Annotated in this window: 49 protein-coding genes and 1 tRNA gene (1 of these 50 only partly in view); 22 read left to right on the forward strand and 28 right to left on the reverse strand. The window is 73.1% G+C overall.

Annotated features, from left to right (window positions below; all coding sequences use genetic code 11):
• The first annotated feature begins 423 nt into the window (after positions 1-423).
• The 5 genes from ACIA5F_RS21220 to ACIA5F_RS21240 all read left to right on the forward strand — a co-directional run bounded on the left by ACIA5F_RS21220 (position 424) and on the right by ACIA5F_RS21240 (position 6,753).
• Positions 424-1,191, forward strand: coding sequence for an IclR family transcriptional regulator (locus tag ACIA5F_RS21220; protein WP_399355195.1), 768 nt, complete (start codon positions 424-426; stop codon positions 1,189-1,191).
• Positions 1,192-1,567: 376 nt separating this feature from the next.
• Positions 1,568-2,350 (forward strand): MIP/aquaporin family protein, encoded by a 783-nt coding sequence (locus tag ACIA5F_RS21225; RefSeq protein WP_399355197.1) that lies wholly within the window; start codon positions 1,568-1,570, stop codon positions 2,348-2,350.
• 78 nt (positions 2,351-2,428) lie between these two features.
• The gene (gene glpK, locus ACIA5F_RS21230; protein WP_399355199.1) at positions 2,429-3,970 is read left to right on the forward strand and encodes a glycerol kinase GlpK; all 1,542 of its coding nucleotides are present in this window, start codon (positions 2,429-2,431) and stop codon (positions 3,968-3,970) included.
• A gap of 44 nt (positions 3,971-4,014) precedes the next feature.
• Positions 4,015-5,622 (forward strand): FAD-dependent oxidoreductase, encoded by a 1,608-nt coding sequence (locus tag ACIA5F_RS21235; protein ID WP_399355201.1) that lies wholly within the window; start codon positions 4,015-4,017, stop codon positions 5,620-5,622.
• A 126-nt stretch (positions 5,623-5,748) separates the two neighbouring features.
• A complete protein-coding gene (locus ACIA5F_RS21240; protein WP_399355203.1) occupies positions 5,749-6,753 on the forward strand; it encodes a PAC2 family protein in 1,005 nt (334 codons plus the stop codon).
• A 111-nt stretch (positions 6,754-6,864) separates the two neighbouring features.
• On the opposite strand, the gene mshC is transcribed toward ACIA5F_RS21240, so the two are convergent.
• The 4 genes from mshC to ACIA5F_RS21260 form a co-directional block, all read right to left on the reverse strand.
• Positions 6,865-8,094 carry a cysteine--1-D-myo-inosityl 2-amino-2-deoxy-alpha-D-glucopyranoside ligase gene (gene mshC / locus ACIA5F_RS21245; RefSeq protein ID WP_399355205.1) on the reverse strand — a complete coding sequence of 410 codons (1,230 nt, stop codon included), beginning with the start codon at positions 8,092-8,094 and terminating at the stop codon, positions 6,865-6,867.
• 111 nt (positions 8,095-8,205) lie between these two features.
• The gene (locus ACIA5F_RS21250; protein WP_399355207.1) at positions 8,206-9,048 is read right to left on the reverse strand and encodes an SCO1664 family protein; all 843 of its coding nucleotides are present in this window, start codon (positions 9,046-9,048) and stop codon (positions 8,206-8,208) included.
• Positions 9,012-9,599, reverse strand: coding sequence for a DUF3090 domain-containing protein (locus ACIA5F_RS21255; RefSeq protein WP_399355209.1), 588 nt, complete (start codon positions 9,597-9,599; stop codon positions 9,012-9,014). The genes ACIA5F_RS21250 and ACIA5F_RS21255 overlap by 37 nt, the downstream gene beginning before the upstream one ends.
• 69 nt (positions 9,600-9,668) lie before the next feature.
• Positions 9,669-10,370, reverse strand: coding sequence for a histidine phosphatase family protein (locus tag ACIA5F_RS21260; protein ID WP_399355210.1), 702 nt, complete (start codon positions 10,368-10,370; stop codon positions 9,669-9,671).
• 54 nt (positions 10,371-10,424) lie between these two features.
• On the opposite strand from ACIA5F_RS21260, the gene ACIA5F_RS21265 reads away from it, so the two are divergent.
• Positions 10,425-11,414 carry a magnesium and cobalt transport protein CorA gene (locus tag ACIA5F_RS21265; protein ID WP_399355212.1) on the forward strand — a complete coding sequence of 330 codons (990 nt, stop codon included), beginning with the start codon at positions 10,425-10,427 and terminating at the stop codon, positions 11,412-11,414.
• A gap of 154 nt (positions 11,415-11,568) precedes the next feature.
• Here ACIA5F_RS21265 and ACIA5F_RS21270 read toward each other — a convergent pair whose 3' ends face one another.
• Positions 11,569-12,618, reverse strand: coding sequence for an LLM class F420-dependent oxidoreductase (locus ACIA5F_RS21270; protein WP_399355214.1), 1,050 nt, complete (start codon positions 12,616-12,618; stop codon positions 11,569-11,571).
• A gap of 261 nt (positions 12,619-12,879) precedes the next feature.
• On the opposite strand from ACIA5F_RS21270, the gene ACIA5F_RS21275 reads away from it, so the two are divergent.
• A complete protein-coding gene (locus ACIA5F_RS21275; RefSeq protein ID WP_399355216.1) occupies positions 12,880-15,156 on the forward strand; it encodes a helix-hairpin-helix domain-containing protein in 2,277 nt (758 codons plus the stop codon).
• 122 nt (positions 15,157-15,278) lie between these two features.
• Here ACIA5F_RS21275 and ACIA5F_RS21280 read toward each other — a convergent pair whose 3' ends face one another.
• Entirely contained in the window at positions 15,279-15,932 is a 654-nt protein-coding gene (locus ACIA5F_RS21280; protein ID WP_399355218.1) for a hypothetical protein, read from the reverse strand.
• Between the two features lie 47 nt (positions 15,933-15,979).
• Between ACIA5F_RS21280 and ACIA5F_RS21285 the strand changes: the two genes are divergently transcribed.
• Entirely contained in the window at positions 15,980-16,168 is a 189-nt protein-coding gene (locus ACIA5F_RS21285) for a DUF5703 family protein (protein WP_399355220.1), read from the forward strand.
• Positions 16,169-16,208: 40 nt separating this feature from the next.
• Here the strand turns inward: ACIA5F_RS21285 and ACIA5F_RS21290 are convergent, their stop codons facing one another.
• The 3 genes from ACIA5F_RS21290 to ACIA5F_RS21300 form a co-directional block, all read right to left on the reverse strand.
• A complete protein-coding gene (locus tag ACIA5F_RS21290) occupies positions 16,209-16,943 on the reverse strand; it encodes a chaplin family protein (protein ID WP_399355222.1) in 735 nt (244 codons plus the stop codon).
• Between the two features lie 149 nt (positions 16,944-17,092).
• Complete coding sequence (locus ACIA5F_RS21295) at positions 17,093-17,326, reverse strand: chaplin (protein ID WP_399355224.1); 234 nt, start codon at positions 17,324-17,326, stop codon at positions 17,093-17,095.
• A gap of 129 nt (positions 17,327-17,455) precedes the next feature.
• Positions 17,456-18,781 carry a M20/M25/M40 family metallo-hydrolase gene (locus ACIA5F_RS21300; RefSeq protein WP_399355226.1) on the reverse strand — a complete coding sequence of 442 codons (1,326 nt, stop codon included), beginning with the start codon at positions 18,779-18,781 and terminating at the stop codon, positions 17,456-17,458.
• A 168-nt stretch (positions 18,782-18,949) separates the two neighbouring features.
• Between ACIA5F_RS21300 and ACIA5F_RS21305 the strand changes: the two genes are divergently transcribed.
• Positions 18,950-19,037: transfer RNA gene (locus ACIA5F_RS21305), tRNA-Leu, on the forward strand.
• A gap of 285 nt (positions 19,038-19,322) precedes the next feature.
• Here ACIA5F_RS21305 and ACIA5F_RS21310 read toward each other — a convergent pair.
• From ACIA5F_RS21310 to ACIA5F_RS21340, 7 genes are all read right to left on the reverse strand, one after another.
• The gene (locus tag ACIA5F_RS21310; protein WP_399355228.1) at positions 19,323-20,786 is read right to left on the reverse strand and encodes a hypothetical protein; all 1,464 of its coding nucleotides are present in this window, start codon (positions 20,784-20,786) and stop codon (positions 19,323-19,325) included.
• Positions 20,783-22,123: a KGGVGR-motif variant AAA ATPase gene (locus ACIA5F_RS21315; RefSeq protein WP_399355230.1), complete on the reverse strand. Its 1,341-nt coding sequence runs from the start codon at positions 22,121-22,123 to the stop codon at positions 20,783-20,785. Before ACIA5F_RS21315 ends, ACIA5F_RS21310 begins: the two co-directional genes overlap by 4 nt.
• Complete coding sequence (locus ACIA5F_RS21320) at positions 22,120-22,617, reverse strand: hypothetical protein (RefSeq protein ID WP_399355232.1); 498 nt, start codon at positions 22,615-22,617, stop codon at positions 22,120-22,122. The genes ACIA5F_RS21315 and ACIA5F_RS21320 overlap by 4 nt, the downstream gene beginning before the upstream one ends.
• Before the next feature lie 172 nt (positions 22,618-22,789).
• Positions 22,790-24,229: an amino acid permease gene (locus ACIA5F_RS21325; protein ID WP_399355234.1), complete on the reverse strand. Its 1,440-nt coding sequence runs from the start codon at positions 24,227-24,229 to the stop codon at positions 22,790-22,792.
• Positions 24,230-24,488: 259 nt separating this feature from the next.
• Positions 24,489-26,033 (reverse strand): APC family permease, encoded by a 1,545-nt coding sequence (locus ACIA5F_RS21330; RefSeq protein WP_399355236.1) that lies wholly within the window; start codon positions 26,031-26,033, stop codon positions 24,489-24,491.
• A 119-nt stretch (positions 26,034-26,152) separates the two neighbouring features.
• On the reverse strand, positions 26,153-27,100 hold the full coding sequence (locus ACIA5F_RS21335) for a hypothetical protein (protein WP_399355238.1): 948 nt from the start codon (positions 27,098-27,100) through the stop codon (positions 26,153-26,155).
• A 940-nt stretch (positions 27,101-28,040) separates the two neighbouring features.
• Positions 28,041-29,696 (reverse strand): FAD-binding dehydrogenase, encoded by a 1,656-nt coding sequence (locus tag ACIA5F_RS21340; protein WP_399355240.1) that lies wholly within the window; start codon positions 29,694-29,696, stop codon positions 28,041-28,043.
• A 208-nt stretch (positions 29,697-29,904) separates the two neighbouring features.
• Here ACIA5F_RS21340 and ACIA5F_RS21345 point away from each other — a divergent pair, with 208 nt between their 5' ends.
• The 7 genes from ACIA5F_RS21345 to ACIA5F_RS21375 all read left to right on the forward strand — a co-directional run bounded on the left by ACIA5F_RS21345 (position 29,905) and on the right by ACIA5F_RS21375 (position 35,482).
• A complete protein-coding gene (locus ACIA5F_RS21345; protein WP_399355242.1) occupies positions 29,905-30,303 on the forward strand; it encodes a YidH family protein in 399 nt (132 codons plus the stop codon).
• 77 nt (positions 30,304-30,380) lie between these two features.
• Positions 30,381-30,686: a DUF202 domain-containing protein gene (locus ACIA5F_RS21350; protein ID WP_399355394.1), complete on the forward strand. Its 306-nt coding sequence runs from the start codon at positions 30,381-30,383 to the stop codon at positions 30,684-30,686.
• 186 nt (positions 30,687-30,872) lie between these two features.
• On the forward strand, positions 30,873-31,169 hold the full coding sequence (locus ACIA5F_RS21355; protein WP_399355244.1) for a hypothetical protein: 297 nt from the start codon (positions 30,873-30,875) through the stop codon (positions 31,167-31,169).
• A gap of 98 nt (positions 31,170-31,267) precedes the next feature.
• Positions 31,268-32,179 (forward strand): MBL fold metallo-hydrolase, encoded by a 912-nt coding sequence (locus ACIA5F_RS21360; RefSeq protein ID WP_399355246.1) that lies wholly within the window; start codon positions 31,268-31,270, stop codon positions 32,177-32,179.
• A 276-nt stretch (positions 32,180-32,455) separates the two neighbouring features.
• Complete coding sequence (locus ACIA5F_RS21365) at positions 32,456-33,499, forward strand: phosphotransferase family protein (protein ID WP_399355248.1); 1,044 nt, start codon at positions 32,456-32,458, stop codon at positions 33,497-33,499.
• 11 nt (positions 33,500-33,510) lie between these two features.
• Positions 33,511-34,725 (forward strand): acyl-CoA dehydrogenase family protein, encoded by a 1,215-nt coding sequence (locus ACIA5F_RS21370; RefSeq protein ID WP_399355250.1) that lies wholly within the window; start codon positions 33,511-33,513, stop codon positions 34,723-34,725.
• A 133-nt stretch (positions 34,726-34,858) separates the two neighbouring features.
• Positions 34,859-35,482 (forward strand): acetate uptake transporter, encoded by a 624-nt coding sequence (locus ACIA5F_RS21375; RefSeq protein WP_399355252.1) that lies wholly within the window; start codon positions 34,859-34,861, stop codon positions 35,480-35,482.
• Positions 35,483-35,557: 75 nt separating this feature from the next.
• Here the strand turns inward: ACIA5F_RS21375 and ACIA5F_RS21380 are convergent, their stop codons facing one another.
• The 3 genes from ACIA5F_RS21380 to ACIA5F_RS21390 all read right to left on the reverse strand — a co-directional run bounded on the left by ACIA5F_RS21380 (position 35,558) and on the right by ACIA5F_RS21390 (position 38,894).
• Complete coding sequence (locus ACIA5F_RS21380; protein WP_399355254.1) at positions 35,558-36,169, reverse strand: TetR/AcrR family transcriptional regulator; 612 nt, start codon at positions 36,167-36,169, stop codon at positions 35,558-35,560.
• A gap of 107 nt (positions 36,170-36,276) precedes the next feature.
• Positions 36,277-37,893, reverse strand: a complete 1,617-nt coding sequence (locus ACIA5F_RS21385; RefSeq protein WP_399355396.1) for a class I adenylate-forming enzyme family protein — start codon at positions 37,891-37,893, stop codon at positions 36,277-36,279.
• A gap of 236 nt (positions 37,894-38,129) precedes the next feature.
• Positions 38,130-38,894, reverse strand: a complete 765-nt coding sequence (locus tag ACIA5F_RS21390; protein ID WP_399355256.1) for an SDR family oxidoreductase — start codon at positions 38,892-38,894, stop codon at positions 38,130-38,132.
• A 324-nt stretch (positions 38,895-39,218) separates the two neighbouring features.
• Between ACIA5F_RS21390 and ACIA5F_RS21395 the strand changes: the two genes are divergently transcribed.
• The 3 genes from ACIA5F_RS21395 to ACIA5F_RS21405 all read left to right on the forward strand — a co-directional run bounded on the left by ACIA5F_RS21395 (position 39,219) and on the right by ACIA5F_RS21405 (position 42,875).
• A complete protein-coding gene (locus tag ACIA5F_RS21395; RefSeq protein WP_399355258.1) occupies positions 39,219-40,502 on the forward strand; it encodes an exo-beta-N-acetylmuramidase NamZ domain-containing protein in 1,284 nt (427 codons plus the stop codon).
• Between the two features lie 140 nt (positions 40,503-40,642).
• Positions 40,643-42,121 carry a serine-threonine protein kinase gene (locus ACIA5F_RS21400; RefSeq protein ID WP_399355260.1) on the forward strand — a complete coding sequence of 493 codons (1,479 nt, stop codon included), beginning with the start codon at positions 40,643-40,645 and terminating at the stop codon, positions 42,119-42,121.
• 94 nt (positions 42,122-42,215) lie between these two features.
• On the forward strand, positions 42,216-42,875 hold the full coding sequence (locus ACIA5F_RS21405) for a hypothetical protein (RefSeq protein WP_399355262.1): 660 nt from the start codon (positions 42,216-42,218) through the stop codon (positions 42,873-42,875).
• A 156-nt stretch (positions 42,876-43,031) separates the two neighbouring features.
• Here ACIA5F_RS21405 and soxR read toward each other — a convergent pair whose 3' ends face one another.
• Entirely contained in the window at positions 43,032-43,475 is a 444-nt protein-coding gene (gene soxR, locus ACIA5F_RS21410; protein ID WP_399355264.1) for a redox-sensitive transcriptional activator SoxR, read from the reverse strand.
• A gap of 93 nt (positions 43,476-43,568) precedes the next feature.
• Between soxR and ACIA5F_RS21415 the strand changes: the two genes are divergently transcribed.
• Positions 43,569-44,030 carry a MaoC family dehydratase gene (locus ACIA5F_RS21415; RefSeq protein WP_399355266.1) on the forward strand — a complete coding sequence of 154 codons (462 nt, stop codon included), beginning with the start codon at positions 43,569-43,571 and terminating at the stop codon, positions 44,028-44,030.
• A 131-nt stretch (positions 44,031-44,161) separates the two neighbouring features.
• Here the strand turns inward: ACIA5F_RS21415 and ACIA5F_RS21420 are convergent, their stop codons facing one another.
• From ACIA5F_RS21420 to ACIA5F_RS21450, 7 genes are all read right to left on the reverse strand, one after another.
• Positions 44,162-44,797, reverse strand: coding sequence for a TetR/AcrR family transcriptional regulator (locus ACIA5F_RS21420; RefSeq protein ID WP_399355268.1), 636 nt, complete (start codon positions 44,795-44,797; stop codon positions 44,162-44,164).
• A gap of 177 nt (positions 44,798-44,974) precedes the next feature.
• Positions 44,975-46,387, reverse strand: coding sequence for an aldehyde dehydrogenase family protein (locus ACIA5F_RS21425; protein WP_399355270.1), 1,413 nt, complete (start codon positions 46,385-46,387; stop codon positions 44,975-44,977).
• Positions 46,388-46,489: 102 nt separating this feature from the next.
• The gene (locus ACIA5F_RS21430; RefSeq protein WP_399355272.1) at positions 46,490-47,998 is read right to left on the reverse strand and encodes a CitMHS family transporter; all 1,509 of its coding nucleotides are present in this window, start codon (positions 47,996-47,998) and stop codon (positions 46,490-46,492) included.
• Positions 47,999-48,378: 380 nt separating this feature from the next.
• On the reverse strand, positions 48,379-48,999 hold the full coding sequence (locus ACIA5F_RS21435; protein ID WP_399355398.1) for a TetR family transcriptional regulator: 621 nt from the start codon (positions 48,997-48,999) through the stop codon (positions 48,379-48,381).
• A gap of 18 nt (positions 49,000-49,017) precedes the next feature.
• Complete coding sequence (locus ACIA5F_RS21440; RefSeq protein WP_399355274.1) at positions 49,018-50,313, reverse strand: hypothetical protein; 1,296 nt, start codon at positions 50,311-50,313, stop codon at positions 49,018-49,020.
• A gap of 214 nt (positions 50,314-50,527) precedes the next feature.
• On the reverse strand, positions 50,528-51,358 hold the full coding sequence (locus ACIA5F_RS21445; RefSeq protein WP_399355275.1) for a hypothetical protein: 831 nt from the start codon (positions 51,356-51,358) through the stop codon (positions 50,528-50,530).
• 128 nt (positions 51,359-51,486) lie between these two features.
• Positions 51,487-53,643: a right-handed parallel beta-helix repeat-containing protein gene (locus ACIA5F_RS21450; protein ID WP_399355277.1), complete on the reverse strand. Its 2,157-nt coding sequence runs from the start codon at positions 53,641-53,643 to the stop codon at positions 51,487-51,489.
• Between the two features lie 292 nt (positions 53,644-53,935).
• Here ACIA5F_RS21450 and hmgA point away from each other — a divergent pair, with 292 nt between their 5' ends.
• Both hmgA and ACIA5F_RS21460 read left to right on the forward strand, forming a co-directional pair.
• Entirely contained in the window at positions 53,936-55,273 is a 1,338-nt protein-coding gene (hmgA, locus tag ACIA5F_RS21455; protein ID WP_399355279.1) for a homogentisate 1,2-dioxygenase, read from the forward strand.
• A 73-nt stretch (positions 55,274-55,346) separates the two neighbouring features.
• Complete coding sequence (locus tag ACIA5F_RS21460) at positions 55,347-56,096, forward strand: GntR family transcriptional regulator (RefSeq protein ID WP_399355281.1); 750 nt, start codon at positions 55,347-55,349, stop codon at positions 56,094-56,096.
• 100 nt (positions 56,097-56,196) lie between these two features.
• On the opposite strand, the gene ACIA5F_RS21465 is transcribed toward ACIA5F_RS21460, so the two are convergent.
• Positions 56,197-56,247 carry the 3' end of a hypothetical protein gene (locus ACIA5F_RS21465; RefSeq protein ID WP_399355283.1) on the reverse strand. Its footprint extends 105 nt past the window's final position, so the window shows 51 of its 156 coding nt (coding positions 106-156); its start codon lies off the right edge, out of view; it ends in the stop codon at positions 56,197-56,199.

Below are 56,247 nucleotides of genomic sequence, written 5' to 3' on the forward strand. Positions count from 1 at the left end.
ATCTCGTTGCAGCCCTCCAGCTGCTGGAAGTCCTCCAGAGTGGGGTCCTGCGCCTGGAGCATCGTTCCCATGGCTCCATCGGCGACGACGACGCGAGTGGCCAGTGCCTCTCGGAGGGCGTCCGCCCGGGTCCGGGGGTCGGCGGGCAGGTTCGGCAACGAGGCCATGGAGTGCTCCCTGGGATGCGACGGCTGTCGGCTTTGCACCCCTGCTGTGTCAAGGGTGCACGCGGTCAGGGTAACCGGGCGGTGACGGCCCCGGTGAGGGTGTCCCATGTGACGGACTGCATTCTGTGGCGGGGAACAGCGTGAGCGGAGTTTCCCCGGCCATGCGGAAGGTCGGCATCGACCGATACTGTTCAGCATTGTCGAACCGCATCAACACAGTCGGCTCCGCCGGCACCGGTCAGCAGGAGGCTGCGCGATGGCACGGAACATCCAGTCGCTCGAACGAGCCGCTGCGATGCTGCGGCTCCTGGCGGGCGGCGAGCGCCGGCTGGGGCTGTCGGACGTGGCCTCCGCCCTGGGCCTGGCCAAGGGCACGGCGCACGGCATCCTGCGCACCCTGCAGGCCGAGGGCTTCGTCGAGCAGGACCCGGCCTCCGGCCGCTACCAGCTGGGCGCGGAGCTGCTGCGGCTGGGCAACAGCTACCTGGACGTGCACGAGCTGCGCGCGCGGGCCCTGGTCTGGACGGACGACCTGGCCCGCGCGAGCGGCGAGAGCGTGTACGTGGGGGTGCTGCACAAGAGCGGGGTGCTGATCATGCACCACGTGTTCCGGCCCGACGACAGCCGTCAGGTGCTGGAGGTCGGGGCCATGCAGCCGCTGCACTCGACCGCCCTGGGCAAGGTGCTGTCGGCGTACGACCCGGTCGCGCACACCGAGGCGGTGGAGGCGCAGCGCGAGGCGTTCACCTCCCGCACGGTCACGGACGCGGGCGGTTTCGAGGAGACCCTCGGGCTGACCCGGGCGCGCGGCTGGGCCGCCGATGTCGAGGAGACCTGGGAGGGCATCGCCTCGGTGGCCGCGCCCATCCACGACCGGCGGCGGATGCCGGTGGGCGCGGTGGCGGTCGCGGGGGCCGTGGAGCGGGTCTGCGGGGAGTCCGGGGAGCCCCGGGCGGCGCTGGTGGCGTCCGTGCGGGACTGTGCGCGCGCCGTCTCCCGCGATCTCGGGGCGGGCCGGTTCTGACCGTCTCGCGGCCCCCTCGTAGCCCCCTCACCGCCTCCTGCGGTCTCTTTTCGACCGTTTTCGAGGGCATGACGGCCGCCACCCGGCTGATTCGTGCCCTCTTTTCGTCCTGTCCGGACTGGATCACGGGTGCACCTGGGTAGTCCTACCCGGTGGTAACGATCCGGCACCTTGACGCCCGCAGCCCTTGACGCCTTCTTCACCCGAGCGGAAAACTGCCGTTCATCGGTCGGCATTGTCGAACACCTACCGGCAATAAGCGTTAGGGTATGGCAAGGCCAAGGACCGGTGCAGCACTCACCGAGTGCGCGTGCGCGGACCGACCGGACGGGACTCCGGTGTCCGCCGCCCCTGGACATAGACAAAGGAGTCGCGGGTGTCCAGCTCCGACATCTTCATCGGCGAGACCATCGGTACCGCCCTGCTCACCCTGCTCGGCGGTGGCGTCTGCGCCGCCGTGACGCTCAAGAGCTCCAAGGCCCGCAACGCGGGCTGGCTGGCGATCACCTTCGGCTGGGGTTTCGCCGTCATGATCGCCGCGTACGTCTCGGCGCCCCTGTCCGGCGCCCACCTCAACCCCGCGGTCACCGTCGGCATCGCCGTCAAGACCGGCGAGTGGGGCGACGCGCCCGTCTACTTCGCCGGCCAGCTGCTCGGCGCGATGCTCGGCGCCGTCCTGATGTGGATCACGTACTACGGCCAGTTCCGCGCCCACCTGTCGGACCCGGAGCACATCCGGGACGCCACGCTCGGCCCGCAGGACCCGCACCCGCACGACATGGCCGGCCCGGTCCTCGGCATCTTCTCGACCGGCCCCGAGATCCGCAACGTCGCCCAGAACCTGGTCACCGAGATCATCGGCACCGCCGTCCTGGTCCTGGCCATCCTGACCCAGGGGCTCCAGGACGACGGCAAGGGCCTCGGTGTCATCGGCGTCCTGATCACCTCGTTCGTGGTCGTCGGCATCGGCCTCTCGCTGGGCGGTCCGACCGGCTACGCCATCAACCCGGTGCGCGACCTCGGTCCGCGCATCGTGCACGCCCTGCTGCCGCTGCCCCACAAGGGCGGTTCGGACTGGGGATACTCCTGGATTCCGGTCGTCGGCCCGCTCATCGGTGCCGTCGTCGCCGGTGGTCTGTACACCGTCGCGTTCGCCTGACCGGCGCCCGCACCCTCGCGAGATCCGCACCGACATCCTGAACCCGCCCCCCTCCGAGACCTGCCAGGAGCAGCCATCATGACCAGCAGCACGGGCCCCTTCATCGCCGCGATCGACCAGGGCACCACCTCCTCCCGTTGCATCGTCTTCGACCGCGACGGCCGCATCGTCGCCGTCGACCAGAAGGAACACGAGCAGATCTTCCCGAAGCCGGGCTGGGTCGAGCACGACGCCACCGAGATCTGGGCCAATGTGCAGGAGGTCGTCGCCGGGGCCATCGCCAGGGCCGCCCAGGACATTCCGGGCTTCACCGCGGCCGACGTCAAGGCCGTCGGCATCACCAACCAGCGCGAGACCACCCTGCTGTGGGACCGGCACACCGGTGAGCCGGTGCACCACGCGCTGGTCTGGCAGGACACCCGCACCGACGGCCTCTGCAAGGAGCTCGGCCGCAACGTCGGCCAGGACCGGTTCCGCCGCGAGACGGGCCTGCCGCTGGCCTCCTACTTCGCGGGCCCGAAGATCCGCTGGCTGCTCGACAACGTCGAGGGGCTGCGCGAGCGCGCCGAGGCCGGCGACATCCTCTTCGGCACCATGGACTCCTGGGTCATCTGGAACCTGACCGGCGGCGCCGAGGGCGGGGTGCACGTCACCGACGTCACCAACGCCTCCCGCACCATGCTGATGAACCTCCACACGCTGGCCTGGGACGAGCGCATCGCGGAGTCCATCGGGGTCCCCATGCAGGTCCTCCCCGAGATCCGCTCCTCCGCCGAGGTCTACGGGCACGTCAAGACCGGCGTCCTCGCCGGGGTCCCGGTCGCCTCCGCCCTCGGGGACCAGCAGGCCGCGCTGTTCGGGCAGACCTGTTTCGCCGAGGGCGAGGCGAAGTCCACGTACGGCACCGGCACGTTCATGCTGATGAACACCGGCGACAAGATCATCAACTCGTACAGCGGCCTGCTGACCACGGTCGGCTACCAGATCGGCGACCAGAAGCCGGTCTACGCGCTGGAGGGCTCCATCGCCGTCACCGGCTCGCTCGTCCAGTGGATGCGCGACCAGATGGGCCTGATCAAGTCCGCCGCCGAGATCGAGACGCTGGCCTCCTCGGTCGAGGACAACGGCGGCGCCTACTTCGTGCCCGCCTTCTCCGGCCTCTTCGCCCCGTACTGGCGCTCCGACGCCCGCGGGGTGATCGCCGGTCTCACCCGGTACGTCACCAAGGCGCACATCGCCCGTGCCGTCCTGGAGGCCACCGCCTGGCAGACCCGCGAGATCACCGACGCCATGACCAAGGACTCGGGCGTCGAGCTCGCGGCCCTCAAGGTCGACGGCGGCATGACCTCCAACAACCTGCTGATGCAGACGCTCTCGGACTTCCTGGACGCCCCCGTGGTGCGCCCGATGGTCGCCGAGACCACCTGCCTCGGCGCCGCCTACGCCGCCGGCCTGGCCGTCGGCTTCTGGCCCGACACCGACGCCCTGCGCGCCAACTGGCGCCGCGCGGCGGAGTGGACCCCGCGGATGCCCGCCGAGCAGCGGGACCGCGAGTACAAGAGCTGGCTCAAGGCCGTCGAGCGGTCCATGGGCTGGGTCGACGACGAAGACGCCAGCTGACCGCACGGCCGGCGCAATCGACGAGTAAGTAGGAGTCAAGGGATATGAGCAGCCCGCAGAGCGTCCCCGCACTGGGTACGCACCCGACCGCCGGTTCGAACCCGAGCCGTGCCGAGACCCGTGGCCAGCTGGCCGGGGCCACGTACGACCTGCTGGTCATCGGCGGTGGCATCCTGGGCACCTCGGTGGCCTGGCACGCCGCGCAGTCGGGACTGCGGGTCGCCATGGTGGACGCCGGCGACTTCGCCGGCGCCACCTCCTCCGCCTCCTCCAAGCTGGTCCACGGCGGTCTGCGCTACCTCCAGACCGGCGCGGTCAAGCTGGTCGCCGAGAACCATCACGAGCGCCGGGTGCTGGCCAAGGACGTGGCCCCGCACCTGGTCAACCCGCTCACCTTCTACCTCCCGGTGTACAAGGGCGGTCCGGTCGGCGCGGCGAAGCTGGGCGCGGGTGTCTTCGCGTACTCGGCGCTCTCCGCCTTCGGCGACGGCATCGGCAAGGTGATATCCCCGGCCCGCGCCGCCGCCGACAACCCGGGGCTGCGCACCGACAACCTGAAGGCCGTCGCGGTCTACTACGACCACCAGATGAACGACTCCCGGGTCGCCGTGATGACGGTCCGCGCGGCCGTCGAGTCCGGTGCGGTCGTCCTCAACCACGCCGAGGTCACCGGCCTGCGCACCACTCGCGGCCGGGTCTCGGGCGCCGAGCTGAAGGACCGTCTGGACGGCACCGAGTTCGGGGTCGACGCGCGCGTCGTGCTGAACGCCACCGGCCCGTGGGTGGACCACCTGCGGCGGATGGAGGACAAGCACTCGATGCCGTCCATCCGGCTCTCCAAGGGCGCGCACATCGTCATGAAGCGCGCGTCGCCGTGGAAGGCCGCGATGGCCACCCCGATCGACAAGTACCGCATCACCTTCGCCCTTCCGTGGGAGGACCAGCTGCTGCTGGGCACCACCGACGAGGTCTACGAGGGCGACCCGGCCGATGTGCGCGCCACCGAGGCCGACATCCAGCAGATCCTGGACGAGGCGGCCTTCTCGGTGAAGGACGCGGACCTGGACCGCTCGCTGATGACGTACGCCTTCGCGGGTCTGCGGGTGCTGCCCGGCGGCCCCGGCGGGGTGGAGAAGGCCAAGCGGGAGACGGTCGTCTCCGAGGGCGCGGGCGGCATGCTGTCGGTCGCGGGCGGCAAGTGGACGACGTACCGCCACATCGGCCGGGTGGTCATGGAGAAGCTGGCGAAGCTCCCGGGCAGTCCGCTGGCCGAGGACATGGAGCCGGTGAAGTCCCTGGTGCGCCGGGTCCCGCTGCCCGGTGTCGCCAACCCGAACGCGGTCGCGCACCGGCTGCTGGTGGACCGGGAGCCGGGTTCGCGGATGGACCCGCTGACCGCCCGCCACCTGGCCTCGCACTACGGCTCGCTGGCCTTCGACATCGCGCGGATCGCGAACGAGGACCCGGCGCTGGCCGAGCGCATCCACCCGGACGGGCCGGAGATCTGGGCGCAGGTCGCCTACGCCCGGGACAAGGAGTGGGCCGAGACCGTCGACGACGTGCTGCGCCGCCGCACGACGGTGACGGTCCGCGGCCTGGACGACGCCCGGGTCCGCGGCCGGGTCCAGGAGATGCTGGACCCGAAGGCGTAGCTCCCGCGCGGGTGGGGAAGAGGGGCGGTTCCAGGGGAACCGCCCCTCTCGCGTGGGCTGTGGCCGGTGTCGTCCCAAGGCTTAGGCTGACCCACGTACACAAGGGAACTTCGGAAGGAGACCTGGGTGATCGAGCTTGAGGGCGTGCCCGAGCTGATCGACCCGGTCATGGTGGCCGCGTTCGAGGGCTGGAACGACGCGGGTGACGCGGCCTCCGGTGCGGTCGCGCACCTGGACCGGGAGTGGAAGGGCGAGGTGTTCGCGGCGCTGGACGCCGAGGACTACTACGACTTCCAGGTCAACCGGCCGACGGTATGGCTGGACAACGGGGTGCGGAAGATCACCTGGCCGACGACACGGCTGTCGGTGGTCCGGATCGGCGGGGCGAAACCGCGTGACCTGGTCCTCGTACGGGGGATCGAACCGTCCATGCGGTGGCGGTCGTTCTGCAACGAGATCCTCGGGTTCGCGCACGAGCTGGGCGTGGAGATGGTGGTCATCCTCGGGGCGCTCCTGGGGGACACCCCGCACACCCGGCCGGTGCCGGTGAGCGGGGTCACCTCGGACGCGGACCTGGCGCGCACGATGGACCTGGAGGAGACGAAGTACGAGGGCCCGACGGGCATCGTGGGTGTCCTGCAGGAGGCGTGCACGCACGCGGGTGTCCCGGCGGTGTCGCTGTGGGCGGCGGTGCCGCACTACGTCTCGCAGCCGCCGAACCCGAAGGCGACGCTGGCCCTGCTCAACCGGCTGGAGGACCTGATCGACATCCGGGTCCCGCTGGGCGAACTGCCCGAGGACGCGCGGGCGTGGCAGCTGGGCGTGGACCAACTGGCCTCCGAGGACAGCGAGGTGGCGGAGTACGTCCAGACGCTGGAGGAGGCGCGGGACACGGCCGACCTGCCGGAGGCCTCGGGCGATGCCATCGCCCGGGAGTTCGAACGGTATCTGCGCCGCCGTGACCCGTCGGCTCCCCCGGCGGCGGAGGCGGGGGACGGCTCGTACCTGCGCGACACCTCGGGCGGTCTGGCCCGCCCGCCCAAGCGCAGGCCGGACACGGCCGGGGAGGAGTCCCCGCAGCCCCCGGCCGCGTCCGCGCCGGACGAGGAGGAGACGCCCCCGGAGGCGTAGCGGCCGGCCGGGCGCCCACGGGCCCCGGACACCTGTCATGGACGGATGCCGGGCCCGCCGCACGTGCGGCGGGCCCGGCATCCGTGTGTTCCGGCCGGGACGGGGGTGTGGTTACAGTGCCACGCCCAGCAGGGCGTCCACCGTGCGGGAGACCAGGCCCGGGGCCGACTCGTCCGCGCCGCCCGAGGCGCTCTGGCGCTCCGCCCAGCGGTCCACCGCGGCCAGCGCGGCCGGGGCGTCCAGGTCGTCGGCCAGGGCGTCCCGGACCTCCTCGACCAGGGAGTCGGCGGACGGGCCGTCCGGGCGGGACACGGCCGCGCGCCAGCGCTCCAGCCGGGCCTCGGCCTCGGCGAGGACGGCGTCCGTCCACTCCCAGTCGAAGCGGTAGTGGCGCGAGAGCAGGGCGAGGCGGATCGCCGCCGGGTCCACCCCGGCGCGGCGCAGCGCCGAGACGAAGACCAGGTTGCCCCGGGACTTCGACATCTTCTGGCCGTCCAGGCCGACCAGGCCGGCGTGCACGTACGCCTTGGCCATCGGGAACTCGCCCGTCAGCGCCTGCGCGTGCGAGGCGCCCATCTCGTGGTGCGGGAAGGCCAGGTCGGAGCCGCCGCCCTGGATGTCGAAGCCCATGCCGAGGTGGTCCAGGGCGATCGCCACGCACTCGATGTGCCAGCCCGGCCGGCCGCGGCCCAGCGAGCCGCCGTCCCAGCTCGGGTCGCCGGGGCGCTGGGCCATCCACAGCATCGGGTCCAGCGGGTTCTTCTTCCCCGGCCGGTCGGGGTCCCCGCCGCGCTCGGCGGAGAGCAGCCGCATCGCCTCGGCGTCGAGGTGGGAGACCCCGCCGAAGTGCGGGTCCGACTCGACGGAGAAGTAGATGTCGCCGTCCAGGTCGTAGGCGGCGCCCGCGTCCCGCAGCCGCTCGACCAGCGGCACGATGCCGGGTATGGCCTCGACGGCTCCGATGTACTCGCGCGGCGGCAGAATCCGCAGGGCGGTCATGTCCTCGCGGAAGAGGGCCGTCTCGCGTTCCGCGAGCGCGGTCCAGTCGTGGCCGTCGCGCCGCGCCCGCTCCAGCAGCGGGTCGTCCACGTCCGTGACGTTCTGGACGTAGTGAACCTGGCGCTTGGTGTCGAGCCATACGCGCTGCACGAGGTCGAACGCGTTGTAGGTCGCCGCGTGACCGATGTGGGTCGCGTCGTACGGGGTGATGCCGCAGACGTAGATACGGGCGACGGGACCGGGGGCGAGGGTGATCGTCCCCCGGGTCGCGGAGTCGTGAATCCGGAGGTCGCGGCCCTTGCCAGGAAGGGCGGGGACGTCAGAAGCGGGCCAGGCATGCATGCGTCGAGCGTAACCGGACGGATGTTCCTGAAACGAACCGGACCTGCACTGTTGGCCTGATCGGCGCTCTTGCCATCTGGCTGGTTCTGTGCGTGTGGCCGGCGGCCGGTTTCAGACCGGTGGCCAGGGGATCGCCGGCCACTGCCCGGACGGCTGCGGGTGCCTCCCGGAGCGCAGCAGCCGCGTCACCCGGTCCCGTACGGCGGCCAGCTCGGCCGCGGTGATCAGTTCGGCCAGCCGGGTGGCGAGGGGGGTTCCCGCGGTCAGCCGGGCGTCCAGGGCGGCCAGCACCTCGCGGGCCTCGTCCGTCAGCGGCTCGCCCGCCCATCCCCACAGGAGGGTGCGCAGTTTGTCGTCGGTGTGGAAGGTGACGCCGTGGTCGATGCCGTAGAGGCGCCCGTCGGGTGCGGGGAGCAGGTGGCCGCCCTTGCGGTCACTGTTGTTGATCACGGCGTCGAGGACGGCGAGGCGGCGCAGCCGCGGGTCGTCGGCGTGCACGAGCAGGGCCGTGCGGCCCGGGCCGCGCGAGGCGAGGGCGACGGGCTTCCAGCCCTCCCCCGCCTCCTCGCCCTCGACGAGCGCGAGGAGCCCGCCCTCGCCGGGGTCCTGTTGCGGTGAGGTGATCCACCGCTGGACCATGCCCTCCCCGTACGGCCCGTCGCGCAGGACCGTCGTGGGCACCAGTCCCCAGCCCGTGGCCTCGGAGACCAGGTAGGCGGCGACCTCGCGCTGGGCGAGGTTGCCGTCGGGGAAGTCCCACAGGGGCTGCTCGCCCTTGACGGGCTTGTACACGCAGTCGGTGCTCACGCCCTCGTGGGTGACGGTGCACCGCAGGACGGTGTTGGAGGCCTCGCGAATCCGGCCCTCGACGGTCAGCTCACCGTGGGTGAGCAGTTCCTCGATCTCCCCCGTGGCGTTCACGCCTGGCGCCGGTACCCGTTCTGGCGGGGGCACACGTGGCCCTCCGGGTCCAGCGGCAGACTGCACAGCGGGCAGGGCGGCCGGCCCGCGTTGACCACGTCCAGCGCCCGTTTGGCGAAGGCGCGGGCCTGGGCGCCGGTGAGGCGGACCCGCAGCATCGGCGGGCCGTTCTCCTCGTCCTGGAGCAGGCGTTCCTCCGCCTCGGCGAGATCCTCGTCCGAGCCGGCCTCCAGTTCCACGAGCGCCTGCGCCTCGACGATCATCCGCTGTTCCTCGCCGTCCCAGGCCAGGGCCATGGTGCCGACGCGGAACTCCTCGTCGACGGGGACGTCCAGGGGGGCGGTGTCGGCGGCGCCGGGTGCCACCGCCGGGACCGGGGCATTGCCCCCGGTGCGCCGTACGACCTCGTCCAGCAGCTCGTCCATCCGCTCGGCCAACGCCGTGACCTGGGTCTTCTCCAGGGAGACGCTGGTGACGCGGGGGCCGGAGGAGGCCTGCAGGAAGAACGTACGTCGCCCCGGCAGACCGACCGTGCCGGCCACGAAGCGGTCCGGCGGGTCGTAGAGGAACACCTGACGGGGCACGTCCAGTCTCCAAGTCTCGGTGGCAGCGCGCACTTGTTGTGGGCCCGTCCACCCTACTGCGCCGCCCGATCAGGCCGCGCCCGCGCCGCCCCCCACGACGGCGTCCCCGGCCGCCGCGCCCTGCTCCGGCGCTGCCGGGTCCGCGGTGAACGCGGCGAAGTCCCCGGTGTCGCCGAGCCGGAGCAGGAAGGGCCGCACCGGTGTGTAGCGGATGACGGTGACCGAGCAGGGTTCGACGGCGACGCGCTGGAAGAGGTCCAGGTGCATGCCCAGGGCGTCCGCGACCAGGGACTTGATGACGTCCCCGTGGGAGCACATCAGGAGGACGGCGTCGCTGCCGTGCTCCTCCTCGACGCGCGCGTCCCACTCCCGTACGGCGTCCACGGCGCGCGCCTGCATGGCGCGCAGGGACTCGCCGCCGGGGAAGGCGGCGGCGGACGGGTGCTGTTGGACGATCCTCATGAGCGGTTCGTCGGCGAGTTCGGCGAGTTTGCGGCCCGACCAGTCGCCGTAGTGGCACTCGCCGATCCGGTCGTCGGTGTGGAGTTCCAGCTCCGGCCGGGCGGCGAGCAGCGGCGCGAGGGTCTCGCGGCAGCGTTGCAGCGGGCTGGTGACGGCGGCGGCGACCGGCACCCCCGCCAGCCTCCCGGGCAGCGCGGCGGCCTGCTCCGCGCCGCGCTCGTCGAGCGCCACCCCCGGGGTCCATCCGGCGAGCAGCCCGGCGGTGTTGGCGGTGGACCGTCCGTGTCGTACGAGGATCAGCGTGGCCATGGGGTCAGCGTAAGCGGTGTTCCCGGCGTGCGGAGGGGGTCCGGGCAGGGAAGAATGCCCGGCGTGATTGTCGACTGCGCGATGTACAGGTCCGGTGCCCGGGTGGAGGGCCCCGACGACTTCTCGGACGCCCTCGCCGAGGCGCGGGCGACCGGTGACGCCTTCCTCTGGCTCGGCGTGCACGAACCGACGGAGAAGGAGTTCGACCACGTCCGGCGGGAGTTCGGGCTGCACCCGCTGGCGGTGGAGGACGCGCTGACCGCCCACCAGCGGCCGAAGCTGGAGGTGTACGACGACTCCCTGTTCGTCGTCCTCAAGCCGGTGCGCTACGACGAGGCGAGCGACACGGTGACCACGGGCGAGCTGATGGTTTTCGTCGGCGACTCCTTCGTGGTCACGGTCCGCCACGGCGAGGGCCCGCTGGTGGCCGTGCGCCACCGGCTGGAGCAGGACCCGGACGTGCTCAGGCACGGCCCGACGGCGGTGCTCTACGCGGTGTCCGACGCGGTGGTGGACCACTACATCGAGGTGGCGGCCGAGCTCCAGGCGGACCTGGAGGAGTTGGAGGCCGATGTCTTCGCCCCGGACGCCCCGGACAGCAAGAACACCGCCGCGCGGATCTACGGGTTCAAGCGGCAGGTGCTGGAGTTCCGCCGGGCGACGGTCCCGCTGGTCCAGCCGATGGACCGGCTCGCGGCCGGGGACGTGCCGTTCGTGCACGATCACGCGAAGCCGTTCTTCCGCGATGTCGCCGACCACCTGACCAGGGCGAACGAGTACGTCGAGGGCCTGGACCGGCTGCTGTCGGACGCGCTGGCCGCGCACCTGGCCCAGATGGGCGTCCGGCAGAACGACGACATGCGCAAGATCTCGGCGTGGGCGGCGATGGCGGCCGTCCCCACGATGGTGGCGGGGATCTACGGGATGAACTTCGAGCACATGCCGGAGCTGCGGCAGGTCTGGGGGTATCCGGCGGTCCTGACCCTGATGGCGGGCCTGTGCCTGGGCCTGCACCGTACGTTCAAGCACCGCGGCTGGCTGTGACACTCCCCGGTCCCGGGGCGTAACCCCGGGGGCCCCGGGCGCGTTGTTGGGTGTGCCGGCCGTGGCGGGGAAGACCCCCCGAGCCCCCACCACGGCCGCAGACCTCGCACCCTCTCAGGGGCACGCCTCTCGGGCGCACACCTCGGACACGGCCCTACGCCAGGCCAGCGCGTTCCAGGGCCTCGGTCCCGGCGCGCAGGGCGGCGAGCCGCTCCTCCCGGGTGAAACCGGCCGGGGCCAGCGTGAGCGTGGTGACCCCGGCCTCCGCGTAGGCCCGCATCCCGTCCGCGATCCGTTCCACGGGGCCGAGCAGGGTGGTCGAGTCGATCAGCGAGTGCGGTACGGCCGCCGCCGCGCCCGCCTTGTCGCCCGCCAGGTACTTGTCCTGGATCTCGGCGGCCTCCTTCTCGTACCCCATGCGCCGGGCCAGCTGGTTGTAGAAGTTCTGCTTCCGGCTGCCCATGCCGCCCACGTACAGGGCGGTGTAGGGGCGGAACACGTCGGCGAGGGCGCTCACGTCCTCGCCGACGGCCAGCGGCACGGTCGGGCAGACGTCGAAGCCGTCCATCGTCAGCCCGGCCTTCGCCCGGCCCGCCCGGATGTGGGTGAGGGCGGTGGTCTCCAGGTGCTCGGCGGACGGGAAGATCAGCAGCGCGCCGTCGGCGATCTCGCCGGTCTGCTCCAGGTTCTTCGGCCCGATGGCGGCGATGTAGAGCGGGATGTGCGCGCGCTCCGGGTGCACCGTCAGCTTGAGCGGCTTGCCCGGCCCGTCCGGGAGCGGCAGGGTCCAGTGCTCGCCCTCGTACGAGAGGCGCTCGCGGCTCATCGCCTTGCGGACGATCTCCACGTACTCCCGGGTCCGGGCGAGCGGCTTGTCGAACTTCACGCCGTACCAGCCCTCGGAGACCTGCGGTCCGGAGACGCCGAGGCCGAGCCGGAAGCGGCCCTTGGTGAGGGAGTCGAGGGTGGCCGCCGTCATCGCGGTCATGGCGGGCTGGCGGGCGGGGATCTGGAGGATCGCCGAGCCGACGTCGATGCGTTCGGTCTGCGCGGCGACCCAGGCCAGGACGGTCGGGGCGTCGGAACCGTACGCCTCGGCGGCCCAGCAGACGTCGTAGCCGAGGCGGTCGGCCTCCTGGGCGACGGCCAGGTTGTCGGCGTCCATGCCCGCACCCCAGTAGCCGAGATTGATGCCGAGCCGCATGTGTCGTCCCCTTACGGTGTGCCGGTTTACCGATCAGTAACGTAGGTCTGCGGGGACTGTAGCGCGCCCGGGTCCCCCGCGTCAGCGCCTCCGGGCCCCCGGTGTGCGGGGAGCGCCCGGGGCGGGAACCCCGCCGGACCCGGCGCAGCGCGTGGCGGCCCTGTCGGTGACGGCCCTTAGTCTTCCGGAGGAGATCCTGCCGGGCGGCGGACGTCGTACCGGTGCCCGTGGACGCCATCCCGATCAGGACTGGAGCACGTTGTGAGTACGGACCGCACGGACGCGGAGGCCGCGGAGGCCGGGCCGCCTTCTGACCCCGCCCCCGCCGACCCGACCACCGAGGCCGAGGTCGAGATCGAGGCGGCGGCCCCCGGGCCCGAGGCCGCGGAGACCGACCCCACGACGGCCGACGGCCCCACGGCGGAGGCGGACACCGAGGCAGGGACGGGTACCGAGACCGGGACGGAGGCGGACACCGCGACGGGGACCGAGGCGGGTACGGAGGCCGCGGCCGTCGCGCCGAGCGAGGCCGCCGCCGAGCTGGCCGCCCAGAAGGTCGAGCGCGAGCGCATCGCCCGGCGCAAGGCCGAGCGGGAGCGTCCCGTCGAGGCCGGGGCCAAGCTCAGCGGGACGGCCGCCGAACTGCTGGCCGCCGTACGGGCCGTGGAGAGCGGCGCGAAGCCCGCCCCGGTGTACGCGGCCACCCCCGCCGCGCCCGGTCCCGCGGACCCGCCGCCGCCCGCGCGCGTCCCCGACCCCGCCCCCGCGCCTTCCGTGGCCCCGCCCGCCGCGACCGTCGAGCCGCCGGCCGCCGTACGGGCCGTCCTGGCGCGCGGCGGCGCCCCCGAGACCCTGGCCGCCCCGGCCGCGGCGGCTCTCGGCGCCGATGCCGCCGGGCGGCTCGCCGAGGACCCCTGGCTGCTGCTGTCGGTCGCCGGGGTCCACCCGGACCGGGCGGACGGCTTCGCACGGGCGCTGCTGGCCGCCGGGGCCGGTCCCGGGGACGAGCGGCGCACCACCGCCCTGCTGCGCTGGCTGCTGGACCGGGCCGCGGACGCGGGGCACACCGCGCTGGAGGCCCCGGTCCTCCGGTCGGCGCTGGCCCGGTACGCCGTGCCGGACCCGGCCGGGGCACTGGACCGGGCCGTGGCCGAGGGCACGGTACTGGTGTTCCACGAGCCGCTGGACCCGTCGGCCGCACCGGCCGCACCGATTGCCGAGCACTCCGAGCACGCCGAGCACGCCGAGGACGGGGAGCCGGACGAGGTCCCGGTCCGGGTCCTCATCGGCCTGGAGGGGCCGGCGATGGCCGAGGAGAGCCTGGCCGAGGGGCTGGCCCGGCTGGCCGACACCTTCGCCGCCCCGGCGGACTGGTCCGGGGCGGCCGGGGCCGCGCCGAGCCCTTCCGCCGCCGAACTGATCCGCGCGGTCTCGGGCCACGGCCTGGTCACCCACACCGGTGGTGAGGCCGCCCGTGCCGAACCGGTCGCCCTGCTGGCGGCGGCCCGGTCCATGGGGCTGCGCGCCTGCCTGGCCACGCACGTCCGGGCGGCCGGTCCCGGCTCGGTGACCGTGGCGGGGCTGCTGGCCGGTGCCGAGGGCCCCGGCCGGGACGCGGAAGGGCAGTTCGCGCTGGACCTGCTGATCGTGGAGGACGCCCCGCAGCTGGACGTGGAGAGCGCGGCGGCGCTGGTGGAGTCGGTCCCGGACGGGGCCCGGCTGGTGCTCTCCGGGGACCCTTCGGTCCTCGGCTGCGCCGGCGCCGGGCGGGTCTTCGCCGATGTGCTGGCGGCCCGCGCCTTCCCCCACCTGGTCTCCCGCACCCCGGACCCGGGGCCGCTCGGCGAACTGGTCTCGGGGGTCGGGACCGGGGAGCTGGTCCAGGTCGACGCCCCGGGCAAGGAGGTCGTCATCGTCCCGGTCCGCGAGGCCGGGGAGGCCGTGCACCGCACGGTGCAGCTGGTGGCCGAGTCGGTGCCGCGGGCCTTCGGGGTCCCGGCGGACGGCGTCCAGGTGATCACCCCGGGCCACGGCGGCCCGGCCGGGACCCGCGCGCTGAACGCCGCCCTGAAGGAACGGCTGAACCCCGGCCCCGGCCGGTTCGGCGGCTTCGACCCCGGCGACCGTGTCGTCCACGTGCCGGCGCCCGGCCGGGCGCTGGCGGCGCGGGTGGTGTCGGCCGACGCTCAGGGGCTGCACCTGGACCGCGCGGGCGTGCGGGTCGTCGTACCGAAGGAACGGGTGGAGGCCCAGGTGCGCCACGGCTGGGCGGTGACGGCCCACCAGGCCGTGGGCGCGCGCTGGCCGGCGGTGGTCGTCGTGCTGCCGGGCGACGCGGCGCAGGCCCTGTCGCGGGAGTGGGTGTACACGGCGTTCGGGCGGGCGCAGAGCCATCTGTCCGTGGTGCACGGCGTCGACCAGGCGCTGCCGCGCGCGGTCGCGGAGGTGCTGGCGAAGCCGCGGACCACCCGGCTGGCGGGCCTGCTCCGGGCCCACGCGGCGGCGGCCCGGGAACAGCCGGGCGAACAGCCCGGGTAGCCGGCCGCGGCCGGACGGCCGCGCGGCCCCGTCCAGGGAGGACGGGGCCGCGGTACCGGGCAGGGATCGGGGTGCGGATCGGGTACGGACGGGGCCGGTCTCGGGACCGGGCCCGGTACGGGTCAGGCCCGGGCCGGGCCCAGCTGCGCGTCCTCGTCCTCCTCGTCCTCCTCCCCGGCCTCGTCGTCGAAGACGGAGCTGACGTCGAACCGGTGCATCACGTCCTCGGGGCCGGTGTGGCCGAAGGGCGAGTCGAGCCACTCCCCCGGTTCCGTCGCCTCTTCCGAGGCCGCGATCCAGAGCGTGGAATCGCCCTCCTCCAGACCGAAGTCCTTGTAACGGGAGGCGATCTCGTCCGGCTCGTACTCCCCGAAGAGCACGCCCAGCGCGCCGGCGGTGCCGCCGTCCTCGACGAGTTCGGCGTCCCGGTCGTGCGCGGCGACGCGTTCGGCCTGGGCGATCAGCCGCGATGGTTCGGCCACGGCGTAGTCGCGGCGGATGAGCACGCTGAAGGCGACGGGCTCGACGGGTCCGGTGTACGGGACACCGTCCTCGGGCGTGGGGATCTCGAACGGGGTGACCTCGTCGTACCGGTCGTAGAGGAGTTCGTCGTACTCCTCCGCCGCTGCGGCGAGTTCGTTGAAGGCGGCGTAGACGGCCGGGTCCTCGTCCCCGATCCTGCCCTCGACCGCGGCGAGGTGACGGTCGAGCGCGGCCTTGACCGCCTCGGCGGCGGCGCGTACCTCGGCAACAGTGGGCAGAGCGGCATCAGACATAGGACAGACGCTATCCGTAGCAGGGCGCTGCCCGCACAATAGATGCGATGCCGGAATACGAATTCGTCGATGTGTACGTGCCCCGCGGTGTCCCTCGCACGGAGGCGACCCGTCTGCTGACCGACCATGCCGAGTACGGGCACTGGGAGCTGGACCGGCTGACCCTGCACCGGGACGGCAGCCGTCGTGTGCGGCTGCGCCGCAGGATCATCCGCCAGGTCCGCGCGACCTGGTAGGTGCGGGCCCCGGGGGCGGGGCCCGCACCGTGGGAGTCCGTCAGGCGGCCTTGCGGGCGCGCCGGTAGAGGACGGCTCCGGCGATCAGGAGGCCACCGGCGAGCGGGACGCCCGCCGTGAGGACGTCACCGGAGCCGGTGGTGGCGAGGCTGGCGCCCTGGCCGGGCGTGACGACCGTGCCCGTACCGGGGTGCGTGACCGGGAGGACCGGCTTGGCCGGCTTGCCCGGGGTGACGGACCCGGTGCCGGGTCCGGTGGGCTTGCCCGGGGTCTGGGGCGTGCCGGTGCCGGGCGTGCCCGGCTTGCCGGGGTGGTGGTCCCCGGGGGTTCCGGGCTTGCCCGGGTGGTGGTCGCCCGGAGTACCCGGCTTGCCGGGGGGCCGGTGGTCACCGGGCTTGCCCGGGTTGTCGGTGCCCGGCGTGCCGGGCTCCACGGGCAGCTGCTCCACAGGCGGCTGCTCCACGGGAGGCTTCTCCCCCGGCGTGCCCGGCTGGTCGGGCCGGCCCGGCCTGGCCGGCTTGCCCGGACCGTTGACGCAGGTGTTCCCGAAGGCCGGGTTCAGCAGGCCGATCACGTCGATCGTGTTGCCGCAGACGTTCACGGGCACGTCCACGGGCGCCTGGGCGGCGTTCCCGGAGAGCAGGCCCGGAGAGCCCGTGGCGTGCCCGGAGGCACCGGAGTCCGCCTGTGCGTAACCGCCGGCGAGCGCGAGAACGCCCCCTGCGGCAGCCACGGTGATCAGGGTCTTTCTGGTGAACTGTGCTGTTCGTCGCATCTGTACTCGTCCCCTGCTGTGTGCGGGTCGGTCGGCGCACCGGCCGGACCGGCTCCCACGCCCTCGTACGCCGAAAGGAAAGGCCGGGCCCCAAAGCCCGGCGGCCCCGGAACGCTGTAGCGCGCTCCGGGGCCAAGACTTCAGATGCGTCAGGCGTTGACGCAGGTGTTCCCGAAGGCCGGGTTCAGCAGGCCGATCACGTTGATCGTGTTGCCGCAGACGTTCACGGGCACGTGGACCGGGACCTGGATGACGTTGCCGGACGCGACACCGGGAGAGCCGATGGCCGCACCCTGGGCACCCGCGTCGGCGGAGGCCAGGCCCGCGCCCGCGAGAAGCAGACCACCGGTGGCAGCCGCGACGGCGATAACCTTCTTGAGCATTGTTCCTCCTAGTAGGCAGTGCGGTCCCAGCCGCGGACCGCACCCCCTGTAACGAGGAGGGTTCACCAGGGCTACGAGCGTATGAGCGCATTCACTCTTCTCAGTGGAATACGCACACCTTCCCGATTCTCAGGCGTTGTCAATGAATCGGTCGAGCACCCGCACCCCGAACTTCAGTCCGTCCACCGGCACCCGCTCGTCCACTCCGTGGAACATCCCGGCGAAGTCCAGCTCCGGCGGCAGCTGGAGCGGCGCGAAGCCGAAGCAGCGGATGCCGAGGTCGTCGAAGGACTTGGCGTCCGTACCGCCGGAGAGCATGTACGGGACCGCCCGCGCGATCGGGTCCTCCGCCCTCAGCGCGCCCTGCATGGCGTCGACGAGCTTCCCGTCGAAGTCCGTCTCCAGGGCCTTGTCCCCGTGCACGTCCTCCCGTGTGACGCGCGGGCCGAGGATGCGGTCGAGGTCCGCGAAGAACTCGTCCTCGTAGCCGGGCAGGAAGCGGCCGTCGACGTGGGCGGTGGCCTGGCCGGGGATGACGTTGACCTTGTAGCCGGCGCCCAGCATCGTCGGGGCGGCGGAGTTGCGCAGCGTCGCGCCGATCATCTTCGAGATGCCGCCGAGCCGGGCGAGCGTGGCGTCCATGTCGTCCGGGTCCAGGGGGGTCCCCAGCGCGTCCGACAGCTCGTCCAGGAAGGACCGTACGGTCTTGGTCACGCGCACCGGCCACTGGTGGCGGCCGAGCCGTCCCACGGCCTCGCACAGTTCCGTGATGGCGTTGTCGTTGTTGGTCATGGACCCGTGGCCCGCGGTGCCCTCCACCGTGAGCCGCATCCAGTGCATGCCCTTCTGGGCGGTCTCGACGAGGTAGAGCCGCAGGTTCTCGTTGACGGTGAAGGAGAAGCCGCCGACCTCGCCGATCGCCTCGGTCACCCCCTCGAACAGCCCCGGGTGCTTGTCGACGAGGTGGCGCGCCCCGTAGGTGCCGCCGGCCTCCTCGTCCGCGAGGAAGGCCAGCACGATGTCGCGCGGGGGCTTGCGCCCGCTGCGCATCCGGTCGCGGACGACGGCCAGCGTCATCGCGTCCATGTCCTTCATGTCGACGGCGCCGCGGCCCCACACGCAGCCGTCGGCGATCTCGCCCGCGAACGGGTCGTACGTCCAGTCCGCCGCGTTGGCGGGGACCACGTCGGTGTGCCCGTGGATGAGGAGGGCCGGACGCGACGGGTCCTCCCCCTCGATCCGCGCGACGGTCGAGGCGCGCCCCTTGTGCGACTCGAAGATCTGTGGTTCCAGCCCGACCTCGGCCAGCTTCTCGGCGACCCACTCGGCCGCCTTGCGCTCGCCGGGGCCCGAGTGGTCCCCGTAGTTGCTGGTGTCGATCCGGATGAGGTCCCGGCAGAGGTCCACGACCTCGTCCTCACCGGTGACGGTCCTGCCCGCGCTCGACTCGCTCACGCTGCTTCCTCCCACTGATCAGTACCGAACTGCTCCCATCCTCCCGCCCCGGCCCGCTCCGCCCAAGGGCGGTACCCCGGCGACCGGGGGGTGTGATCGAGGACCCCGGAATGTTTGGTAATGTTTTCCACGTCGGACCGGCCCGCAAGGCCGCGAGACAGACACCTTGTCCGGGTGGCGGAATGGCAGACGCGCTAGCTTGAGGTGCTAGTGCCCTTTATCGGGCGTGGGGGTTCAAGTCCCCCCTCGGACACCAGCAGGAACCCCACTCCGGTGGGGTTCTTTTGCGTTTCCGGGGCGTGGCGTGACCAACCGCGTGGCCGACAGCCGAGCGAATCTCCTGGTCAGAGCAGGCACGCGAGTGGGCGTACCGGGCCATGGTGCGGCCGGGTGCGGAAGGTGCGCCACCACGCCGACGCCTTCGTCCTGCGGAGCGACGAGCTGAGCTCAGCATCCGCTCTGCGAAGTGCGGGCCCTCACCGCACGCTGATCGCGGTGAGGCAGAGCCGCCCGGTGCTGTTCGCACCGGGACGTCGGTCGCCTACGACTGAACTTTCGGCACCCCGCCTTTACGGCCGATCGAGAAGGCGATCCGGTACACGTCCGGGAGGTCGATCCGGCCGTCCTTGCGGCGGCGCATCACACCGAGGGCGATCAGCTCGTCGATCAAGCGCAGATAGTCGTCCGGGTACCGTGGTCCGGTACGGACTTCCGTACCACTTCCGCCCGCATTGGCACGGGCCGCCTCCTTTCCCAAGGTGGACGTCAGGTCCGACCCGTGCCAGAGGTCCAGTACAAGCCCTTGGTCGATCGGGACTTGCTGGCCCGCCAGCGGTTCGATGACCGTGCGCACCCACGGCATGTCCTCACGGATCTCGTTGACGCGGGTCTGCGAGGCCGATTGGACCCCCTTTCGGATGCCCTCGTGAGAGATCGCGTACGGATGGCTCGCGTACTTCCCCCGGGTCTCGTCCACGGCCATGCTGAGCGCGTTGAGGAAGCTGCGGGGACTCACCTGCTCGACGCCGTCCATGAGGTGGTTGGGCAACCACGTGTACGTGATGCCCTTCCGGTAGTTGGCCCCCATGTACGGGCCGGCCAGCCGGCTGAAGACAGCCGCCTGGATCTGCTCGTCCCCGAGCAGCGTGGAGGGGAGCAGATGCCGTCCGGCGTGCTCGGTCCAGTTGCCCGTCCAGGAGCGGAAGCTCGCGGCCTCGGTGCTTTCGTGGTTGCCGAGGTAGTGGAAGAAGAGACCGTACAGATTGGTGGTCGTCCACTGGAGACTGGCGGCATTCGACGTCAGTTTCGACGCGTCGGGGAAGTGGAGCAGCGCTCCGTCGAACATGTCGGGCCGGATGAAGATCTTGCACCGGATGTTCTTGGTGCTCAGCCGCATCTCCAGAGCCAGCTGGAGGATGCCGGCGACAAGCCGGTCCGCCTGAGCCCGGTCCCGGTGGAGATGCTCCAGCGCGTCGAAGAGGATCAGATGCGTGATCTTGTCCTCCTGCGCCTGCTTGTCGGCCCGGGCGACGGTCCGGTCCCGCGCTCCCGGATTGCCCTGTACCCAGGCGATACGGTCCTTCCACTCCATGTTCCCGTGGAGCTCGGGCTGCCCGAGTGCCACGAGAAGCACGGTGTTCCACAGGTCGTAGGCACGCACACCGCTGTCGGCCAAGCTCGCCAGTTCGCCGGCTCCCGGGTACAGATCGGGATCGAGCATCGCGCTGTAACCCGGTGAAACCCTCAGATTCCGGAGCCGTTCGATGCGGTATTCCTCCGCGGCGACATCCCGCAGCTGTTCGTCGAGCAGGGAGCGGCACCAGAAAGTCTTGCCCACCCCGCGGCCACCTCGGACGACCGTGGTGTCCACGTGGAGCGCCAGCCGATGGCTGTCGGGGGTGAAGAGGTTGGAGAGCGAGGGCTCGACGGTGTCCGCGTCCTGAGCGTCCGGAAGCGCCGAAGTCAACAGGTCGCGGTACTCCTCGGCTTCGAGCGGGGTGTTCATCGCGGCCCTTCGATCATCAGATTGGTGGCGGTCTCCAGGAAAGAATCGTACGCGGCGCGCACGAAGGCGCGATCGTCCCAGCCTGGTGTGGCAACGGCGTCGAGGCCGACGAGTTCAAGGGCGAACAGGATCGGAATGGGCGAGTGCGGTGCTGCGCCGTCCTCCGGGCTCGGGTTGAAGCCCGTATCGCCGTCGACAAGGTCGTCGTAGAGGACGGAGAAGCATTCCCAAGCGTGGTCCCGGAACGTCTCCAGGTAGGCGGGACGATCGGCGTCCGGGACCATCGAGGCGACCATCCGCAGTTTCTCCCGGATCTCCGGCGCCTGGCCCGAGGAAAGCCACGCGGTGAAGAGATCGCGGTAACCCGCCCAGGTCTGGCCGTTGTCGCTGCCGAAGAGCAGGGCGAGATCGCACAGGCGTGAGATCGCAATGGCGGCGATGTCGTGAATACCCGCCCGGCTGTCGAGAAGCACGACGTCGGGACGGCGGCTCTCCCTGGTGACGGCGTCCTCGCAGGCGTGGACCGCCGCCTCCAGCCGGTCCGCGAAGCTGCCCTGACCGTGGCCAGGCACGTCGGCGTAGACGCGGTTGAGCTTGTCGACGTACGCGTATTCGGTACCTGGCACCCCGCGCCCCCGGGCAGGAGCCACCCAGAGCTCGCCGTTGTTCTGGAGCTGGAAATGCGTGGCCTGTGCGACGAGGTCGAGACCTTCCTCATTGCCCAGTGCCGATTCCACGAGCTGGTCGATGATGCCGTACCGGGGCAGCTGCTCCTCGGCGACGAGCAGCGGGCCCGCGCCGGGAGACTCCAGGTCGAGATCGACGACGAGGACGCAGTTGCCTTGTCCAGCAAGGTGCTTGGCCAGCATGAAGGTTGCGGTCGATCGGCCCACACCGCCCTTGAAACCGTAGAGCGCGGTGCGCGCGGTGCGCACTCCCCCCGACTCCGCTTCCGGGGTGCTCACCCGGGCCCAGTCCCCACCGACGACGGTGTTGTCGAGCCAGCGGATGCCGCCCTGGCCCGGTGCGGCGATGTAACCGAGTTCGGCAGCCGCCCGGGGTGACGCGAAGTATGCGTCCGGCTGGAAGAGACCGGAGGCGAGGAGGAGGGGCCGGTCCGCCGCGTACCGGCCGAGGGTGTCGGTGAGCCGCTCACGCCAGGCGTCGGTCCTGGCCGTATCGACTTTGCCGGACCGGTCGTCCAGGAGCAGGGAGAGCCGGCCGAAGATGTCCCGTACGAGCAGCACGTCGACACCGGATGCGGCCGCGTCGAGGGCGACGGTGAGCGCGCGAGGTCGCGCCTCGTCGAAGCGGACCGGATCGGGCGGGAAGGTCACGTGAGTACTCCGTCTATGAGCGCCTGTTCGTGCAGGCCGAGAATCCGTTCGGATGCCGCGCGACGTGCGCGGACATCGGCCTCGGTGGCGGAGGACCCGTCACCGTAGCGGTCGTGCACGCTCCAAGTGGCGAACGGCGCCGAAGCCGTCAGGATCGCGGACAGGGCGTTCCCGGTACGGCCTCGGAGCAGGAGCGTCGCGTCGGATATGACATCTCCCGTGTCGGACCACGCCTCCGGGAGGTGGTCGATGTATCTCTGCTTGCCGCTCTGCAGTGGGATGTAGGGCCTGTTGGTCGGCTGGCCACCCTGTTTGACCGGTGCCACCGATACCTGCGTGTACCGCAGCATGAGACTCTTCAGGGCGCATTCCACGGCGAAGCCGAAATGATGGTCCGCGTTGGGCAGTCGGCCGTCGTCATGCAGGTAGACCGCGTCGTTGTGGTGACGTAGCGCGGCGCACGCGTAGTGGTCTTCCCTCGAAGTCTGAGACACGGCCCGATCTTAGAGCGCCGCCCTCGAAGGCTCCGGTGCTCTCACGCCTCACGCCCTGCCGCACCTGCTGCTGGGCGCGGACCAGAACCGGCCCCGGCCGTGACGGGCGCGCCGTGACGGGCGAGACCCCCCGCGGTGTTTCTGGGGCGGGGGGCCTCGGCGGGGGTGGGGGTCAGTGGCGGGAGGCGGCCAGTTCGGCGACGCGGCCGCGGACCAGGAACCAGCCGCCGACCAGGGCGGCGGCGATGACCGGGACGAACATGACCGTGGTGCGGCCGACGCCGCCGTCGGACCACATCAGGACCAGGACCGTGAAGAGGAAGACCAGCGTCACGATCTGGGTGTACGGGGCCCAGGGCAGCCGGTAGGAGGGGCGTTCGAGCAGGCCCGCGCGGGCGCGGCGCCAGAAGTGGAGCGAGCAGAGCATGACCATCGCCCAGGTGCCGAGGATGCCGAGCGAGGCGAAGTTCAGGACGATCTCGAACGCCTCCGCGGGCATGAAGAAGTTGAGGCCGACGCCCGCCATGCCGAAGGCGGCGGTGAAGAGGACCCCGCCGTAGGGGACCTTGCCCTTGTTCATGCGGGCGGTGAACTTCGGCGCGGAGCCGGACATGGCCATCGAGCGCAGGATGCGGCCGGTGGAGTAGAGGCCGGAGTTCAGGCTGGAGAGGGCCGCGGTCAGGACGACCAGGTTCATGATCCCGGCGGCTCCGGGGACGCCGAGTTTGTCGAAGACGGTGACGAACGGGCTCTGGCCGGAGGAGTACGCCGTGTACGGGAGCAGCAGGGCGAGCAGGGCCACGGAGCCGACGTAGAAGATGCCCACGCGCCACATGATCGAGTTGATCGCCTTCGGCATGATCTTCTCGGGGTTCTCGGTCTCACCGGCGGCGACGCCGCAGAGTTCGACGGAGGCGTACGCGAAGACCACGCCCTGGATCACCAGGAGCATCGGGAGGACGCCGACGGGGAAGAGGCCGCCGTTGTCGGTGAGGGTGGACAGGCCCGGGGTGTGGCCGTCGATCTCGTGGCTGGTGGCGACCAGGTAGATGCCGACGAGGAGGAAGATCACGAGGGCGCCGACCTTGATGATCGAGAACCAGAACTCCATCTCGCCGAAGTACTTCACCGAGATCAGGTTCGCGGTGAGGACGACGGCGAGGGCGATCAGGGCCAGCACCCACTGCGGGACGCTGGTGAACATCGACCAGAAGTGCGCGTAGGTGGCGGCGGCCGTGATGTCGGCGACGGTGGTCGTGGACCAGTTCAGGAAGTAGAGCCAGCCGGCCGTGTAGGCGCCCTTCTCCCCCATGAACTCGCGCGCGTAGGAGACGAAGGCACCGGAGGAGGGGCGGTAGAGGACCAGCTCGCCCAGGGCCCGGACCACGAAGAAGGCGAAGACGCCGCAGACCGCGTAGGCGATCGCGAGGGACGGGCCCGCGCCGGCGAGGCGGCCTCCGGCGCCGAGGAAGAGGCCGGTGCCGATCGCCCCGCCGATCGCGATCATGTTGATGTGGCGGGACTTGAGGTCCTTGCTGTACCCCTCGTCACCGGCGTCGACATGACGGGAGGGCGCCGGGGCGGTGGCCTCGGCCAAGGTGCGGTCACTCATCTACGACTTCGCCTTCGTGTGCGTACAGGCAGGTCCGGATCGCGGCACAGGGCAACTGATGGGTGCGTCTGTACCGTGATCCGGTGATTTGGTCGCCCCAGGAGACCATGGGCCCGCGCCACCCGCCAAAATCGGCCCTGACGCACCGAAGCCCCCGACGGGCCGGGAATCGGCCGTCGGGGGCTTCGTAGGGGTGAAGGGCGGGGCGGGCGGACCGGGTTGTTCCGCGTACCGGCCGGGCGGGGCGGCGGGGGCCGGGTCAGTGGCCGGGGTCGGTCTCCGCCGCCTGGTCGAGGCGGAACGCCTCGTTGCCCAGGCCGATGCGGGCGTGGACCTCCGGGCGGCGGCGGCGCAGCACCTCCCCGTACACCAGGCCGCCCACGACGGCGGCGCCGATGATGCCGGGCAGCAGCCAGACGAGCGCGGAGCCCTGTTCGGCGCCGACGAGGACGCCGAAGTCCTTGACCGTGTACACGACGATGGCGAGGAGGGCGAGACCGGCGATCCCCGACGCGACGAGCCGCCAGACCTGGGCGACCGCGGTGCCGCGGCGGACGAAGAAGGCGATGACGGCGAAGGAGGCGGCGGCCATGAGGACGGTCACGCCGAGGGCGCCGACGCTGCCCATCCAGGTGAACAGGTGCAGGATCGGGGCGGTGGGGTCGCCGACCGGCTTGTCGTCGGTGACGGCGAAGACGAGGACGACCACGGTCGCGATCACGGTCTGGAGGAGGGAGCCGGTGGCGGGGGCTCCGGTGCCGGCGTTGGTCCGGCCGAAGGCGGCCGGGAGCAGGCCCTCGCGGCCCATGGCGAAGGCGTAGCGGGAGACGACGTTGTGGAAGCTGAGCATGGCCGCGAACATGCCGGTGACGAAGAGGACGTGCAGGACGTCGGTGAAGGTGGAGCCGAGGCGGGCCTCGGTGAGCTGGAAGAGCAGGCCGGGACCGGCCTCGGCGGACGACCGGACGACGTCGGCGGGGCCGGTGGCGACGGTGAGGGCCCAGGCACTGAAGGCGAAGAAGAGGGCGACGAAGCCGACGGCGAGGAACATCACCCGGGAGACGACGATGTGCGGCTTGCTGGTCTCCTCGGCGTAGACCGGGGACTGCTCGAAGCCGACGAAGGCGGCGATGCAGAAGCAGAGGGCGGTGCCGAGGCCGGCGCCGGTGAGGGCCTCGGGGTCGAAGGCGTGCAGCGAGAGGCCGGCGGAGGCGGGCTGGGCGATGGCGGCGACGTCGAAGGCGACGACGAGGGCGACCTCGATGACGAGGAGGACGCCGAGCACCTTGGCGTTCAGGTCGATCTTGAGCCAGCCGAGGGCTCCGGTGGCGGCGACCGCGACGAGGGCCGGTACCCACCAGACGAGGTCGATGCCGAGGTAGGTGGCGAAGAGCCCGGACACCTCGAAGCCGAGGATGCCGAAGAGGCCGACCTGCATGGCGCTGTACGCGGCGAGGGCGACGAGGGCGGCGCCCGCGCCCGCGGTGGGGCCGAGCCCGCGGGCGATGTACGCGTAGAAGGCGCCCGCGTTGTGGACGTGGCGGCTCATCTCGGCGTAACCGATGCTGAAGAGCGCCAGGACGATGCCCAGGATGACGAAGAGCAGGGGCAGGCCGACGATGCCCATGACCCCGAAGGCGGTGGGCATCACACCGGCGACCACCATCAGGGGGCCGCTCGCGGCGAGTACGGAGAGCAGCAGGCCGGCGGTGCCGAGACGGCCGGCGCGCAGGGCCCGGTCCTGGCCCTTGTAGGTGCGGATCTCGGCCGGTTCCTTGAACATGGTGGATCTGCCCGTCGCCATGGCGGGGTCCTTTCGGGGACTGCGGGAGCCTCGGTGGCTCGGGGTTCGGGGGGCTTCGGTGGCTCTCCGGTGTCCTCGGGGTGTGTCGTGCCGGGGTACGACCGGGTCGGGGCGGGCGGTCAAGCGGTGCCGAGCGCGGCGCTGCGCGCGGCGAGGAACGCCTTGTGCGGGTCGAGGTCCGGGTAGGACCAGGGGGCGCGGGTGGCGTGGCCCCCGATGCGGTGGAAGAGGGCGGCGGCCTCGGCGGGGCGGCCCTCGCAGAGCTTGGCGTGGGCGAGGAAGTTGAGGTCGACCCGGTTGCGGGGGTGGTCCTCGCGTTCCCACTCCAGCCACCAGTCGAAGGCCGAGCGCAGCACCTGGCGGGCGCGGCGGCCGGACCAGTGGTCGGCGGCGCCGTCGGGGGTGTGGCCCTGGGTGGCGGCCAGGACCCGGTAGCGCTCGGCGTGCGCGATGACGGGGAGGACGGCGAGCGGGGAGTCGGCCGGGGACTCCTCGGCGGCCCAGGCCGCGAAGTCGTAGACCTCGTGGAGCGGGTCGTGGCCGGAGGCGGGGGTGCGTTCGGCGAGTTTGGCGACCATCAGGTGGTGGGCGTGGTGGTGCTCGCGGTGCCGGGCCCGGACCTGGTCGAAGTGGCGGCTGAACTCCTCCTCGGTGCCGAAGGCACGGGAGAGCAGGAGCAGTCCGAGCCAGGGCGTGGGGTCGGCCGGGAGCAGGGCGGCGGCCCGGCGGCAGGCGTCCTCGGCCGCTTCGGGCGTGCCCTTGCGGCGCAGGGCGGTGAAGACGGTGGCGCAGGCGAGGAGGGCGGTGGCGTCGGCGCTGCCCGGTTCGGCGAGCAGCCATTCGCGGGCCCAGGCGGTGGCCGCCGGGGTCTCGGCGAGGACGACGATGCGGTGGCCCCGGCGGTCCCAGTCGTCGCCGGTGGAGACGAGGAGGGAGCGGACCTTGGACCAGCGGCCCTGGGCGAACTGGGCGCGGACGTCGACCAGGGAGGTGTCGCAGAGGGCCGGGTCGAAGAGCTGGGCGTCCCGTTTGCGGGTGCGGCCGAGGGGCGGCGGAGGCGGGGACATCCGCGGATTTCCCTCCAGGGCACGGGCGCGGTCGGTCGAGCGTGAGCGGTGGCCGGAACACGTGTGTGCGGTAGTGGACGAGTGACGGGGCCGGGGTCGTGCGGTGGTCGGAGCGGTGAACGATCTCGGATGATCACACACAGCAAACCGGTAGGCACAGCTCCGCGTCAAGGTCCAGCCCACTGCGTGGCGGATTTCAACTGGTCGAACGGGTGGCAGAGTTGGGCTTCTTGTCGTGGTTCGGGCGGTGTGCCGGGGCGCGGTGCGGGCCGGACGGTCCGGCGCGGCGCGGATTCGTGGTCCCCCGCGGCACCCCTTCCCCTCGTCGTCCCCTCGCCTTCCCGGCTTCCCCGGCGGCGGTCCGGCGGGCCCCCGGCGGTGGCGCCGGGCGGGACGAGGGCCCACGCCAGCGGCTCGCCCGGCGCGTCCGGCGCCGGGGCCGGACGGCGGGCCGGAGCCGGTGGCCGGGCCCGGGCGGCACGGGCGGCGGAGCGCGCCGTGGCCGTGGCGGAGCCAGTACGGGCGGGGTCACCGCCGGGGCGCGGACGCCGCCCCCGCGGCCCGCGCGGGGCGCGGGGCCGGGGCGGCGCGGGAGGGCCGGGAAGGCCCCGCCGGTGGCTGAATGTCGCGCCACCGGTACGGCGCGTACGCGCGGGGCGGCCTCGACGGGGCGCGGGGCGGGGCCGACGCGGGCGCCGGGAGGCCCCGGGGCGGGCGCCGGGCAGTTGCCGGGCGGCCTTGGCGCGGGCGGCTGGCGGCCGGGGGCCGGTTGCCGGGCGGGCCCCGGGTCCGGCACCCGGGCCCCGGACCCGGGACCGGAGGGTTACGGCCCGGCGGTGAGGTCCCGGCCCCCGGCCTTCGGCGCCCGCCGGGCCGCGCGGCACGGCACGGCGCCCCGGAGGTGGGTGGCCCGGGGCCCGGCGGGCGGGACGCGGCGGTGTCAGGCGGTCGCCCGGGCCGCGGCGCGGCCCGCCGTGCGGCCCGAGAAGAGGCAGCCGCCGAGGAAGGTGCCCTCCAGGGAGCGGTAGCCGTGGACCCCGCCGCCCCCAAAACCGGCCGCCTCGCCCGCCGCGTAGACGCCCGGCAGCGGCTCCCCCGCCCCGGTGAGGACCCGTGAGGAGAGGTCGGTCTCCAGGCCGCCCAGGGACTTGCGGGTCAGGACGGAGAGCCGTACCGCGATCAGCGGGCCCGCCTGCGGGTCCAGGAGGCGGTGCGGGGCGGCGGTGCGGATCAGCCGGTCGCCCAGGTACTTGCGGGCGCCGTGGACGGCCATCACCTGGAGGTCCTTGGTGAAGGGGTTGAGGGTCTCCCGGTCCCGGGCGGTGATCACCTGCCGCAGCGCGGCCTCGTCGATCAGGTCCTGCCCGGTCACGGCGTTCATCCCCCGTACGAGGGCGGACAGGTCGCGTTCGACGACGAAGTCGGCGCCGTGGTCCATGAACGCCTGCACCGGGCCCGGTACGGCCCGGCGGGCGCGGTCGAGGACCCCGCGGACCGACTTCCCCGTGAGATCGGGGTTCTGCTCGGAGCCGGAGAGGCCGAACTCCTTGCCGATGACGCGCCGGTTGAGCACGAACCAGGTGTGGTCGTGGCCCGTCCGCATGAGGTGGTCGAGGGTGCCGAGGGTGTCGAAGCCGGGGAAGAGCGGTACCGGCAGCCGGGTGCCGGTCGCGTCCAGCCAGAGCGAGGACGGGCCGGGCAGGATGCGGATGCCGTGCCCGGCCCAGACGGGGTTCCAGTTGCGGATGCCCTCGGTGTAGTGCCACATCCGGTCCTTGTTGATGTGGCGGGCGCCCGCCGCCTCGGCGATGCCCAGCATCAGGCCGTCCACGTGGGCCGGGACCCCGGAGAGCATCCGCCGCGGCGGGGTGCCGAGCCGGGCCGGCCACTGCGCGCGGACGAGGTCGTGGTTGCCGCCGATGCCGCCCGAGGTGACGATCACGGCCTGGGCCCGGAGGGAGAAGGTCCCGGTGCTCGTCCGGCCGCTCGCGACGCCCCGTACGGCGGCGGACGGCTCCAGGATCTCGCCGGTGACCGTGTCGACGGCGCCGGCGGTGCGGGAGAGTCCGGTGACCCGGTGGCGGAAGAGCGTCCGGACCAGGCCGCGGGCGGCCCCGGCCCGGACCCGGCGCACGAAGGGTTCCAGCAGGCCGGGGCCGGTGCCCCAGGTGATGTGGAAGCGGGGGACGGAGTTCCCGTGGCCGGTGGCGTCGTGACCGCCGCGTTCCGCCCAGCCGACCACCGGGAAGAAGCGGACGCCCTGGGCGTGCAGCCAGGGGCGTTTCTCGCCGGCCGCGAAATCGACGTACGCCTCGGCCCAGCGGCGCGGCCAGGCGTCCTCCTCGCGGTCGAAACCGGCGGTGCCGAGCCAGTCCTGGAGGGCCAGGTCACGGCTGTCCCTGATCCGCATGCGGCGCTGTTCGGGCGAGTCCACGAGGAAGAGGCCGCCGAAGGACCAGTGCGCCTGGCCGCCGAGGGACTGCCGCGGTTCCTGGTCGAGCAGGACGACCGAGCGGCCCGCTTCGACGAGTTCGGCGGTGGCCGCCAGGCCCGCGAGCCCGGCCCCGATCACGATCACGTCCGCGTCGTACGTCATGCGCACCCGTCCTCGGTCGGCGATGGGGAAGATCCTTGGCCACGGCATGGCGGGTCGTCAACAGCGGTGGCCGGACGGATCGCCCTGCGGGAGGCGAAGGGGAGCGCGGTGGAGCGCGGTGGATCGCGGACGACGTCCGGCAGCGGGTCCCGGGGCGGGCCGGGGCCCTCGGGCGGCTGCGAGCGCCGCGCGCGCGTAGATTGAAAGGATGATCGACTTTGTCAAAGGCATACGCCTCTGGCTCACGCCCGAGCGGCTGAGGGACGAGGGCGAGACCCCCGACTACCGGTTCTCGCTGGCCAACGAACGGACCTTCCTGGCCTGGATACGGACGGCGCTGGCGCTGGTCGGCGGCGGTTTCGCCGTCGACCAGTTCCTGCCGGACCTGCGGTGGGGCGTACGGGTCGGGGTGGCGCTGGCCCTGCTCGCGGTGGGCGCGGCCTGCGCGGTGCGGGCGGTCAACCACTGGGTCCGGTGCGAGCGGGCGATGCGGCGGTGCGAGGACCTGCCGCTGTCCCGGTTCCCGGTGGTGCTGAGCGCGGGGGTGGCACTGGTCGCGGTGGCGATGATGGCGGTCGTGCTGCTGGGCTGGACGACCGAGCGGTGAGCGGCTCCGGTACGGGCGCCCCCGGGCGAAAGCCGGAACCGGCCGCGGAGGCGGTACCGGCCGCAGAGCCGGAGGCGGTGCCGGGGCGGGACGCGGGGCTCCAGCCGGAGCGGACCCGGCTCGCGTGGCGGCGTACGACACTGGCCTGCACGGTCGCGGCGGTCCTGGCGCTGCGGCAGACGGTGCGCGGGACCGGCTCGCCGGTGGAGGTGGCCGGGGCCACGGCCGTCGCCGCGGTGTGGCTGGTGTTCCTGTGGGTGGCACGCCGACGGATGCGGGCGCTGCGGGCGGCCCGGCCGCCCGGTCTGGCGCCACGGGCGGCGGTGGCGGTGGCGGTGTGCGCGGGGGCGCTGGCGGCGCTCGCCGTGGTGCTGATCGTCTGATCCCGGTCCCAGTCCCGGTCCCAGTCCCAGTCCCAGTCCCAGTCCCAGTCCCAGTCCCAGTCCCGATTCTGCTCCCGGTCCCGATTCTGGTCTTGAGCCGGGGTCCGGACCCCGGCTCTTCGCGCCGTTCTTCGTGTCATGTGGACATAAAGGGTTATTCCCTAGATAGCGGACTAGGCTCGCCGTATGACGACCCTGCACCAGGAACACCCCACGCACACCCACGCCCACGGCTCCGACTGCGGCCACCAGGCGGTGGCCCACGGCGACCACGTCGACTACGCGCACGACGGCCATCTGCACCGGGAGCACTCCGGGCACTGGGACGAGTGCGAGACGCGGACCCACACCGCCCACGAGGGCCACGACCACGCGCACGGACCCGACTGCGGCCACCGGTCGGTGACCCACGGCGACCACCTGGACTACGTGCACGACGGTCACCGGCACGCCGCGCACGACGGCCACTACGACGACCACTGACGGATTCTTCCGGCCGCGACGGCCCCGTTCCTCCCCCCGGCACCCGGGGCGGCTGGCAGGATGCCAACCTCTTGCCACAGTGACCCGGGAGAGCGCAGATGACCGTCGCCGAGCCGTACCTCGTCCAGCCCGCGGCCGGGGTGTACGCCTACGTCCAGCCGGACGGCGGCTGGTGCCTCAACAACGCGGGCTTCGTGAGCGACGGCGGGCAGACCCTGCTCGTCGACACCGCGGCCACCCGGCGGCGGGCGCTGGCGCTGCGCGAGGCGGTCGTGGCGGCCGGGGTCCCGCTCCCGCGCACGGTGGTCAACACGCACCACCACGGCGACCACACCTACGGAAACGGCGTGTTCGCCCCCGGGGCGCTGGTCCTCGGCCACGAGAACGCGCGGGCCGAGCAGCTCGCGGCGGGTCACCAGCTGGAGCTGATATGGCCCACGACGGACTTCGGGGCGGTCGAGATCGTCCCGCCCGGCCTCACCTACAACGACCGGATGACCCTGCACGTCGGCGAGGTGGAGGTGCGGATCGTCCACCCGGGCGTCGCGCACACCACGGGCGACTCGGTGGTGTGGCTGCCCGGGAAGGGCATCGTCTTCACCGGTGACCTGATCTTCGCCGGGGGGACTCCGTTCCTGGCGATGGGCTCGCTGGCCGGTTCGCTGCGCGCGCTGGAGCTGCTGCGCTCCCTGGACGCGGAGACCGTCGTACCGGGTCACGGGCCGCTGACCGACCCCTCGGCGTACGAGGCCACCGGCCGGTACCTGCGGTACGTGGACGAGCTCGCCCGGGAGGGACGGGCGCGGGGCCTGCCCCCGCTGGAGGTGGCCCGCCGGGCGGAGCCGGGCGAGTTCGCGGCCTGGCGGGAGGGCGAGCGGCTGGTGGCCAACCTGCACCGGGCCTACGCGGAGCTGGCCGGGGAGCCGGAGGGCTCGCCGCTGGACATCCTGGCCGTACTGGCGGACATGACGGCGCTGAACGGCGGGACGCCGATCCTCTGCCACGCCTGAACGGGCCGGGGCGGGCCAGGGCGGACCGGACCGGGGAACGTCCGGGCGGGGCCGGGGAACGTCCGGCCGGGCGGCGGCCCCGGCAGTGAACCCGGCGGGGTCTTCCCGCAGGGTGTTCCGGGACGCGCCCTGGACGGCATACCGACTGGTCGGCATGATGGCCTCCGTCAGCGCGCCCCGCCGGTGCACCACCCCGCCGGTACACCCCGTCGGCACGTCACCCCCGGCACATCACCCCCTGCGCGTCACCGTCGACTCCGTACGGAGGCAGGCACCATGACCCCAGCCCCGCCCGCCTCCCCGGCCGGTCCGCCCGGCCTCGATCTGGAACGGCTGCGCGGCCATCTCGCCCGGGTGCGGCCGGGACTGGTGACCGGGGCGCTGCGCGGGCGGCTGATCGAGGGCGGGCGGTCGAACCTGACGTACGAGGTCGGTGACGGGACCGCCCGCTGGGTGGTGCGCCGGCCTCCGCTCGGGCACGTCCTGGCCACCGCGCACGACATGCGGCGGGAGCACCGGGTGATCACCGCCCTGCACGGCACGGCTGTACCGGTGCCCGGGACGGTGCTGCTGTGCGAGGACGGGTCGGTGCTCGGGGCGCCGTTCTACGTCATGGAGTACGTCGAGGGCGTGCCGTACCGGACGGCGGGACAGCTCGCCGGGATCGGCCCCGGGCGGACCCGGCGGGTGGTGCTCGGGCTGGTCGACACCCTGGTCGAGCTGCACGCGGTGGACCCGCGGGCGGTGGGGCTGGGCGACTTCGGCAGGCCCGAGGGGTTCCTCGCCCGGCAGCTGCGGCGCTGGGGCGGGCAGCTCGCCGCCTCGCGGGGCCGGGAGCTGCCCGGGATCGACGCCCTGCACGAGGCGCTGGGCCGGGCGCTGCCCGCCTCCCCCGCCCCGGCCGTGGTGCACGGCGACTTCCGGCTCGACAACGTGCTGGTCGACGGCGCGGACGACACGCTCCGGGCGGTGCTGGACTGGGAGATGTCCACGCTCGGCGACCCGCTGACCGACCTCGGACTGCTGGTCATGTACAGCTCGGACCTGGGCCTGGCGGACTCGCCGGTCGGTACGGCGAGCGCCGCGCCGGGATATCCGGCACCCGCCGAGCTGGTCGCGCGGTACGCCGCCCGGTCCGGCCGGGACACCGGCTCCCTCGCCTGGTACACCGCCTTCGCCTGGTTCAAGCTCGCGGTGATCCTCGAAGGCATCCACTACCGCCACGCGCTCGGGCAGACCGTGGGGGCGGGGTTCGACCGGATCGGCGAGCTGGTCCCGGTCTTCGTCGCGCACGGTCTGACCACCCTCCAGGAAGGCTGAGGAATCCGCTCATGGACTTCGCGTTCGACGCCCGGACCCGGGAACTCCGCGAGCGGCTGCTCGCGTTCATGGAGGAGTACGTGTATCCGGCGGAAGCCGTCGCCGCCGGGCAGCGCGCGCGGCTGGCCTCGCCCTGGGACACCCCGGCCGTCTTCGGTGAACTGAAGGCAGAGGCGCGCCGCCGGGGCCTGTGGAACCTCTTCCTCCCGGACCCCCGGTACGGCGCCGGGCTGACCACCCTCCAGTACGCCCCGCTGGCCGAGATCACCGGCCGCAGCCCGCACCTGGCGCCGATGGCGACGAACTGCGCGGCCCCGGACACCGGGAACATGGAGCTGCTCGCGCAGTTCGGGACCCAGGAGCAGCGGAAGCGGTGGCTGGAGCCGCTGCTGGCCGGGGAGATCCGGTCGGCCTTCGCGATGACCGAGCCCGCGGTGGCCTCCTCGGACGCGACGAACATCGAGACCCGGATCGAGCGCGCGGGTGACGCGTACGTGGTCACCGGCCGCAAGTGGTTCATCTCCGGCGCGATGAACCCGGACTGCAAGATCTTCGTCGTGATGGGGAAGACCGACCCGGACGGCGCCGACCCGCGCCGTCGGCAGTCGATGGTCCTGGTCCCGCGCGACACCCCGGGTGTCGAGGTGCGCCGGGCGATGACCGTGTACGGGTACGAGGACCACGACCACGGCGGTCACGCCGAGGTCGTCCTCGACGGGGCGCGGGTCCCGGCGGGGAACCTGATCGGTGAGGAGGGCGCCGGTTTCGCCATCGCGCAGGCCCGGCTCGGTCCGGGGCGGATCCACCACTGCATGCGGCTGATCGGCATGGCGGAGCGGGCGATCGAGCTGATGTGCCGGCGGGCGGCCGGGCGCAGCGCCTTCGGCGGGGAGCTGGCCGAGCGGGGGGTGGTGCGGAACTGGATCGCGGACGCCCGGGTCACGGTGGAGCAGCTGCGGCTGCTGGTGCTGAAGACGGCCTGGCTGATGGACACGGCGGGGAACCGGGGGGCGCACACCGAGATCCAGGCCATCAAGATCGCGACTCCCCGGGCGGTGGCGGAGATCCTCGACCGGGCGGTGCAGCTGCACGGCGCGGGCGGGGTGAGCCAGGACTTCCCGCTGGCGCAGTTGTGGGCGGCGGCGCGGACGCTGCGGCTGGCCGACGGGCCGGACGAGGTGCACCAGCGCTCGCTGGCCCTGCGGGAGCTGCGGAAGTACCGCTGACCGCCCGGAAGTGCCGCCGACCGGCGTCGTACCGGCCGTCCCGCCCTGCCGGGCGAAGGCGCAGCGTTTGGTCCAGACTACGAGAAAGGTCCGATATCGTCGTTATTTCACCCAACTGAAAGTACTTGTCGTCATGTCTAGCTCCACCCCGTCCCCGGCGTCGGCCGCTCCCTCCCCCGCGGCGCCGCAGATCCCGGTGGTCCGGGTCGCCAACCCCGGGCCGCTCGGTCTGGCCGCGTTCGCCCTGACCACCTTCGTGCTCAGCCTCTTCAACTCGGGTCTGGTCTCGAACGCGGCCCTCAGCGCCGTCGTGCTGCCGCTCGCCCTCTTCTACGGCGGTCTCGCGCAGTTCGTCGCCGGTGTGCTGGAGTTCCGGCGCGGCAACACCTTCGGGACCACCGCGTTCGTCTCGTACGGCGCGTTCTGGATGTCCTTCGCGGGCTATGTGAAGTTCGTGGTCCCGACCCTGCCCGCCGACCAGGCGCACATCGCCACCGGCTGGTTCCTCGCGGCCTGGTGCCTGTTCACCACGTACATGTTCGTCGCCTCCCTCAAGCTCGACCTGGCGCACCGGCTGCTCTTCGGCGTGCTGGCGCTGACCTTCCTCTTCCTGGCCCTGGGCGACTTCGCGCAGAACACCGGGCTGGTCCACACCGGCGGTTTCCTCGGCCTGCTGTGCGCGGGCATCGCCTGGTACATCTCCTTCGCCGTCGTGACCGAGGAGACCTGGGGCCGCAAGGTCCTGCCGCTGGGCTGACCCCCTCGGCGCGCCCCGGCCCGCGCTGCTCGCCCGGCCCGCCCGGTGGTCCCGGCGGGGCTCCCGGCGGCCGGGTCAGGGGCGCAGTGCCCGCAGCAGCAGGTCGGCGAGGTGTCCGGCGATCTGCCGCGGGGTGAGCGGGCCGTCCGCGCGGTACCAGGTGCCGAGGTGGTGGACGGAGCCGAAGTGGTGGTCCACCACCAGGTCGGCGGGGACGGCGGCGGTGAAGACTCCCGTGCGCTGCCCCTCCTCGACCAGGGCCCGGAACCGTTCGTGGTAGCGGCGGCGTTCCGCCCGTACCCGCCGGGACTTCTCCGGGCTGAGCTGGTGCATCGACCGGAAGAAGATCATCGCGTCGTCGAGGTTCTCGATGGTGGTGACGACCACGTCCGCGGCGGCGGCCCGCAGCCGTTCCTCGACGGGCCCGCCGGAGGCGGCCACCTCGTCCAGGCGCCGCTGCTGGAGGCGGAGCATCCGCGCGTACACCTCGTAGAGCAGGTCGTCCTTGGACCCGAAGTAGTGGTAGAGCGCGCCCTTGGTCACCCCGGCCGCCTCGACGACGTCCTGGACGGAGGTGCGGTCGTAGCCGCGCTCGGCGAAGAGGCGGGTGGCGGCGGCCAGCAGCCGCTGCGGTACCGGGGCGCCGCGGGCGCCCCCGGGCTCCGTGGTCGTGGTCGTGGTCCCCATGGCGCGGCCTCCCCTTCCTCTGCCTCGTCCCCCGGCCGGTGCGGCCGGGCCCGTCCGCCGCCGTCCGTCGTACGCGGTCCGTCCGGCCGTCGTCCGTCCGGCCCGTGTCAGCCGCGCTCGCGCAGTTCCCGTCGCAGGATCTTGCCACTGGCCGTCTTCGGCAGGGCGGGCAGGATCTCCACCTGGCGCGGGTACTTGTACGCGGCGATGCGCGCGGCGCAGTACGCCGACAGCTCCGCCGGGGCGGCCGAGGCGCCGGGGCGGAGGCTGACGTACGCCTTCACGTTCTCCCCCCGGTAGGGGTCCGGGACGCCGACCACGGCCGCCTCGCGGACGGCGGGGTGGGTGTAGAGCACGTCCTCGACCTCGCGCGGCCAGACCTTGAAGCCGGACGCGTTGATCATGTCCTTCTTGCGGTCCACGACGTAGAGCCAGCCCGCCGCGTCCATGAACCCGACGTCCCCGGTGCGCAGTTCGCCGTCCGGGAAGGTCTTCGCGGTGTCGGCGGGCAGCCCCAGGTAGCCGGGGACGACCTGGGGGCCGCGGACGGCTATCTCGCCGGTCTCGCCGAAGGGCAGCTCGGCGCCGTCCGCGCCCAGCACGCGCACGACGGTGTCGGTGGAGGGCAGGCCGACGGAGAGGGTGCCGGAGGCGGGGTCGACGGGGGCTTCGCGGTGCGCGGGGACGGAGGCACAGGTGGCGGTGGTCTCGGTGAGGCCGTAGCCGTTGCGGAGGTAGAAGCCGAGGTCGGCGCGGAGCCGTTCGACGAGCGCGGGCGGGAGCGGGGCGCCGCCGGAGGAGAGCACCCGGAACGAGGCGAAGTGGTCCCGGGTGACGCCGGGGTGGGCGGCGAGGGCCATGAAGGCGGTGGCCGGGCCGATGGTGTAGGCGGGGCGGTGTTCGAGGAAGGCGTCGAGGACGACTCCCGCGTCGAAGCGGTGGGCGAGGGCGAGGGTGCCGGCGTTGATGAGGCAGGCCGTGAACTCGCACACCATGCCGGTGATGTGGAAGAGGGGGGCGAGGGCGAAGTACGTGGCGCCTTCCGGGACGGGGTGACCGGTGACCTGTCGCATCGCGTTGTACAGGAGCGCGCCGTGCGGGTTCAGGGCGCCCTTGGGGGCGCCGCTGGTGCCGGAGGTGTAGCTGATGAGGGCGGTGTCGGCGGCGGTGAGCCCCGGGTCCGCCGGGGCCGGGTGCCCCTGGCGGGCCACGGCGGCGAGATCGGCGGTCCCGGCCGGGACCGCCTCGTGCCCGGGGGTGAGGACCCGCAGGTCGTCGCGGGTCTGGAAGTCCCGGGCGGAGGCGGTCAGGACGGTCCGCACGGGCGCGCCCCGGACGGCCTCGCGCAGGTACGCCGTCCAGGCGCGGCCCTCGCAGACCAGCGCGGCGGCCCCGCAGTCGCGCAGGATGCGCCCGGCCTCGCCCGCCTTGTACATCGGGTTGAGCGGGACGACGACGGCCCCGGCCTTCCAGGCGGCCAGGACGGCGAGGACGAAGTGCGGGGTGTTCTGGAGCATGACGGCGACCCGGTCCCCGCGCCGGACGCCGTGCGCCGCGAGGTGACCGGCGACGGAGTCGCAGAGCGCGTCGGCCTCGGCGTAGCCGATCCGGGCGTCGAAGTAGGCCAGCGCGGTACGGCCGGGGGCCCGCGCCACGGCCGCGCGAAAGGCGTGCAGCACGCTGGGCGGCGGCGCGAGCGGCGCCCGCTGGGCCGCGCTGAGCAGGGCACGCCACGGGCGGGCGGCGTACGGGGAGGCGGGCGCTTCGGCGAGGCCGGAGGTGTAGGCAGGACCGGGGACACGGGCGGGCGCTTCGGCGAGGCCGGGTGTGCAGGCGGGACCGGAGGTGCGGGCGGGACCGGAGGTGTAGGCAGGACCGGAGGTGCGGGCGGGCGCTTCGGCGAGGCCGGAGGTGTGCGCGGGACCGGAGGTGTGCGCGGGGCCAGGGGGGCGGGCGGGGGTCACCGGGCCTCCCAGGTGCGCTGGAGGTGGTTCATCCGGCTCAGCCAGCGGTCCGGGTCGGCGGCGCGGGCCGCGGAGAAGTCCGCGACCTCGGGGTGCGGGAGGATCAGGAACCGGCCCTCGTCCATGCCGTCGAACAGCGCGTCGGCGACCGCTTCCGGCTCGATCGCGGTCGGCGCGAGGACGAGTTCGCCCGCGGAACCGGCGGCGGCCAGCATGTCGGTGCGGACCCCCTGCGGACAGATGGCGTGGACCTGGACGCCCCGGTGGCGGTAGGTCAGCGAGAGCCATTCGGCGAAGGCGAGCGCGCCGTGCTTGGTGACACTGTACGGCGCCGCCCCGATCATGGTCAGCAGTCCGGCGGCGGAGACGGTGGAGACGAACCGCCCGCTCCCCCGCTCCAGCCAGTGCGGCAGCAGCGCCCTGGCCGCCCGGACATGGGCCATGACGTTGGTGTCCCAGGCCGCCTCCCAGACGGCCTCGTCGGCGAAGGCGTCGCCGCCCGAGGCGAGCCCGGCGTTGGCGCAGTAGACGTCGACCGTTCCGCCGAGGGCCTCCCGGGCCCGTTCCACGACCGCCGAGGCGTCGCCGGGCAGCGGGAGCGCCCGGTCCCCGATCGCGGCGGCGACCGTGGCGGCCCGCTCCGCGTCCAGGTCGTTGACGACCACCGTGGCCCCCTCGGCGGCGAAGCGGCGGGCGAGGGCGGCGCCGATCCCGGCGCCCGCGCCGGTGACGACGACCCGCTTGTCCTGGTACGCGCTCACGGGGATCACCTTTCGGGGGCGGGACTCCGGACACGGCACGCGGCGCACGGGAGGGACCGGGTGCCGGGTGCCCGGCAGACTAACCAGTCGGTATGCCGGGGCGGAAGGGGCCCTGGTGCCGGTACGGGCGGCGGGACCGGTGCCGGACGGGTGCCCGTACCGGCCGCACCCGCCGCCCGTATCCGCCGGCCGTATCTGTCGGCCGCACCCGCCGCGCGGGCCCGGTCGTCCGTACCCGGTCGTCCGGGCGGTCGCCGGACAGCCGTCCGGGCAATGTCGGCGTGGACCGGGCGGGAGGCCGCGGGCAGCCCGTACCGTGGGTGGATGACGCTGTCGCGACGCGGACTGCTGGGACTGGCCGGAACCGCGGGGACACTGGGTACGGCCCGCGCGCCAGGGGCGTCGGCCGCGGTACCGGCCGCCGCGCCGGAACCGGGCCGGGTGCGCACCGGGTTCGAGCGGCTCGCCGCGGACGGGTACGCCGTCCTCGCCGGGCAGAAGACCGGCCTGGTCACCAACCCGACCGGGATCACCGCCGACGCCCGCCACCTGGTCGACGTCATGCACGCGGACGAACGGGTGGACCTGGTCGCGGTGTTCGGCCCGGAGCACGGGTTCCGCGGGACGGCGCAGGCGGGCGGCTCCGAGGGCGCGTCCCGCGATCCGGCGACCGGGCTGCCGGTGTACGACCTCTACGGCCTCAGCGGGCAGAAGCTCGCGGACCTCTTCACGGCGGCCGGGATCGACACCGTCGTCTTCGACGTCCAGGACGTCGGGGCCCGCTTCTACACCTACATCTGGACCCTCTACGACTGCATGCGCGCGGCGGCGCTCGCCGGCAAGGCGGTGGTGGTGCTGGACCGCCCCAACCCGGTGGGCGGGCGCGGGGCCGCGGGACCGGTGCTGGAACGCCCGTACGCGAGTTTCGTCGGCCGGGAACCGATCGCGCTCGCGCACGGGATGACGGCGGCCGAGCTGGCCCTGCTCTTCAACGGCGAGTTCCTGGCGGACAATCCGGTCGGGCTGCGGACGGTACGGATGGCCGGGTGGCGGCGGGAGTCGTTCTTCGGGGAGAGCGGGCTGCCCTGGATCGCCCCGAGCCCGAACATGCCGACCCCGGACACGGCCCTCGCGTACGCCGGTACCTGCCTGTTCGAGGGGACGAACCTCTCCGAGGGGCGCGGGACGACGACACCCTTCGAGGTGGTGGGCGCGGAGGGCGCCGACCGGCGGTGGGCGCAGGCGGCGGACGCGCTGGGCCTGCCCGGGGTGTGGTTCCGGGAGACCTGGTTCACCCCGGTCTTCTCCAAGCACGCGGGGAAGGTCTGCGGCGGTGTCCGGCTGGTCGTGCACGACCGGGACGCCTTCGACCCGGTACGGGCCGGGATCGGCCTGCTGGTCACCGCGCGGCGGACCTGGAGCGGCTTCGCCTGGCGGGCGGACCACTGGATCGACCGGCTGACCGGCTCGGACCGGGTGCGGACCCTGGTGGACGCGGGGGCCGGGGTGGAGGAGATCGCGGGCGACTGGGCGGCGGGACTGGCCCGGTTCGCGGCGGTCCGGGAACGGTACCTGCTCTACCGGAGCGAACCCGGCCGACCCGGCTGACCCGGCTGGCCTGTTGACCCGGCTCGCCCCGGTGCGCCCGGTCCTGCGGACGCTGCCGCGGGGCTGGCCGGGCGGGCCCGGCCGCAGGATGCTGGTGCCACCGGAGGCACGGCAGGGCACTGCACGGGGAGGCGGACGTCATGACGGACATCGGGGCCGGGACCAGAGCCGCGACCACGGCCGGAGCGGGGGTCGCGGCAGCGGTCGCGGCCGGGACGGGGATCGGGGTCGGGCCGTACGCGGAGCTGACCTTCGACGCCGCCGGGCAGGTGGACCCCGTCACGCAAGGCGCGGTGGCACGGATGGAGGCCACGGACCTGCTGGTCTTCGCGCACGGCTGGAACAGCGACCGGTCCACCGCGACCCGGCTCTACTCCCGGTTCTTCGCCCCCTTCCCGGGTCTGGTGGGGCCAGGGACACGGCTGGGGTACGTGGGGGTCGTCTGGCCCTCGATGCGGTTCCCGGACGAGCCCGTACCGGACTTCGGCCCGCGCGGCGTGCACAGCCCGCACGGCGTGCTCGCGGAGCCCGGCTCCGGGGCGGCGCTGGACCCCGCCACCCGGCAGGCGCTCGGCGCGTACTGGCCGGGGCGGGAGGCCGAGCTCGACCGGGTGGCCGCGCTGCTCGCGCGGCGGCCGGAGTCGGCGGCGGCCTTCCTCGAATTCGGCGCGCTGGTCAGGAGGCTGGCCGGGGTGGACACCACGGCGACGGACGGGACGCCCACCGGACCCGCACCGGCGGACGCCCCCGCGCCGGCGGACGCCCCCGCGCCGGCGGACGCCCCCGCGCCGGCGGATGCCCCCGCGTCGGCCGCCGTGCCCGCGATCCTCACGGAGGACGTCCTGGAGGTGTGCCGGGACCTCACCGTGGCTCTGGCCGAGACGGGAGCGCTGGAACCCGGTCCCGGTGTTCCGGAACCGGGTTCCGGCGCGCGGGGGTTCACGGCTTCCGGCCCGTCGCGCACGCTGTGGAACGGGGCCAAGGAGCTGCTGCGGCAGGCGGCGTACTACCAGATGAAGCAGCGGGCGGGAGTGATCGGCCGGAGCGGCCTCGGCCCGGTCCTGGCGGAGCTCGCGCGCCGTCGCCCGGCGCTGCGCGTCCATCTGATCGGGCACAGCTTCGGGGCCCGCGTGGTCTCCTTCTCCCTGGGCGCGGTACCGGAGGGCGCCCGGTACGTGAAGTCCGTGACCCTGCTCCAGGGCGCCTTCTCCCACTACGCGTTCACGGACCGGCTGCCCTACGACACGGACCGGGGCGGCGCCCTGCGCGGGCTGGAACGGAAGGCCGACGGGCCGGTGGTGGCCTGTCACTCCGCGTACGACACGGCGTTGCGGGTGCTTTATCCCCTGGCCTCCCGGATGGCGGGGGATTCGGCCGGTCTGCTCGGTTCCGACGAGCGGTGGGGCGCGATCGGGCACGACGGCGTACGGGCGGTGCCCGGCACCCCGCGGCTGACCCTGGACGCGGCACTGCGCGAGGGGCTGCCGGAACGCGGGTGCGTCAGCGTGGACGCGGGTTCGGTGGTGCGCCGGGGCGGGCCGCCCTCGGGGGCGCACAGCGACATCTGTCACGAGGAACTGGCCCGGCTGGTGGTCGCGGCGGGCCGGATGGGGGGCTGATTTCCGGCCATGTGCCACCCGCACGCCCCGACCGCCCCGCATGCGCCCTCATCCCGTCGGGCATGTTGGGCACAACAGCGGAGGTGAAGGTGCGATGGCGGGATTCCGGAGTCTGGCCCATCAGGTGCGCGACACGCGCAACGACCGGGCCCTGCGACGCCATTCGCTGCGCCGCTGCCTGGAGCGGTTCGCGCCGTACGGCCACCGGGCGACCTGGTGGCACCTGTGCGACCGGCACGGGATCGCCCCCGAGGACCGGGGAGCCGATCCGCTGCGGCTGGTCGCGGCGCTGGAGGAACTGGAGGAGGCGCGGGCGGTCTGGCTGGAGTACGAGCGCCAGTTCGCGGAGCGCCGACGCCGGGAGAAGCACCACGGCCTGCGCCGCCCGGAGTGGGCGTGGGGCGGGAGCGGTGAGGCGGTGGTGCGGTGCGCCGATCCCGGGGTGCGCCCACAGGGTCCCCTGGGTGAGGTGTTGCGGCGGCTCGTGACGGCGCTGGAGTCGGAGCCGGGCACGGCGTGCCCGGTGTGCGGGGCGCGGGAGCTGCGCTGGCCCACGACCGTTCCGGGACAGCACACGGGCCCGGGGCAGCACACGGGCCCGGACCGGCGGACGGTCCCCGGACGGCGGCGGGGGACCGCGCCGGGGCCCGCCCCCTGGGAGGGTGCCTGGGCCTGGGACGGGCCGGTGTGCGCGGGCTGCGGGATCGTGGTGCCCCGGCCCGCGCTGGCGGAGGCTCCGGCCGGGGCGGCGTGAGAGCGCCACCACCGGTCCCGCTGGACGTCACCCGCGACGCGGCGGACGTGACGCGGCGCCCGTGGCAGGACGGACGGGCGCGCGGGTCGGCACGGGGGACGCCCCGCGCCTGTAGGCCGGGCGGCCGGTGCGCCGGTGCGCCGGTGCGGATGGTCTCTAGAGCCGCGAACCGGTGAGCCGTTCGCCGAAGACGTCGTCCGGGTTGGACAGCGCGCAGTTCTCCATCGAGAGGCAGCCGCAGCCGATGCAGTCGGTCAGGTGGTCGCGCAGACGGCCCAGCTGGGCGATGCGCTGGTCGAGTTCGGCGCGCCACGCCTCCGAGAGCCGGGCCCAGTCCTCGCGGTTGGGGGTGCGCTCCTCGGGGAGCCGGGCGAGCGCCTCGCGGATGCTGGCCAGCGGGATGCCCACGCGCTGGGCGGCGCGTACGAAGGCCACGCGGCGCAGGGCGTCGCGGGTGTAGCGGCGCTGGTTGCCCGCGGTGCGGCGGCTGCTGATCAGCCCCTTGGTCTCGTAGAAGTGGAGCGCCGAGACGGCCGCGCCGCTGCGGGCGGACAGCTGGCCGACGGTGAGTTCATGGACGTTCTCGGGAATCTGCGGCACCCCGCCGAGGGTAGCGGGAGCCTCGTTGACATCCCTCCGGGGCCCCACCATCCTGAGCGAGCGCTCATTCTCCCGCGAGAGGCAGGGGCAGGCATGGCCGAGCCGAGGATCTTCACGTCCGCCGAGGAGCTGCGCGCCGGGATCGGCGAGCCGCTCGGCCCCAGCGCGTGGCTGGAGGTGGACCAGAAGCGGATCGACCTCTTCGCCGACGCCACCGGCGACCACCAGTGGATTCACGTGGACCCGCAGCGGGCGGCGGCCGGGCCCTTCGGTTCCACCATCGCCCACGGATATCTGACACTGGCACTGCTGCCCAGTCTGGTGCCGCAGGTCATGCGGGTGGAGGGGGTGCGGATGGGCATCAACTACGGCGTGGACAAGGTCCGTTTCCCGGCTCCGGTACCGGTCGGGTCCCGGCTGCGTTCCACCGTCGTGATCACGGCGGTCACGGAGGCGGGGGGCGGCGTCCAGGTCGCGGCCACGGTCACGGTCGAGCGGGAGGGCGGCGACAAGCCGGTGTGCGTGGCGGAGTCGGTGTCGCGCTACTACTTCTGAGGACACCTGATTCCGACACCTGCCGCTGACACCACTGACACCACTGACGGTGTGCGCGGCGCGTACGGCGCGCGTGCGCTGCGGGACTTCGGCGACAGCGGCGGCAGGGGCCGCAGAGGCGCCAGCAGGGCCTACGCCCGTGCGCCCGGACGGGCCTCGACCATGCGGAGCACCAGGCCGGAGTAGAGGGCGCCGACCTCGTCGGGCGTGCGCTGTCCGGCCGTGCTGAACCAGCGGGCCACGTCGATGCAGAGGGACAGGACGGCGAGGGTGGTGCCCGGCACGTCGGGGACGTCGAACTCCCCCGCGCCGACCCCGTCGGCCAGGATGCGGCGCACGGTGGCGTCACTGCGGCGGCGCAGCGCCACGATCTCGGAGCGGTGCTCCGGAGCGAGCGCGTCGAGTTCGTACTGCACCACGCGCGCGGTGGTGTGATGTGCCGCGTGCCACCGTACGAAGGACCGTACGGCGGCGTCGAGCCGCTCGGCGGCGGACCCGGGCGCTCCGGCCGCCGTCGTCAGGATCTCCAGCGCCTTGTCGTGGCCTATCCGGCTGATCCGGTGGAGCAGCTCTTCCTTGGTCTTGTAGTGGATGTAGAGAGCGGCCGGGCTCATCCCGGCCCGGCCCGCGATGTCACGTGTGGTGGTCGCGTGATAGCCGCGCTCCGCGAAGGCTTCGACGGCGGCGACGAGCAGCCGCCGCGCGGCGTCGGGGGTGACCTCCGACCACGGCTGGTAGCCGTCCGCCGTCTCCTGCGCGCCGTCCATCGCCCGCTCTCCCTCTCCTCCGTGCCAGAGCCGTACAAGAAATGCACACCTTACCGGAGGGTGAGCAAGCGCTTAGCGCCCCTGCGCAGACCGGAAAGGAGTGGAGGGGAAGGGGAGGGAGCCGGAGGTAGCGGAAGGAGCGGGCGGAGACCGGAAGGGTGCGGCGATGCCCACGGCCTAGAACTGCAGGGACTTGGTCTGGAGGTACTCGGCCAGGCCGTGCGGGCCCAGCTCGCGGCCGATGCCCGACCGCTTGTGACCGCCGAAGGGCGCGAGCACGTTGAAGCGACCGCCGTTGATGTCCACCTGCCCGGTCTCCATCCGGCGCGCGAAGGCCACGGCCGTCTCCTCGTCCGCCGCCCAGACCGCGCCGCCCAGGCCGTACACGGTGCCGTTGGCGATGCGCAGGGCCTCGTCCTGGTCCTCGTACGCGAGGATCGACAGCACCGGGCCGAAGATCTCCTCCTGGGCGATGGTCATCCCGGGTGTGACATCGGCGAACACGGTCGGGGCGACGAAGTACCCGCGCGCGTGCGGCGCGTCGGGCCCGCCGGCGACGAGGCGCGCACCTTCCTCGATGCCCCGGACGATGTACGCGCGGACGCGGTCGCGCTGCGCGGCGTTGACGAGCGGGCCGAGGCGGGTGCCCGGGTCGCGCGGGTCTCCGGTGGGGTAACCGGCGACGGCGGCGGCCACGAGCGAGACGGCCTCCTCGTACTGGTCCCGGTGGACGAGCATCCGGGTGAGCGCGTTGCAGCTCTGGCCGGAGTTGTTCATGACGTGGCCCACGCCTGCCGTCACGGCCTTGGCCAGGTCGGCCCCGGGCAGGATGACGTTGGCGGACTTCCCGCCCAGTTCGAGGGCGACCCGCTTGACGGCGGCACCGGCCGTGGCGCCGATCTTCCGGCCGACGGCGGTCGAGCCGGTGAAGGAGACGAGGTCGACGCCTTCGTGCGCGGCGAGGGCCTGCCCGGCGACCGGGCCGGTCCCGGTCACCAGGTTGAAGACTCCGGCCGGGATGCCCGCCTCGTGCACGGCCTCGGCGAAGAGCTGTGCGGTCAGCGGGGTGTCCTCGGCCGGTTTGAGAACGAGGGTGCAGCCGGCGGCGAGAGCGGGCGCCACCTTGGCAACGACCTGGTGCAGCGGATAGTTCCAGGGGGTGATGGCCCCGACCACACCGACCGGCTCCAGCAGCACGGTGGAGTTCCCGATCCGCTCCTCGAAGGGGTACGAGGCCGCGAGTTCGGCGAAGGAGGCGGCGACCGCGATGGGCGAGCCGACGTGCACCCGTTCCGAGAAACCGATCGGGGAGCCGAGTTCGGCGGTGACCGTGTCGGCGAACTCGGCCCTGCGGGCGACCAGTACGTCGCGGAGTGCGCCGATCCGGGCGGCCCGCCCGGCCGGGGGCGTGGCCGCCCAGGCGGGGAGGGCCGTGCGGGCCGCGCGTACGGCCGTGTCCACGTCCCTGGCGTCGCCGGCCGGGACCTCGGCGAGGAGCCGCTCGTCGGCCGGGTCGAGGACCGCCGTCCGCTCGCGCCCGGCGGCGGGCCGCCACTGTCCGCCGATGTACATCCCGTCGTGGGCCTTCATGGCTTTCCCTCCCGAGCACGCACGAGCACGTGGACCTGGCCTCGCGGACACCTTACAAACCGGCGGCGGCCGCTGCGGAGGCCAGGGCCTTGTCGTCCGGGATCAGATGATGCCGAAGAGCATGCCCGCCGCGAGGACGACCAGGGAGGTCAGCGCCGCCCATTTCACGGTGAAGCGGGTGTGGTCCCCGAACTCGACCTTGGCCATGCCGACCAGGACGTAGACGGCCGGGACCAGCGGGCTGGACATGTGCAGGGCCTGGCCGACCAGGGAGGCGCGGGCGATTTCGAGCGGCGAGACCCCGTGCGCGGCGCCGGCCTCGGCCAGGACCGGCAGGACGCCGAAGTAGAAGCCGTCGTTGGACATGAAGTAGGTGAGCGGCAGGCTGAGCAGACCGGTGACGAGGGCCATGTGCGGGCCCATGCCCTCGGGGATGGCCTCGACGAGCCAGTCGGCCATGCTCTTGACCATGCCGGTGCCGGTGAGGACACCGGTGAAGACGGCGGCGGCGAAGACCATGCCGGCGACGTTCAGGACGTTGTCCGCGTGGGCGGCGATCCGGGCCTTCTGGTCCGGCATGTGCGGGAAGTTCACGGTGAGCGCGAGGGCGGCGCCGAGCAGGAACAGCACCGGGATGGGGAGCAGCTCCATGATCATCGCGGTGAGGAGGGCGACGGTGAGGCCCGCGTTGAACCAGTAGAGGCGGGGGCGCAGGGTCTCGCGGTGGGGGTCGAGACCCTGGAAACCGTCCTCCGACGCGAAGGCCGGGGCATCGTCGGCCGGGTTCCCGTCGGCCGGGTGGCCGCCCGCGGAACCGGCTCCGCCGGTCGTCGCCCTGCCCGCGGTCCGGGCGTTCGCCTTGTCGGTCTTCTTCCCGGTCTTCTTGCTGGTCTTCTTGCCGGACGTGCCCTCGGAGGCGCCCTCGGAGGCGCCCGCGCCGACGGTCACCAGCTCGGAGTCGGAGTCCTGCTCGGTCCCGTGCGTGGGCATCACCAGGGTGCCGACCCGGCGGCGCTCCCTGATGCCGAGGACGTAGGCGAGGATGAAGACGAAGACCAGACCCACGGCGAGGGCCGGGATCATCGGGACGAAGATGTCACCGGCGTCGAGCTTGAGGGCGGTGGCGGCGCGGGCCGTGGGGCCACCCCAGGGGACGGTGTTCATGACACCGTTGGCGGTGGCGGCGACACCCGTCATCACCACGAGGCTCATGCCGAGCCGCTTGTACAGCGGATACATGGCCGAGACGGTGATCATGAAGGTGGTCGAGCCGTCCCCGTCCAGCGAGACGATCGCGGCGAGCACCGCGGTACCCACCACGACCCGCATCGGGTCGGCCTTGCAGAAGCGCAGGATGCCGCGGACGATCGGATCGAAGAGACCGACGTCGATCATCACACCGAAGTAGACGATGGCGAACATCAGCATCGCGGCGGTCGGCGCGAGCTTGCCGACCCCCTCGATGACGTAGTCGCCCAGCTGTGCGCCCTGTCCGGCGAACACGCAGAAGAGCGCGGGGATGAGGACGAGCGCCGCGATGGGCGACATTTTCTTCAGCATGATCAGGACCAGGAAGGTCACGATCATGGCGAAGCCGAGGAAGGTCAGCATGCACGGACGGTAGGTGCCGCTTCCGCGCGTCAACAAGACGTATAGGTGTGAGCAATACGAGCAAAATCCCAGCTCAGGGCGTGGACGCGGGGTCTGCCGGGAAATCGGTGGCACCCGCCGTGCCGTACGGCGGGCCGGGCCGGGCCCGCAGCGGGGGCGGAGAGTGACCGGCCGGACCGTCGTGGACCGGGCGCCGGGGCCGTCACGGGCCCGCCGTACGGAAGGCGTACGGCACGGCGTACGGGAGCGTACGGGAGGCCTGCGGAAGGTCCGAGGGGGCGTACGGGAGGCGTTCCGCGCCCCAGGCGGGCATCGCACCGGGAGCGGGGCCAGAGGCGGGGACGGGGGCGGGGACACGGCCCGGAAGGCGGTCCAGGAGGTCAGTCCAGGACCCGGCCGAGGTAGGCGTGCATCATCGCGCGGGTCTCGTCGACGATGTCGCCGTCCCCGCCCGGATCGGCCCGGAAGGCCAGTTGGAGCAGCGCGTCGGTGGCCTCGACGGCGACCAGCACCGCCCGCGCCAGGGCGGCGTCGGGGACCAGCCCCAGGTGCCCGCAGAGCAGTTCGGTGAGCCGGGCCGCCACCAGGTGGTTGGGGTCGGCCGCAGGCCCCTCGGGCGGCGGGGCGGGCACCCCGAAGTCGACGAGCGCGAAGCCGGGCACGCTCCTCTTCATCGCCAGGTACTCGTCGAGCACCGCGTCCACGACGGGCCGCCAGCCGGTGGCCGGGAGCGCGGCGAGCCGGTCCGCGATGCCGTCGGCGTACCGGTCGAGGTTGCGGTGGGCGAGGGCCACGGCCATGGCCCGCTTGTTGCCGAAGAAGCGGTAGACCGAGCCGATCGGGACGCCGGCGCGCAGGGCGACGGAGCGGGTGCTGAGGTTCTCGTACCCGGTCTCGTCCAGGAGTTCGGCGCAGGCGTCGAGAATCCGGGCGAGCCGGTCGGCGCTGCGCTGCTGGACCGGCGTACGGCGCAGGGGCTGGGCGGGAGGCACGGGACCCATCATGCCGGGCCCGGTCCCTCAGCTCAGCAGGAGGCCGATCCCCCCGAGGGTGTACGTGATCATCAGCGCGAGCAGCGGCAGTTGCCCGGCCACCGCCTTCGCGGGCGGGAAGAGCCGCACGGAGCGGTCGTGGGCGGCGACGACACCGAGCACGTGGCCGGTGACGACGGCGACGACCTGGAGGGCGGCGAGGCCGCCGGGGCCCAGTGGTGGAGCGGGCGCGGGGGCGTTGTCAGTGCCGAATGCCATGCTTACTGTGCGTGGTCCTTCGGTCACCAGAAGGGAGAAGTAGTGGGCGATGAGATAGCCGAGCGCGATCGGCACGAGTGAGTGCGCGAAGGCGGTCAGCGGACGGGGGTGCGGGCCGCAGACGAGGCGGGTGGCCGCCGCGCAGAGGCAGTAGAGGGCGGCGACGAGGGCGACGGAACCGAGCAGTCCGAAGGTGGCCGTGGGGGTGCGGCCGAAGGGGGAGGTCTGTACGGCGTTGATCCAGGAAGGGCTGTCGGAGAAGCCGTCGTAGGCGGTGGAACCGAGCAGGACACAGACGGTGGCGACGAGTCCGGGCCGCTCGGGCGTCGCGTCGAGTCCGTGGAAGGGGTTACGGAGCACCAGGCGGCCGTCGCCGCGGCGGCCGAGGGGGGAGAGCGCGGCGAAGAGGGCGGAGTACACCTCGAAGGCGTCGCCCTCGTCGAACCATTGCTCGCCGAAGCGGGCGGCGAGCAGCAGGTGGGCGGCGGCGTAGGTGAGGAGAGCGGTCAGGAGGGTGGTGGTGGACGCGGGGTCGGGTGCGACGAGTTCGAGCCAGGTGAAGGCCAGCAGCCCTGCGGCGGCGGGCCATCGGCCCAGCCGGGCGGGAAGCGGTCGGCCCGGACCGTGGCGCCGCAGGACCGGGGAGAGGAGGCGGTACAGCGCGCGGAGCGGGTTGAGGAGGCGCCAGACGGGGCCGAGGAGGAGGGAGGCGGGGACGAGTCCGGCCCAGAGCAGGACGTAGACGGCGCCGGGAGCGGGGTTGCGCGCGGGGTCGTCGGGGCCGAGGAGCAGGCAGAGGAGGACGGCCGTCGCGGCGGCGAGGCCGAGCCCGCGCAGGACGGTACGGGTGGCCGGCGCGTCGGCCACCCGCTGGAGGGCGGCGGGCAGGGCGCGGCCGGAACGGTCCGCGCGGAAGCGGGAGGTGGACCAGAGCATGCCGAGGGCGAGGAAGGAGACGAACAGCGCGGCGAAGGCACCGGCGAAGGCGTAGAAGGGAGAGATCGGCAGGTCGTGCTGAGACCCGATCCCGTGCGCGAGCGCGGCGAACGGTTCGGCCGGACTCACCTCCGGCCCCCCGGGGCCGGGTGCGGGGCCGGGCGCGGGGCCGCCACCGGAGGCCACAGCGGGGTTGGGGCCGGGGTTGGGCTCGGGCCCGTGGTTGGGGACCCGTCATGGCCACGGCCCGACGCGCCGGAGGCAGGCCCGGACACCGGAGGCCGCACCGGGACCGAGGTTGGGACCGGGACCGAGGTTGGGGCTGTTGCCTCCGGTGTCGGGGTCATCGGACGAGGAGTTGGGTCAGGACGAGGCCGGATTCATGGGTCTCGACCTCGAAGAGACCGGAGCGGTCGGCCGTCAGGGTCAAGGTGACCTCCTGGCCCGCCCGCAGGGCGAGTTCCTTGTCGTACCCGTGGACGTGCAGGGTGTCCGCGCGGTCGCTGGTGACCCGCAGGGCGACGCGGTCGCCGCGCTTGAGCTCGGTGCGGCCGGGGGCGGGGGTGACCTTGCCGTCCCGGACGGTGAGGGTGACGGTCCGGTCCGCCTGCGGCTCGGGGGCGGGCCGGGGCCCGGGGGACGACGACGCGGCGTCGCCGTGGCTGTGGCCGCCCGTCCGGCCGGGGGCGCCGGCGGTCAGCCGGGTCTCGCCCTCGACCGGCCGGCCGGAGACCGCCCAGGCGGTGTGGTCGTCCGCGTGGAGACGGACGGTCAGCATGTGCGGGCCCTCGGGTACCTGCGCGGCGGGCAGGTGGAACCAGGGGCCGTACAGCCGGGCGATCTTCCGGCCGTCGAGCTCCAGGTGGGCGTGCCCGGCGCCGGGCAGGGCGGCCCCACCGGTGCTGTCCGGGGTGAAGCGGAAGTTCTCCACCGCCAGCTGGAGGTTCCAGCCGTCCTCGGCGTCCGGGCGGGCGGCGATCCGCACCTGCGGCGCGCCCTCGGCCGGGACCTCGCGGAGCCGGTGGCCGGCGCCGTCGTCGGCGGCGAGCAGGGTACCGACGCTGCCGGTCGCCTGCTCGTGGCTGGTACCGGGCTTGTGGTGGGTGGTGGCCCGCCCGCCGCAGCCCGCCGACGCGCCACCGGCCAGGAGCAGGACGAGGAAGAGCGGGGCCACGGCCCGGACGGCCCTGCGGGGCCGGGGAGACAGACGGGGAGACAGGAAGGGGGTCAGGAGGGGAGACAGAGGTGAGGACGAAGGATGGGACGGAAGAGACGGAAAGGACGGAAGGACGGGGGGTCGTGTCATGAGGTGCCGCCGGAGGAAGGCCCCGCCCCGGGGGCGGCCGGAACCTCGGCCGGGCCGAAGGGGCCGGTCGGGGGCCCGGGGCGGGCCGGGCTGTCGTCCTCGGTGCCGCCCTCGGTGCGGCCCTCGGCGGTGTCCGGGGTGGTGGGGCGGGCCGAGGCGACGGCCGCCCAGAGCACCCACAGGACGGTCGGCAGCAGCCGGGTCCAGGCGGGGCTCAGCGGGGTCCACGGGATCATCAGGACCGCCTTGTCGAAGGCGTCCAGCAGGGTGAGCCCGGCCAGCAGCAGGGTCAGCCGGGCCAGCCAGGGACGGGTGGCGCGCAGGGCCACGCCGACGCCCGCCCACCACAGGCCGAGCAGCAGGAGGGCGCACGCGGGAACGGGGGTGGCCGTCAGCGGCACCGTCGAGCCGGCCACGTCCAGGGCCAGACCCGCCAGCCCCAGGACGGAGGCCGCCGTGCCCAGGCGGGAGGTGCGCAGACGACGCCACCACAGGACGCCGCCGACCAGGAGCAGGACCCCCGCCACGGCCGCCGCGGCCTGGGTCTCCACCCGCTCCGGGCCGCTGGCGCCGTACCAGTCGCAGCCGGCCGGGAGCCTGCGGGCCTGGACGTTGTAGTCCGCGCAGACCAGCAGCTGGGCGAGTTTGACCGGTTCGCCCACCAGACGGGCCGATCCGCCGCTGAGCGTGCCGCGTTCCTCGCCGCACTGCGGCAGGGTGCCCGGGGTCGAGCCGGCCGGGCCGTCCTGCCAGCAGTTGCCCCGGCCCTGGCCGTCCCACCACACGTCCGTGGCGTTCGGACGGACGGCGCCGGACGGGTCCTTGCCCATGACGTTGTCCGCGTACCGGTTGTGGTGGGAGGTGTCGGCCTGCTTCGACCACCTCTCCTCGCCCCGGATGAAGGCCGGGACCGCGCTCAGGAAGAACCCGGCCCGCCGGTGGCCGTACACCCAGTTGCCCTCGTACAGGTTCCAGTTGCCGCCCGCGGTGATGATGCCGGTCCCCGGTGGCATGGAGATCTGCGGGCAGACGACGCCCTGCTCGTAGCCGCGTTCGATCGGCGGCTTGGCGCAGGTGCCGTCGGCGACGTACTTGTAGTAGTCCTGGTTGTTGTCGTGGATGAGGTTGCGTTCGAACTTGGCGTGGTTCTGCGGGAGTCCGGGGTGGCCGGGGAAGGCGCTGTCCATGGAGGCGCCGCCCATGTTGTGGTCGAACTCGTTGTCGTGCACCCACACCGAGTCGCCCGCGGTGCCGGAGTAGCCGACCATGTTGTGGTGGCTGCGGCAGCCGGTGATCTCGATGGAGTAGCGGGGGACGTCGTAGCCCCGGCCGTTGTTGATGTCGGAGGCGCTGCCGGGATAGATGCCGGAGTCGCCGTTCCCGTAGGACTCGCAGTTCTTGTAGAGCCCGTGGTCACTGGCGAAGGTCAGGAAGCCGTACTCGTCGTTCCAGCGGGTCAGCACGTCGTCGATGACGAAGCCGTCGCCCGCCAGGACGTACAGCGCGTTGAAGGTGGTGCGCTGGGCGGTGAAGTTGCGGAAGTAGACGCCGTCGGACGCGTCGGCCCGGATGGCGTTCAGCTTCTGGTACTTGGCGTCGACGACCACGTCCAGCCGTGAGGCGCCCGTGCCCTCGATCTGGAGGCCGGTCTTGCCGAGGATCGCGACGAGGTTCTGGTTGTGCGGGCAGCGCGCCTGCTGCTCGTACGACAGGATCTGGTAGCCGAGCGAGGACCGGGGCGCCTCCAGCGCGGCGCACTCGCCCGTCGGCTGCGGGAGCGAGGGCTCCTCCTCGTACAGGCCGGGCAGGATCGCGATGTTCATCCCGGGCCGGTCGACGGCGTCGACGGCCTCCTGGAGGTGGCGGTAGCCGCTCTTCTCGCACCGCTCGTAGAGGGTGAGGTTGCGCTGCCTGAGCCCCTCCGGGAAACCGGCGGTCCGGCGTTCGAAGGCGGGCCGGTCGGTCTTGCAGACCAGCAGGTCGGGCTCGGCCGCACGGTACTCCGGGACGGTTCCGGAGCCGTCGGGGAGGGTGACGGGGCGCTCCTCGTGCGCGCGGGCGGCGGGCGCGGCGACGAGGAGGGACAGGAGGGCGAGGAGGGCGGCGAGGAGCACCACCGGTACGGCGGCAGGGAACCTGCGGGTCCACGGCATGCGCGAGAGAGTAGAGCAATGTTCATCTTTTCGGACCCCTCGTGCACGGATCTGTCCGACCGGTGCACGGATCTGTCCGGCTGGGGAGCGGATCTGTCCGGCCCGGGTGGGCGACTCCGCCCACCGGCCGGACCCCGGTGTCGCCCGGACCCCGGTTCTGCCCGCACTGCGGGCTTCCGTACGGGCGGCTGCGCCGCGCGAATCGACCAGGAGGCCGGGGGCCACCGTTGACGTGCGGGCCACAGAATCCTACTGTCAACCATAGGATTCCTACGACAGAGCGGGAGCAGCCATGAGCGAGCAGGACGGCAGCGAGCAGGCCCGGAAGACGGCCGGGGCACTGGAGTACCTCACCGGCTTCGGGAACGAGCACAGCTCGGAGGCCGTCCCGGGCGCCCTGCCGATCGGCCGGAACTCGCCCCAGCGCGCGCCCCTCGGCCTCTACGCCGAGCAGCTCAGCGGCAGCGCGTTCACCGAGCCGCGCGCCCACAACCGGCGCTCCTGGCTCTACCGCATCCGTCCCTCGGCCGCGCACCCGCCCTTCACCCGGACCGGCAACGGGAACCTGCGCACCGGGCCCTTCGCCGAGGCCCCCGCGGACCCCAACCGGCTGCGCTGGAACCCGCTGCCCGACCCGGCCCCCGGCACCGACTTCCTGTCCGGTCTCTGGACGCTCGGCGGCAACGGCGACGCGGCCCGGCGCACCGGCATGGCCGTCCACCTCTACGCCGCCAACGCCCCGATGACCGACCGGGTGTTCAGCGACTCCGACGGCGAGCTGCTGATCGTCCCCGAGCGCGGCGGACTGCTCCTGCACACCGAGTTCGGCCTGCTCGGGGCCGGTCCCGGTGAGGTGGCCCTCGTCCCGCGCGGTGTCCGCTTCCGCGTCGAGCTGCTCGACGGCGACGCCCGCGGCTACGTCTGCGAGAACTACGGCCGCCCCTTCGAGCTGCCCTACCTCGGCCCGATCGGCGCCAACGGCCTCGCCGCCGCACGGGACTTCCGGGCCCCGGTGGCCGCGTACGAGGACGGCGAGCGCCCCACCGAGGTGGTCAACAAGTTCTGCGGCAACCTCTGGTCGGCCACCTACGACCACTCCCCGCTCGACGTCGTCGCCTGGCACGGCAACCACGTCCCGTACGTCTACGACCTGCACCGCTTCAATGTCCTGGGCTCCCTCAGCTACGACCACCCGGACCCGTCGATCTTCACCGTCCTGACCTCGCCCTCCGACACCCCGGGCCTGGCGGGCGTGGACTTCGTGGTCTTCGCCCCGCGCTGGCTCGTCGGCGAGGACACCTTCCGGCCGCCGTACTTCCACCGCAACGTGATGAGCGAGTACATGGGCCTGATCGAGGGGGCGTACGACGCCAAGACCGCGGGCCCGGGAGGGTTCGTCCCCGGTGGCGGCTCGCTGCACAACATGATGTCCGCGCACGGCCCGGACCGGGAGACCTTCGACAAGGCGAGCGCCGCCGAGCTGAAACCGCAGAAGATCAAGGACGGCCTGGCCTTCATGTTCGAGACCCGGTGGCCGATCATCGCCACCGCCCAGGCGGCGGAGGCCGGACATCTCCAGCACGGGTACGACGACGTGTGGCAGGGTCTCCAGCGCCACTTCCGCGCCTGAGGTCCCCCACCGGACCTCTCACCGGACCTCTCACCGGACCTCTCGCCGAACCCCGCCGTACGGAGAAACCCCCGTGACCGCCTTCGCCCCCGATTCGCTGGTACTGAACCGGAAGCTGCCGCTCTGGTACCAGGTGTCCCAGTCGTTGCGCGCCTCCATACTCGGGCGCACCCCGGACTCCTCGCTGCGCCTGCCCACCGAGGAGCGGCTCGCCGAGCACTACGGGGTGAGCGTGCTGACCATGCGGCAGGCGCTCAAGGAGCTGGAGACGGAGGGGCTGATCAGCCGGCACCGGCGCCGGGGCACCTTCATCGAACCGGGGGCGCTGCGCGGGGCCCCGGTCCGGCTGCTGGGTTCGGTCGACGCGATCGTGGCCCAGCAGTCGGGCGACCGTACGGAGATCCTCGGCCATGAGCGGACACCCGTGTCCGGGGAGCTGCTGGAGCACTTCCCGGACACGGCCGAGGTGGTCACGTACCGCAGGCTTCGCCTGGACCGGGAGAGCGGCGAGCCCACCAACTGGGCGGAGAACGCCGTCCGCCCGGAACTCGCCGAAGCGGTGCAACTGGCCGATCTCGAACGCTGGCCGATGACCAAGGTGCTGCGGGACATCGCGGGGGTCCGCATCAGCCGGATCACGGACACGGTCGAGGCCCGGCTGGCCGACCCGGCGACGGCCGAGCTGCTCCAGGTCCCGCTGCTGAGCCCGATCCTGCACTACACGGGCGTGACGTACGACGAGGAGGGCCGGGTGGTGGACGTGGCGCGCATCCGGTACCGGGGCGACCGGTTCTCGTTCACGGTGACGGTCGACGCCCACTGAGCCGCCCCCGGCCCCGACCCCGGGCCCGGCGTGCCACCGGGCCGCCGTCGACCACCGGGCCGACCGGGTCCGGCCGAAGTGACCGCCCGGAACCGGACGGTCACTTCTCGTCGTCCTCCGCGGTGCGTTCGCCCTCCGCCTGCGACGGCGT

Origin of the sequence: Streptomyces sp. NPDC051567, assembly GCF_044454165.1 — a bacterium.
Lineage (GTDB): Bacteria > Actinomycetota > Actinomycetes > Streptomycetales > Streptomycetaceae > Streptomyces.

What these genes read in the sequence shown, in the direction of transcription:
- ACIA5F_RS21220 (WP_399355195.1), top strand. Translation starts at nt 424, where the DNA reads ATGGCACGGAACATCCAGTCGCTCGAACGAGCCGCTGCGATGCTGCGG.
- glpK (WP_399355199.1), top strand. Translation starts at nt 2,429, where the DNA reads ATGACCAGCAGCACGGGCCCCTTCATCGCCGCGATCGACCAGGGCACC.
- ACIA5F_RS21235 (WP_399355201.1), top strand. Translation starts at nt 4,015, where the DNA reads ATGAGCAGCCCGCAGAGCGTCCCCGCACTGGGTACGCACCCGACCGCC.
- mshC (WP_399355205.1), bottom strand. Translation starts at nt 8,094, where the DNA reads ATGCATGCCTGGCCCGCTTCTGACGTCCCCGCCCTTCCTGGCAAGGGC.
- ACIA5F_RS21260 (WP_399355210.1), bottom strand. Translation starts at nt 10,370, where the DNA reads ATGGCCACGCTGATCCTCGTACGACACGGACGGTCCACCGCCAACACC.
- ACIA5F_RS21265 (WP_399355212.1), top strand. Translation starts at nt 10,425, where the DNA reads ATGCCCGGCGTGATTGTCGACTGCGCGATGTACAGGTCCGGTGCCCGG.
- ACIA5F_RS21270 (WP_399355214.1), bottom strand. Translation starts at nt 12,618, where the DNA reads ATGCGGCTCGGCATCAATCTCGGCTACTGGGGTGCGGGCATGGACGCC.
- ACIA5F_RS21280 (WP_399355218.1), bottom strand. Translation starts at nt 15,932, where the DNA reads ATGTCTGATGCCGCTCTGCCCACTGTTGCCGAGGTACGCGCCGCCGCC.
- ACIA5F_RS21285 (WP_399355220.1), top strand. Translation starts at nt 15,980, where the DNA reads ATGCCGGAATACGAATTCGTCGATGTGTACGTGCCCCGCGGTGTCCCT.
- ACIA5F_RS21290 (WP_399355222.1), bottom strand. Translation starts at nt 16,943, where the DNA reads ATGCGACGAACAGCACAGTTCACCAGAAAGACCCTGATCACCGTGGCT.
- ACIA5F_RS21295 (WP_399355224.1), bottom strand. Translation starts at nt 17,326, where the DNA reads ATGCTCAAGAAGGTTATCGCCGTCGCGGCTGCCACCGGTGGTCTGCTT.
- ACIA5F_RS21310 (WP_399355228.1), bottom strand. Translation starts at nt 20,786, where the DNA reads ATGAACACCCCGCTCGAAGCCGAGGAGTACCGCGACCTGTTGACTTCG.
- ACIA5F_RS21325 (WP_399355234.1), bottom strand. Translation starts at nt 24,229, where the DNA reads ATGAGTGACCGCACCTTGGCCGAGGCCACCGCCCCGGCGCCCTCCCGT.
- ACIA5F_RS21330 (WP_399355236.1), bottom strand. Translation starts at nt 26,033, where the DNA reads ATGGCGACGGGCAGATCCACCATGTTCAAGGAACCGGCCGAGATCCGC.
- ACIA5F_RS21335 (WP_399355238.1), bottom strand. Translation starts at nt 27,100, where the DNA reads ATGTCCCCGCCTCCGCCGCCCCTCGGCCGCACCCGCAAACGGGACGCC.
- ACIA5F_RS21340 (WP_399355240.1), bottom strand. Translation starts at nt 29,696, where the DNA reads ATGACGTACGACGCGGACGTGATCGTGATCGGGGCCGGGCTCGCGGGC.
- ACIA5F_RS21345 (WP_399355242.1), top strand. Translation starts at nt 29,905, where the DNA reads ATGATCGACTTTGTCAAAGGCATACGCCTCTGGCTCACGCCCGAGCGG.
- ACIA5F_RS21355 (WP_399355244.1), top strand. Translation starts at nt 30,873, where the DNA reads ATGACGACCCTGCACCAGGAACACCCCACGCACACCCACGCCCACGGC.
- ACIA5F_RS21360 (WP_399355246.1), top strand. Translation starts at nt 31,268, where the DNA reads ATGACCGTCGCCGAGCCGTACCTCGTCCAGCCCGCGGCCGGGGTGTAC.
- ACIA5F_RS21365 (WP_399355248.1), top strand. Translation starts at nt 32,456, where the DNA reads ATGACCCCAGCCCCGCCCGCCTCCCCGGCCGGTCCGCCCGGCCTCGAT.
- ACIA5F_RS21370 (WP_399355250.1), top strand. Translation starts at nt 33,511, where the DNA reads ATGGACTTCGCGTTCGACGCCCGGACCCGGGAACTCCGCGAGCGGCTG.
- ACIA5F_RS21375 (WP_399355252.1), top strand. Translation starts at nt 34,859, where the DNA reads ATGTCTAGCTCCACCCCGTCCCCGGCGTCGGCCGCTCCCTCCCCCGCG.
- ACIA5F_RS21380 (WP_399355254.1), bottom strand. Translation starts at nt 36,169, where the DNA reads ATGGGGACCACGACCACGACCACGGAGCCCGGGGGCGCCCGCGGCGCC.
- ACIA5F_RS21395 (WP_399355258.1), top strand. Translation starts at nt 39,219, where the DNA reads ATGACGCTGTCGCGACGCGGACTGCTGGGACTGGCCGGAACCGCGGGG.
- ACIA5F_RS21400 (WP_399355260.1), top strand. Translation starts at nt 40,643, where the DNA reads ATGACGGACATCGGGGCCGGGACCAGAGCCGCGACCACGGCCGGAGCG.
- ACIA5F_RS21405 (WP_399355262.1), top strand. Translation starts at nt 42,216, where the DNA reads ATGGCGGGATTCCGGAGTCTGGCCCATCAGGTGCGCGACACGCGCAAC.
- ACIA5F_RS21415 (WP_399355266.1), top strand. Translation starts at nt 43,569, where the DNA reads ATGGCCGAGCCGAGGATCTTCACGTCCGCCGAGGAGCTGCGCGCCGGG.
- ACIA5F_RS21420 (WP_399355268.1), bottom strand. Translation starts at nt 44,797, where the DNA reads ATGGACGGCGCGCAGGAGACGGCGGACGGCTACCAGCCGTGGTCGGAG.
- ACIA5F_RS21425 (WP_399355270.1), bottom strand. Translation starts at nt 46,387, where the DNA reads ATGAAGGCCCACGACGGGATGTACATCGGCGGACAGTGGCGGCCCGCC.
- ACIA5F_RS21430 (WP_399355272.1), bottom strand. Translation starts at nt 47,998, where the DNA reads ATGCTGACCTTCCTCGGCTTCGCCATGATCGTGACCTTCCTGGTCCTG.
- ACIA5F_RS21435 (WP_399355398.1), bottom strand. Translation starts at nt 48,999, where the DNA reads ATGGGTCCCGTGCCTCCCGCCCAGCCCCTGCGCCGTACGCCGGTCCAG.
- ACIA5F_RS21450 (WP_399355277.1), bottom strand. Translation starts at nt 53,643, where the DNA reads ATGCCGTGGACCCGCAGGTTCCCTGCCGCCGTACCGGTGGTGCTCCTC.
- hmgA (WP_399355279.1), top strand. Translation starts at nt 53,936, where the DNA reads ATGAGCGAGCAGGACGGCAGCGAGCAGGCCCGGAAGACGGCCGGGGCA.